The sequence below is a fragment of the Parabacteroides sp. ASF519 genome (genome assembly GCF_000364265.2).
Taxonomy (GTDB): domain Bacteria; phylum Bacteroidota; class Bacteroidia; order Bacteroidales; family Tannerellaceae; genus Parabacteroides; species Parabacteroides goldsteinii.
In genome coordinates, this window is the sequence record NZ_AQFV02000006.1 from 4901924 (window position 1) to 4959594 (window position 57671).

The 57671-nt window shown below is 43.2% G+C and carries 45 protein-coding genes and 1 pseudogene (2 of these 46 running past the window's edge); 25 read left to right on the top strand and 21 right to left on the bottom strand.

Features of this window, described 5'->3' with window-relative positions:
- The 6 genes from C825_RS19680 to C825_RS19705 form a co-directional block, all read left to right on the top strand.
- A protein-coding gene (locus C825_RS19680; RefSeq protein WP_010799844.1) for a site-specific integrase crosses the window boundary here: on the top strand, positions 1 to 708 show its 3' portion. Its footprint begins 546 nt before the window's first position; only the last 708 of its 1254 coding nucleotides appear in the window; the start codon falls outside the window, past its left edge; the stop codon is at positions 706 to 708.
- A gap of 584 nt (positions 709 to 1292) precedes the next feature.
- Positions 1293 to 1853 (top strand): DUF3575 domain-containing protein, encoded by a 561-nt coding sequence (locus tag C825_RS19685; RefSeq protein ID WP_289303613.1) that lies wholly within the window; start codon positions 1293 to 1295, stop codon positions 1851 to 1853.
- A gap of 12 nt (positions 1854 to 1865) precedes the next feature.
- Entirely contained in the window at positions 1866 to 3488 is a 1623-nt protein-coding gene (locus C825_RS19690) for a DUF3868 domain-containing protein (RefSeq protein WP_044214535.1), read from the top strand.
- 2 nt (positions 3489 to 3490) lie between these two features.
- On the top strand, positions 3491 to 4423 hold the full coding sequence (locus tag C825_RS19695) for a FimB/Mfa2 family fimbrial subunit (protein ID WP_010799848.1): 933 nt from the start codon (positions 3491 to 3493) through the stop codon (positions 4421 to 4423).
- A gap of 34 nt (positions 4424 to 4457) precedes the next feature.
- Positions 4458 to 7904, top strand: a complete 3447-nt coding sequence (locus C825_RS19700; RefSeq protein ID WP_010799849.1) for a hypothetical protein — start codon at positions 4458 to 4460, stop codon at positions 7902 to 7904.
- A 216-nt stretch (positions 7905 to 8120) separates the two neighbouring features.
- Positions 8121 to 8729, top strand: a complete 609-nt coding sequence (locus C825_RS19705; RefSeq protein ID WP_007652969.1) for a virulence RhuM family protein — start codon at positions 8121 to 8123, stop codon at positions 8727 to 8729.
- A 411-nt stretch (positions 8730 to 9140) separates the two neighbouring features.
- Here the strand turns inward: C825_RS19705 and C825_RS19710 are convergent, their stop codons facing one another.
- From C825_RS19710 to C825_RS19720, 3 genes are all read right to left on the bottom strand, one after another.
- On the bottom strand, positions 9141 to 10760 hold the full coding sequence (locus C825_RS19710) for a SusD/RagB family nutrient-binding outer membrane lipoprotein (protein WP_007652968.1): 1620 nt from the start codon (positions 10758 to 10760) through the stop codon (positions 9141 to 9143).
- A 15-nt stretch (positions 10761 to 10775) separates the two neighbouring features.
- Positions 10776 to 14162: a TonB-dependent receptor gene (locus C825_RS19715; RefSeq protein WP_010799850.1), complete on the bottom strand. Its 3387-nt coding sequence runs from the start codon at positions 14160 to 14162 to the stop codon at positions 10776 to 10778.
- Positions 14163 to 14325: 163 nt separating this feature from the next.
- Positions 14326 to 15354: a FecR family protein gene (locus C825_RS19720; protein WP_010799851.1), complete on the bottom strand. Its 1029-nt coding sequence runs from the start codon at positions 15352 to 15354 to the stop codon at positions 14326 to 14328.
- A gap of 144 nt (positions 15355 to 15498) precedes the next feature.
- Between C825_RS19720 and gpmA the strand changes: the two genes are divergently transcribed.
- From gpmA to C825_RS19755, 7 genes are all read left to right on the top strand, one after another.
- Positions 15499 to 16251, top strand: coding sequence for a 2,3-diphosphoglycerate-dependent phosphoglycerate mutase (gene gpmA / locus C825_RS19725; RefSeq protein ID WP_010799852.1), 753 nt, complete (start codon positions 15499 to 15501; stop codon positions 16249 to 16251).
- Between the two features lie 108 nt (positions 16252 to 16359).
- Positions 16360 to 16920, top strand: a complete 561-nt coding sequence (locus C825_RS19730) for an RNA polymerase sigma-70 factor (RefSeq protein WP_007652962.1) — start codon at positions 16360 to 16362, stop codon at positions 16918 to 16920.
- A 289-nt stretch (positions 16921 to 17209) separates the two neighbouring features.
- Positions 17210 to 18091, top strand: a complete 882-nt coding sequence (locus tag C825_RS19735; RefSeq protein ID WP_007652960.1) for a DUF3078 domain-containing protein — start codon at positions 17210 to 17212, stop codon at positions 18089 to 18091.
- A 108-nt stretch (positions 18092 to 18199) separates the two neighbouring features.
- Positions 18200 to 19219 carry a phenylalanine--tRNA ligase subunit alpha gene (gene pheS, locus C825_RS19740; protein WP_007652959.1) on the top strand — a complete coding sequence of 340 codons (1020 nt, stop codon included), beginning with the start codon at positions 18200 to 18202 and terminating at the stop codon, positions 19217 to 19219.
- 76 nt (positions 19220 to 19295) lie between these two features.
- Positions 19296 to 19682, top strand: a complete 387-nt coding sequence (crcB, locus tag C825_RS19745) for a fluoride efflux transporter CrcB (RefSeq protein WP_007652957.1) — start codon at positions 19296 to 19298, stop codon at positions 19680 to 19682.
- Between the two features lie 4 nt (positions 19683 to 19686).
- Positions 19687 to 20328: an endonuclease III gene (gene nth / locus C825_RS19750; RefSeq protein WP_007652955.1), complete on the top strand. Its 642-nt coding sequence runs from the start codon at positions 19687 to 19689 to the stop codon at positions 20326 to 20328.
- Between the two features lie 3 nt (positions 20329 to 20331).
- On the top strand, positions 20332 to 21231 hold the full coding sequence (locus C825_RS19755) for a hypothetical protein (RefSeq protein WP_010799853.1): 900 nt from the start codon (positions 20332 to 20334) through the stop codon (positions 21229 to 21231).
- On the opposite strand, the gene C825_RS19760 is transcribed toward C825_RS19755, so the two are convergent.
- The 3 genes from C825_RS19760 to C825_RS19770 form a co-directional block, all read right to left on the bottom strand.
- Complete coding sequence (locus C825_RS19760; protein ID WP_010799854.1) at positions 21198 to 21965, bottom strand: MBL fold metallo-hydrolase; 768 nt, start codon at positions 21963 to 21965, stop codon at positions 21198 to 21200. The two genes, C825_RS19755 and C825_RS19760, sit on opposite strands and share 34 nt — an antisense overlap.
- On the bottom strand, positions 21965 to 22978 hold the full coding sequence (murB, locus tag C825_RS19765; RefSeq protein WP_010799855.1) for a UDP-N-acetylmuramate dehydrogenase: 1014 nt from the start codon (positions 22976 to 22978) through the stop codon (positions 21965 to 21967). The genes C825_RS19760 and murB overlap by 1 nt, the downstream gene beginning before the upstream one ends.
- Positions 22979 to 23087: 109 nt before the next feature.
- Positions 23088 to 24047, bottom strand: a complete 960-nt coding sequence (locus C825_RS19770; protein WP_007652951.1) for a hypothetical protein — start codon at positions 24045 to 24047, stop codon at positions 23088 to 23090.
- A gap of 273 nt (positions 24048 to 24320) precedes the next feature.
- On the opposite strand from C825_RS19770, the gene C825_RS19775 reads away from it, so the two are divergent.
- Positions 24321 to 24611: an HU family DNA-binding protein gene (locus C825_RS19775; RefSeq protein ID WP_007652950.1), complete on the top strand. Its 291-nt coding sequence runs from the start codon at positions 24321 to 24323 to the stop codon at positions 24609 to 24611.
- 341 nt (positions 24612 to 24952) lie between these two features.
- The gene (upp, locus tag C825_RS19780) at positions 24953 to 25606 is read left to right on the top strand and encodes a uracil phosphoribosyltransferase (RefSeq protein WP_007652949.1); all 654 of its coding nucleotides are present in this window, start codon (positions 24953 to 24955) and stop codon (positions 25604 to 25606) included.
- A gap of 9 nt (positions 25607 to 25615) precedes the next feature.
- Here the strand turns inward: upp and C825_RS19785 are convergent, their stop codons facing one another.
- The 8 genes from C825_RS19785 to C825_RS19820 form a co-directional block, all read right to left on the bottom strand.
- Entirely contained in the window at positions 25616 to 27991 is a 2376-nt protein-coding gene (locus tag C825_RS19785; protein WP_010799856.1) for an ATP-binding protein, read from the bottom strand.
- 152 nt (positions 27992 to 28143) lie between these two features.
- On the bottom strand, positions 28144 to 31599 hold the full coding sequence (locus C825_RS19790) for a DUF1080 domain-containing protein (protein WP_010799857.1): 3456 nt from the start codon (positions 31597 to 31599) through the stop codon (positions 28144 to 28146).
- A gap of 59 nt (positions 31600 to 31658) precedes the next feature.
- Positions 31659 to 32915: a Gfo/Idh/MocA family oxidoreductase gene (locus tag C825_RS19795; protein WP_010799858.1), complete on the bottom strand. Its 1257-nt coding sequence runs from the start codon at positions 32913 to 32915 to the stop codon at positions 31659 to 31661.
- Between the two features lie 163 nt (positions 32916 to 33078).
- Positions 33079 to 34860 carry a RagB/SusD family nutrient uptake outer membrane protein gene (locus tag C825_RS19800; protein ID WP_010799859.1) on the bottom strand — a complete coding sequence of 594 codons (1782 nt, stop codon included), beginning with the start codon at positions 34858 to 34860 and terminating at the stop codon, positions 33079 to 33081.
- A gap of 12 nt (positions 34861 to 34872) precedes the next feature.
- Positions 34873 to 38391: a TonB-dependent receptor gene (locus C825_RS19805; protein WP_010799860.1), complete on the bottom strand. Its 3519-nt coding sequence runs from the start codon at positions 38389 to 38391 to the stop codon at positions 34873 to 34875.
- 82 nt (positions 38392 to 38473) lie between these two features.
- Positions 38474 to 38983: a FecR family protein gene (locus tag C825_RS19810; RefSeq protein WP_154278286.1), complete on the bottom strand. Its 510-nt coding sequence runs from the start codon at positions 38981 to 38983 to the stop codon at positions 38474 to 38476.
- The gene (locus C825_RS19815) at positions 38943 to 39458 is read right to left on the bottom strand and encodes a FecR domain-containing protein (RefSeq protein WP_010799861.1); all 516 of its coding nucleotides are present in this window, start codon (positions 39456 to 39458) and stop codon (positions 38943 to 38945) included. The genes C825_RS19810 and C825_RS19815 overlap by 41 nt, the downstream gene beginning before the upstream one ends.
- 71 nt (positions 39459 to 39529) lie before the next feature.
- Complete coding sequence (locus C825_RS19820; RefSeq protein WP_010799862.1) at positions 39530 to 40120, bottom strand: RNA polymerase sigma-70 factor; 591 nt, start codon at positions 40118 to 40120, stop codon at positions 39530 to 39532.
- Between the two features lie 906 nt (positions 40121 to 41026).
- Between C825_RS19820 and C825_RS19825 the strand changes: the two genes are divergently transcribed.
- The 9 genes from C825_RS19825 to kdsA all read left to right on the top strand — a co-directional run bounded on the left by C825_RS19825 (position 41027) and on the right by kdsA (position 47885).
- Positions 41027 to 42262, top strand: coding sequence for an ATP-binding protein (locus C825_RS19825; protein ID WP_010799863.1), 1236 nt, complete (start codon positions 41027 to 41029; stop codon positions 42260 to 42262).
- A 91-nt stretch (positions 42263 to 42353) separates the two neighbouring features.
- A complete protein-coding gene (locus C825_RS19830; RefSeq protein ID WP_052334409.1) occupies positions 42354 to 42755 on the top strand; it encodes a hypothetical protein in 402 nt (133 codons plus the stop codon).
- 95 nt (positions 42756 to 42850) lie between these two features.
- Complete coding sequence (prmA, locus tag C825_RS19835; protein WP_010799865.1) at positions 42851 to 43702, top strand: 50S ribosomal protein L11 methyltransferase; 852 nt, start codon at positions 42851 to 42853, stop codon at positions 43700 to 43702.
- A gap of 88 nt (positions 43703 to 43790) precedes the next feature.
- Positions 43791 to 44012: a YtxH domain-containing protein gene (locus tag C825_RS19840; protein ID WP_007652933.1), complete on the top strand. Its 222-nt coding sequence runs from the start codon at positions 43791 to 43793 to the stop codon at positions 44010 to 44012.
- Between the two features lie 6 nt (positions 44013 to 44018).
- A complete protein-coding gene (locus tag C825_RS19845; RefSeq protein ID WP_007652931.1) occupies positions 44019 to 44426 on the top strand; it encodes a phage holin family protein in 408 nt (135 codons plus the stop codon).
- A complete protein-coding gene (locus tag C825_RS19850) occupies positions 44374 to 44754 on the top strand; it encodes a hypothetical protein (protein WP_228100148.1) in 381 nt (126 codons plus the stop codon). Before C825_RS19845 ends, C825_RS19850 begins: the two co-directional genes overlap by 53 nt.
- Positions 44755 to 44992: 238 nt before the next feature.
- On the top strand, positions 44993 to 45994 hold the full coding sequence (gene gap / locus C825_RS19855; protein ID WP_007652928.1) for a type I glyceraldehyde-3-phosphate dehydrogenase: 1002 nt from the start codon (positions 44993 to 44995) through the stop codon (positions 45992 to 45994).
- Between the two features lie 155 nt (positions 45995 to 46149).
- Positions 46150 to 47076 carry a tRNA (adenosine(37)-N6)-dimethylallyltransferase MiaA gene (gene miaA / locus C825_RS19860; protein ID WP_010799866.1) on the top strand — a complete coding sequence of 309 codons (927 nt, stop codon included), beginning with the start codon at positions 46150 to 46152 and terminating at the stop codon, positions 47074 to 47076.
- A 5-nt stretch (positions 47077 to 47081) separates the two neighbouring features.
- Positions 47082 to 47885: a 3-deoxy-8-phosphooctulonate synthase gene (gene kdsA / locus C825_RS19865; RefSeq protein WP_007652920.1), complete on the top strand. Its 804-nt coding sequence runs from the start codon at positions 47082 to 47084 to the stop codon at positions 47883 to 47885.
- 80 nt (positions 47886 to 47965) lie between these two features.
- Here the strand turns inward: kdsA and C825_RS19870 are convergent, their stop codons facing one another.
- Positions 47966 to 48604, bottom strand: coding sequence for a Crp/Fnr family transcriptional regulator (locus C825_RS19870; protein ID WP_154278289.1), 639 nt, complete (start codon positions 48602 to 48604; stop codon positions 47966 to 47968).
- A gap of 240 nt (positions 48605 to 48844) precedes the next feature.
- On the opposite strand from C825_RS19870, the gene C825_RS19875 reads away from it, so the two are divergent.
- Positions 48845 to 51007, top strand: coding sequence for a DUF5686 family protein (locus C825_RS19875; protein ID WP_493351720.1), 2163 nt, complete (start codon positions 48845 to 48847; stop codon positions 51005 to 51007).
- On the opposite strand, the gene C825_RS19880 is transcribed toward C825_RS19875, so the two are convergent.
- From C825_RS19880 to C825_RS19905, 6 genes and pseudogenes are all read right to left on the bottom strand, one after another.
- Positions 51004 to 51855, bottom strand: coding sequence for an N-acetylmuramoyl-L-alanine amidase-like domain-containing protein (locus C825_RS19880; protein WP_010799867.1), 852 nt, complete (start codon positions 51853 to 51855; stop codon positions 51004 to 51006). The two genes, C825_RS19875 and C825_RS19880, sit on opposite strands and share 4 nt — an antisense overlap.
- A 61-nt stretch (positions 51856 to 51916) precedes the next feature.
- Positions 51917 to 53944 (bottom strand): excinuclease ABC subunit UvrB, encoded by a 2028-nt coding sequence (uvrB, locus tag C825_RS19885; RefSeq protein ID WP_007652915.1) that lies wholly within the window; start codon positions 53942 to 53944, stop codon positions 51917 to 51919.
- Positions 53944 to 54149 (bottom strand): annotated as a pseudogene (locus C825_RS19890) (PspC domain-containing protein). The gene uvrB and the pseudogene C825_RS19890 overlap by 1 nt, the downstream one beginning before the upstream one ends.
- Before the next feature lie 61 nt (positions 54150 to 54210).
- Positions 54211 to 56868, bottom strand: coding sequence for a DUF5916 domain-containing protein (locus C825_RS19895; protein ID WP_010799868.1), 2658 nt, complete (start codon positions 56866 to 56868; stop codon positions 54211 to 54213).
- 8 nt (positions 56869 to 56876) lie between these two features.
- Positions 56877 to 57614, bottom strand: coding sequence for a copper homeostasis protein CutC (locus C825_RS19900; protein ID WP_010799869.1), 738 nt, complete (start codon positions 57612 to 57614; stop codon positions 56877 to 56879).
- Between the two features lie 19 nt (positions 57615 to 57633).
- A protein-coding gene (locus C825_RS19905; protein WP_010799870.1) for an RNA/DNA-binding domain-containing protein crosses the window boundary here: on the bottom strand, positions 57634 to 57671 show its final stretch. The gene runs 1435 nt beyond the window's last position; the window shows 38 of its 1473 coding nt (coding positions 1436-1473); the start codon falls outside the window, past its right edge; the stop codon is at positions 57634 to 57636.

The window sequence follows — 57671 nt, forward strand, 5'->3', positions numbered from 1 at the left end:
CCCAATACGGTTTCTTTTTACATGCGCAACCTGAAAGCGCTCTGGAACCGTGCCGTTAATGACGGAATTATCGAAGCACGTCCCTCACCATTCAGGCATATTAATACCGGTATAGGGAAAAGCACCAAAAGAGCAGTAGACAAGAATGTAATACTCAGCATAGAAAAGCTGGACAGCAAAAAACTATCTGAAAAGGTAATCCTTGCCCGTCTCTACTTTCTTTTTTGCTACTACGCACAAGGTATGGCATTTATCGACCTGGCACACCTGACCGACAAAAATATTCAAGGCGACTACCTGATCTATACACGACATAAAACAGGGGAAAAAATACGTATCAAACTACTGCCTGTCATGAAAAAGATCATCCGGTATGTCCGGCAGAACAAAGAAGGACTTTTATTTCCCATATTATCCGGACCAGATGCTTCATACAGAGAATACGAAAAGAAACTTCGTCTTTACAATGGTGAACTGAAAAAACTGGGGTTACTGGTCAATGCACATCTTTCTTCATATGTTGCACGTCATTCATGGGCTACACATGTAAAAAATCTGGGAGTTCCCGACAATCTCATTTCAGAAGGGATGGGACATACCTCAGTAAAAACGACACATATTTATATCGACTTTACCAAATGTAACATGCTTGATCTGATCAATAAGAAATTGATTACGGGAAAAAGCAGAAAAATCAAGGGTATCTGAAAATAATTCTATAACGGGAAATCTGTCTCTTGGTAAGAGACGGGAAGACACTTTTATTAATTATTAAAACGATACAAAAGTAGTAACATTTTCTAACACAACAAATCTTTTATGATGTTTTTTGACGTAAAAAGCTTATAGTATTCAACGAATATAAGAATACTATTACACATATTTTAAGAAATTGCCAAAGAATACAAATCTTTCGACTTAGTTGTTTTTACTTTTTTTTCTGGTTGCACAAAGAGCATTAATCTACTTATTATCAACACCTTGATTCGTGTTTTAGCAATGTTTAGCTCTTTTTCAAAGCCTCATTTTTCCACACCGGACTCCTGCAATCCATCATTTTCATTGTATCTATCACATTCAAATCCAACAAAATAGAAAACAGTAAAAGAGATTTATCGAACATCAATTTTACCCTGTACGAATACACTATAACCTTTCAAATGTTTTACAACTTGTTTTGCTGGTTTTATGAAATCAAACTCAAATCTCTGTTTTTTGAGTCAAATCATACTTTCTTCCCGTCTCTTACCAAGAGACAGAACCGGAAAATACGATATTGTAATATAGGGTATATGCGAAGAAAATTCCACTTCCTATTGTTTTTGCTCATTGGTTTACCAGTTTTTGTTGCCGGACAACAGACTGCATTAAAAACCAATGCTTTCTTTTGGGCAACAACAACTCCCAATATCGGAGTTGAAGTGGGTATTTCCCACAACATAACCATTGAATTATGGGGAGCATACAACGCTTGGAAATATCCGGATGACATGAAGCTGAATTTATACCTTTTGCAGCCGGAAGCCCGTTATTGGTTCTGCCGTAAATTCGAAGGACACTTCATCGGCATGCATGGTCATTACGGTCATTTCAATATCGGGCAGATCCCCTTCATCTCAGGGCTAAAAGAATATACATTACGTGGCGATCTCTATGGAGGAGGCGTAAGCTATGGCTATCACTGGGCATTCGGCGAACGCTGGGGGATTGAAGCAATGATCGGGGCAGGTTATGCTTACATGAAATATGACAAACTGCGCTGTGCCGAATACGGCGAACGCGAAGGCAGTTACACCCGCACCTACTTTGGTCCCACCCGCATCGGTATTTCATTCATCTATTTCTTACGTTAATATTTCCGGCTTATGAGACGACAGATATATACATTAATATTAATACTGGGTGTTATGCTTTTATTTCCCCTGTCTGGAACCGCGGCAACAAAAGGTATCCGTATCGTGCCGCGCTCCGCCTGGGTGAAAAACGACAGCCTGCATCTTTCTATCCTAATGGACCTGGAAGATGTACAGGTGAATACGTATACAGCCGTTACTTTTACACCGGTATTAAAAAACAAACAAAGTACGCTTGAACTTCCGGCCGTCATACTGACAGGCGGAAGCCGCCACCGGTTCGACAGACGCGAACAGGCCTTGCAGACAAACAAAAGCCGACAGGCCGTTCCTTTCCTGACAATCATTGAAAACCGGCATACTGCCGGTAGTAAAAAAGTAGATTATCTGGTCACGGTTCCCTATGCTGCCTGGATGCAACAGTCGTCTTTATTATTACGTCAGGATTTAAAAGATTGCTGCGATACACAAACATTAGGCATCGACACACTAAGATACCGGTTGCCTTTCGCATCGGCGCTTCACACAGAAACAGCCACCGTCACAAAGGAGCAGAATGAAAATAAAGCAATAACGAAACGCGTACTTCCCCATACAGTCCGTCCTGCAAAAACCGATAATCACGCTACGGCCGTTCTTCCCGCTCCTCAACATATTGAAAAAATAGTATGGAGCAATTCCGATCTCGACCTCTACATTCCGATGGTTTCTTTCCTCACTCCCGATCTCACAGGGTCTGACAAGCACCATACGGAAAGTGCCATACTCTATATCGACTACCCACTGGGAAAAGACGAGATATATCCGGACTACAAAGACAACAGGAAAGAAATCGATAAAATAGACCGTATCCTCTCGCCGCTTTCCAACAATCGCTTCTCCACTTTCGAGCGGATACAGGTACGGGGCTACTCCTCGCCCGACGGTCCTTATGGGGAAAACGAACGTCTGGCACAGGCACGCTCACGGTTGTTTGCCGGCTATATCCGCGACGCTTACGACCTGCCGCGCCACCGCATTGAAGTATCGTCGGTAGCCGAAGACTGGGAAGGTCTGAAAGAGCTGTTGCAGCAGACCCAACCGCCCTATGCCGATGCGGTACTCCGCATCATCAGGAAATACGGCATCTTCAACGGTCGCGAAAAACAACTGATGGACCTGCAGGGAGGAATGCCTTACAAAGATATGCTGCGCCGTTTCTTCCCGAAACTGCGCCGTATCGAAGTTGTGGTAGAATACAATATTAATGAGATAGACCACCAGGATGCCTCCGAACTGATCTATACCCATCCCGACCTGTTGAGCCTGGAAGAGATGTACGAAACGGCACGCTACTACCGTCCCGGCACCGACCAGTACCGCGAGGTTTACGAGATAGCCGCCTTCCATTTCCCTGACGATGTAACGGCCAATGTCAACGCCGCCTCTGCCGTGATGCTGACAGGCGACCTGATCTCGGCCTGGAATTACCTGCGAAAAGTGGAAGCCGATCCCCGTGCCTGGAACAATATGGGCGTGCTCACCCTGATGGAAGGTAATCCCGAAGGTGCAGCCCTTTGGTTCCGCAAAGCGGTAGGCATAGAACCGCGGAAAGCAAGAAGAAATTTACAAATCGCGGAGGGAATGTATAAATGAGCATGCAACGGTTCATACATATTATCCGGGGATTACTGTCGATTGTACTGACAGCCTGTTCGTTTGGCGACGAGCCTGCCATCTGCCCGTACAACACGCGCCTCGAATACTGGTATGCCGGAAGCGGTACACAAAATATGCTGCCTACCTATGTAGACAACCTCCGCCAATACCTGTTCGATGCCGACGGGCAGCTGCTCTCCGAAATCACCCTCAGGGGCGACAGCATAAGCGGATGGCAGGGAGAACTGAAAGACGGCACCTATACCTTCGTCCTTTGGGGAAATCTGGGAGGAACAAACGAACAAATCATAACGACAAAAAGCAATATGAATATAAACGAAATGACACTAAGCGCCGAGCAGCAAGGTATCCCGCCGGGTTACCGCGGCAACACCGACCGGCTTTACTACGGCACCGCAACCGTCGAAGTAAAGAACGGAGCCGCCCAACGCCGGCGGATATACCTGTCGCACGCCCATGCCGCCATGACCGTTACTGTCCGCTGGATGACCGACGAACCGGCAGACGGTATTTTCCGGATGCGGCTGAAAGGTATTCCGGCCCTCTACAGCTTCAACGGCAGCGAAGCAAATCCCGTACCCTCGGGCGACGGCACTTATTCCTTACCTTATATAGGCAACAAGATCGCCTATCATGAAACCCGTGCCGCCATGAACTACGAGGGAGAAGTGATCGGCGAATTCGTCACCTTCCGCTACACCTCCTCCACCCATCAGTTATGGAGCCTCTGGCGCGACGGAGAGCAGATTGTCAAGGATATCGACCTGAACCTGTTTTTCAACAAACTGCCTATGGATATGGATACAAACATGGAACAGGAGTTCGATCTGCTGGTCACGGTGTATGAGAATAAGATCGTTGTAACACAGGCCACGGCATCCGACTGGGATGAAGGGGGAGCGATTGGATAATTGAAAGTTACCGTAATATTAAAAATATAGTGAAATGAAAAAGATTAATTACATGATGTTATCCTGTTTGTTCGTACTGCTGGGGAGCTGTACGGAAGAGGTACAACAAAAAGGCGAACAACCTGCACCGGAGGGCGGAAGCGATGCCATTACACGGCAGGAAGTGACGCTCAGTTTAAAAAACAAACTGGTACTCGACCGGGAGAAAACCAAAGGAGAAACAATCGCTACCGCCGAAGAGAATGCCATCTCGGCCCTCGATGTATATGTGTTCGCTTCCGAAACGGAAAACGGCGATTACTCTTTCATGGAACGGTTCGCCTACCGCAACACTCCAGACGCTGTCCTACCTGCCGGAGCTTCGGAATTACAACTGACGCCGACCGATGCCGACGCCAAAGAAACAACCGGCCTACTGAAAGTGAAGAAAGGACTGTTCGTCAAACTATATTGCATTGCCAACAACACGACACTGGTCGACCCTGCACACGAAGGCCAGCCGGTAGACGATGCGGCATTCGTCCCGCTCGAACTCTCTACTACCGACGATAATAAAACAACAGTAAAGACGCCCGGTGTTCCGCTGGAAACAACCTTCGCCACCTGGCATACACATCTGCTGACAAGCACGGTTCAGGCCGATACGCTGGCTACCCCCCTGGCCATGACAGGCGCACTCATAACTCCGCTCGACCTGACCGATTTCGGCAGCGCGGCACGCGTTCAGGCTGGAATACGCCTCACACGACTCGTCGCACGCTATGATATTATCAATGAAGCGGGAACTTCCCGCTTCATCATCGAGACAGTCTCGATGGGCAACGCACGACGCGGCTCGGACTTATTCCCTATACGACCTTACGGCGATATGCCAGAAGCGAAACCAGACGAACTCATTACAACTCCAGAGCGACGATTCTACGGAGAAAATGCTAACAAGGGGATACAGGCAGGAGCCTTCTACTCCTATCCTTCACCACTTAAAGACAAAGGTTTCTTAATTCTGAAAGGTATGTATAAGATCAACGAATCAGAAAGCAAAGAGGTGTCCTACCGGATTCCTTTCACACAGCAAGCAGCGGACGGCAACCAGACTTTCCTCGAGATTGCCAACAACCACCGCTACACCATCGCCATCACGGCGGCAGACAAATACCACCTCGACTGTACACTCTACGTGGCAGACTGGACGGACGACGGTAGCATCGACGATTTCAAACCCGATCAGGATTCGGGAGAAATCGACGTGACAATTCCCGCCGAATTCACGGACGACACTAAATACGACCCCGACACGCGCTCGGTCAGCATGTCGCTTAAGCCCAAAAGCCAGTTCACCGTGACTACTACCGCCACGGCTAATCTCACCGTTTATAAAAAATATGTAGGCGGAATTGACGCACAGCAATACGACTGGCTGGAAATATCAGAACCAGCCGTTTCCACTAAAGCGGCTTCCATGAATTATAATTATACCTTCTCACTTAAAGAAAATTATACCCTGGGACGTTACCCACGTGCCGTATTACGTTTCACCAACACCATGAACGGCTCGGAAACTACCTTCTTCGTAGAAGCTGTTTCTGTACCACAGGCTGACGTAACACCGCAGGTAGGCGATAACAACCCTAACTCTTTCGATGCTGAAAACAAGCTAGTAAACCTCTACCGCATTACCGGCAGTAATGCACATGTGCGTATTACCTGCCCGGACGGGTCAGAGGTGGAAAGTAAACCCGACTGGCTCGATGTCGCCGTCTACAAACAAAGCGGAGCGGAAACTACCTATTCCTTTACACTCAACGACCGCGATGTTTCCGGCGTTACTGACGATAAAGGCACTGTCGTTTTCTACAATAAAAAAGCGAACGATCTAAAAACGGATATTGTCGTACAACTGCTCGATGCCACTCTCAAACCGGACTTCACCTATCCGAGTCTGAATGATGGAAAAAACAGTTACGAAGCACCTGCAGGCGACACGCCGGGAAACATCAATATGCAGATTTCGGACAATAACGAATTCTCTATCGGGTGTAAATCCATGCTGGGCATCGAGATCGGCTTGGACTTCGACGGAGGTTCCGAATGGCTAAAAGTAAAAGGCGCTCCCGTCACAAAAGCTCTCAATGAAAATACCCAGTTGACCTTCTCGTTAGACAATGCAAAGCTGAGAGGAGCGAAAAAGGCGACCGTCACACTCAAAAACAAGATTGGCGGCGAAAACACCGTCTTCACCGTATCACCGATATTCCCTGTCCCCACCGTCACTTTTGTCAGCGGAAGCAACTCGCCCACCCAAAACACGATGACGGGCACTGACATCAAATTGTATCAGGTGAAAGGATCGCAAGTTAGTATCAAAGCAAATGCACTGGGTGGTACCTGCGTCAAAAATATCGAAGGCGACATTACCGTTGAGGCGGCCGACGATTATGCTGTAGAAAAGACCTATGTGGTCACCTGGAAGAGCGGTAACTCTGCCACTTTCCAGATTGCTAACAAATCGGACGAGACAAAGGCTACTACTACGTATACGGTAAATGCACCGGCTACGACAATTGAGGCATCAAACCTCTATGTAAAAGCGGCTAACTCTGGAAATACAAACATATCCGTCACTTCTCCTGAAGGAGTTAAGGCAACTGTATTGAATTGGAACAAAGGCGATCAATGGTTTGACATCTCAACAGACCAAACTACTGGAAGCGGTGCTAAAAATATTGTAATCACCCAACGCAATAATATAAACGCGATAATGAAATCTGTTACCATCCGACTGACCAATAAAATAGCAGGAGGAGCATCTAAAGATATTACAGTGACTCCGAATGGATTTGTAGCGCCTACATTATCAGAAAGTTCCAAGACATTCGATAATTTTAGTAAATCGTACTCGACGACTACAACATTTACTGTCTCCTCACCCGGAGGTTCTAATTACGTCAAGATGACAAATGAAAGTGTGGCATCAATTTCAAAAAGTAACAACAAGTATACCATTACATTAAAGGATAAAGGTAGTACAGTTATTACCATCGCCAATGCATCCAGTACAGATCTAACGTCTACTTATACATTAACAGTAAAAGCATCAAAGAACTACAATGGAAAAACTGCATATATATATGGCAATTATCTGATTGCTCCTGAAGATGCAGCAAGTAGTATAGCCCTAAAAGATGTCGATAAAACAATCTGTTCCAAACAGACTGGTGCAACTTGGCGCATTCCGACATCGAGCGAGTGGAGAACAATATTGGGAACCAGCGGAACAAATGCATTACCATCATCATCTGCTCTATGGCAAGATTGGTATAATAAGAATCTGTTTGTATTGACCCTGGGAGCATATGCTTCTATGACCAGTTATTTCAGTTCTGATTCTGAAACGATGAGATTTTTTTCAGGAGGTGCGAATGTAGCTACTGAAAATAATCAGAATGCAATTGGACACGTTCGTTGTATCACTGATAAATAGAAAACAAATAACAAAAACGGCAAGCAGGCTCCGCCTGAGCGATCTTTGACATGATGGGATTGATAGGAAAAAGATAAATCTGTTTCTAATCAAGTGTTGTAAAAACAATGAGACTAAACTGATTCTATTTTGAAAATATTTTAATCAACTTGTATTCTATATCAATTGAAAACAATACCTTTGCCTACATAATTCAACAATCAAAACATATTAATTATGAAAGACAAAGGAGAAATTATTGTTTATCAATCTGAAAACACCTTACAATTAGAGGTTAGAATGGAAGATGAAACCGTTTGGCTGACCCAGGCACAAATGATAGAATTATTTCAAAGAGATCAATCAGTTATAGCCAGACACATCGGAAACATTTTCAAAGAAAAAGAGTTGGATGAAAAAAGCAATATGCATTTTTTGCATATTGCAAATTCAGATAAACCGGTGAAGGTCTATAGCCTCGACGTTATTATCTCTGTTGGCTATCGAGTAAAGTCACAAAGAGGTACTCAATTCAGGATATGGGCGAACAAAGTACTTAAAGAATATATGTTTAAAGGATATGTTATTAATCAACGCATAAACAAAATAGAAGTGACTATTTACACAAACCAGATACCGAAACAGTTATCGTTGGATTTGCAGCGTCACAACGCTCAATATGATCCAATCGACATCCAATTGTTTAGACAGTCGCACGACCGTTTCCTGATCATAGATGAAAAAGAACTTTACCATATCGGTACTTCCTTGAAAGATTTAGGAAAGAAATGGTTCGCTTTCTCTAAAATACAATTAGATATAAAAGAATTACTAAATCATTTATAAAACAGAAACTCCCTTCTTATTTCTTTTCCCTGTCAATCGCATCTGTAACCTAACGACAGATGCACCAATCGTTACGCAGCCCCCAGCAAGGGGTTGCGCAGCTTTTTGTGTGCGTTTGTGTAAACAGCCACCCCGGGACAGTTTCCCGGACAGGTTCCGCCCGAGGGCGACATCTGGTTCCGCTTCGTGGGCGGAGGTGGCTACTGAACAATTATTAGGTAAAACCTATTGTTTTCGTTTAGATAAAGATTTATCCATAATAACATGTGCTTTTACAAAAGGCCTCTACGAAATACGTGTAGAGGCTGAAAGTAATAAAGAATTAGCATTAAAAAAACGGAAGCCGCTCATACCACGACTTCCGTTTCCATCATCTTATACTCTTACCTTAATCTAATAACTGTATATCATCTAAAAGTTTCTTCCGGTATCCCACCATAGACGGGTCCCACAATTGTCGGCGCCACCCAATGCCTTTGTCAAAGCAGCATACTGCTCGGGATTGGCTGTTTGGATGCCGACAAAGAAGTTTAGTCTGCGCGGTCCCAGATTTGTATCGATTGTTCCCTGGCTGTCGTTCACCAAAACCGGGAACAGCTTAGGATAACCAGTGCGCCTTTGTTCGGCCCAAGCCTCACAGCCTTCGGGATAGCAGGCAATCCATTTCTGGGTAATAATCTTTTCAAGTTTTTCTTCGTTTGAAGCAGCGTTGTCCCATGCAGGAGTTACCTGGCTCATAGCTTCTACATTGAAAGCAGCATTGAAAGCATCCTGATAGCCTTTCGGCGTTTTCGTACTTTCCAGATATACGGCAACATCTTTAGCTCCCCACTGTGCAAAAGAGGCTTTAACGCCGTTTTCATAACAAGAACCCGGATTTTCGGAAGACCAACCTCTCAAAGCGGCCTCTGCACGCAGAAACCATACCTCGGCTGCTGTCATCAAGATAGCATTAGACGTCTGTGAAATAGTACTTTTCGAATGCTTGCTGTAATTTTTATGGTTGAACCCTGTTCCCTGGCGGATTCCTTTATAAGTTCCCTTCACCGGAACAATTTCAGTGCCTTCGCCACCAGCCGCTCTATCAAAATACTTCGGCAAACGGGGGTCATCATAACCACCCAAATAAGATTCCATGTTCGCATTCAGAAATACTTCACCCCAGCCTTTATTGATTTCACCAAACGGGTTATTATAACCGGTTCCGTCGGTAGAAACAGCTACGATATCGTTATCTTCTTCCAACAAACCTCCTGCATCCGTCAAAGCTTTCTTGGCTTCTGAGGCTGCCAGTACGGGGTCGGCCATGGCAATACGGATAGCGAGACGGAGGCGCAACGAATTAGCAAACCGTATCCATTCGGCATACGTACGTTTGCCCTGCGGCATCAGGATATCAAATTTGGCAAAGTTTTCCACATCCGGATTTGCTTCCATATAGGCACGTATCAAGCCGATTCCGGCATCCAAGTCTTCAAAGAATGCCTTATAAGCCTCAGCCTGTGTATCCGGCATGGAACCAGTCTTCGAACCAAACTGTGTATAGACGATAGGACCATACAAATCAGATACACGGTGCATCAGTTCAACCTTCAATATCTGGGTAATACCATAGAAAGAAGGATAATCTTTCTCCGTCAGATCTTCGGATTTCTGAATCTCCGTCATGATATATCCGTAGGTGTTTTCCCAAAACGAACCGTTCCATCCGTCCTGCATATTATAGGTTGTGTTCCCACGCCCTTCATTAAACGGATTGAAGTCGTGCACATAACCGGAAAACATATCAGCACCCAGGTTCTGCATTACCTGGAACGGCCAGTTCTTACCACCACCCCAGTCGTAATTAAAATAAATACCCTGCTGAACTACTCCCAGAGGAATACCGTATTTATTGAACTCCTGCTCTTTCGATTTATCCGGGAAACCGGCCTGGTTCGTATTATAAGATTCAAAATCATCCGTACAAGCTGAAAAACCGATCAATCCGCCCAGAAAAATTGCGGCTATATATTTATAATTCTTTTTCATAATATACTGTCTTTATTAGAATGTAAATTTAACATTGAAACCTAAGCTTCTGGTAGTCGGCATACCGAATACATCGATACCCTGGTTGTCGTTGCCCGTTGAAAGGACTGCATCCGGATCGAAAGGAGCCGATTTGTGGAAGAAGAATAAGTTACGACCGACAAATGACAACTGTACATCCTGGAAAACCTTCGTTTTCTCCAGCAATCTCTTCGGGAATGTATAGCCTAAAGATAGTTCACGCAGGCGGATATTGGTTGCACTATACATATAATATTCGGTACATCCGTTACGACCGCTGACAGCCGTATAGAATTTATCCGGTTTCACTTGCGTACCTTCCAGGTCTACAAATCCGGCATTACGTGCTGCAGCTGATTCGACGCTCACACCCTTCTGGTCCATATCGGCCTGTGTCTGCGACAAAACATCGCCACCAAAGCGGCCATCGATCAGGAAGTAAAGGCTAAATCCTTTATAAGTCAAGGTATTTCCCCAGCCCAACATAAAATCAGGATTGCTATTACCTACTTTGACCGTATTACCCGAACCGACTACGTTAGGAACCAAATCACCATCCTCATCCTTCGAGAAAACAATTTGGCCTGTCGCTTCGTCGCGTTCGAACGCCTTGCCATAAATATCACCCAGTGCACCACCTTCTACAAGACGCATGGAGTAAGAGGAAGAGAAACCTTCGTCGCCATAGACAAATGTCTTCAGGTCAGGATGAAGTTCGATCACTTTGTTCTTATTCGTTGAGAAGTTGAATGAAGTCTTCCAACGGAAATCTTCTGTCATTACCGGTGTGATACCCAAGCTGATTTCAACACCCTGATTCTGGATGTTACCGGCATTCACATAGTAATATTTATAAGCTGCACCAGCAGAAGAAGGCAAAGTAAACAACTGGTTCTTCGTGTTTGTCTTATAGTAAGTGAAATCGAAGTCCAAACGGTAATCGAAGAATTTCCATTCCGTACCTACTTCCCATGAAGTACTCATTTCAGGTTTCAGTTCATCGAACGGAGCTTTTGAATTCGTCTGGATAGCTCCGCCAGCCACGATCAGGTCGTTGCTTCCGGCAACCGGATTACTGATGAAAAGAGGCAGGTCATTACCTACTTTACTCCATGAACCTCTTACCTTACCGAAGTTGATCCATTCCGGCATCGTCAGCGAGTTATTGATGATCCATGACAAGCCAACCGACGGATAGAAGAAACTGCTGTGTTTTGTATAAGCCAGCGTCGACGACCAGTCGTTACGGGCGGTCAGGTCCAGATATAAACTTTCTTTCCATCCCAGCTGGGCGGTTGCAAAGACAGACTGCATCACACGTTTCTGATCAATCTGCTGGTCGATATAAGAAGCCGTAGACATGATGATGTTAGCTACCGAGAACTGGTTCGGATAATACAGGGAAGCAGTCTTTGAATCCAGCCTCAGGGAGTTGACTGTCGTACTATTAATACTACCACCGATAGCGCCTGTCAAAGCAAAGTCGTCCCATTTCTTATTAAACATAGCCATAAAGTCTCCATAATACAACGTTTCCGTATGATTCAGGTCTATATAACGGCCGTTCGATCCGGCAATAGCCGGTGCAGTCGATGCATACATTTTCTGGTTATATGTATCGTGTGTATAATCGACTGTTCCACGAGCTTGCAGGCTCAACCAATCTGTAATCTTCAGGCTGGCCGTCAAAGAAGTGATGGCACGGGTACGTTTGTCGTTACTTTTAATACGGTTAGTGATCCAATACGGATTCTGTTCCATATCACGTTCGGCATCTGTATACCAGTTTTGTTCCATCAAATTGCGGGTGTCGTTGAAAGTTTCAAAGTTCGTGCGATACTCACCGATATTCTCGCCACGCGGGAAACGGTAAAGACCTACCAACGGGTTCATGTAATAACCACCGGAGGCCGGACGGTTCTTGATACTCTGCGACAGTAAATTCACGTTCGCATCCAGTTTCAGGTAATCATCAAAGAAACTGGTGGTTTCGCGGAAATTCAGGTTATGCTTCTGCATCTTATTATGCTCCACGATACCTTTTGCGGTTGTGTTGGCATATGAGAAATAAGTCTGCATCTTTTCGTTACCGGTCGTAAGAGACAGGGAGTTGATAGCGGTCACTCCATTCTGGAAGAAGTCACCGACATTATCATAAGGGGTCAGACTCCCCTTCGGTCCCCAACTGGTCTTCGTTTCCTTATCCATTCCGTATTCATTCTGAAATTCCGGTAAACTCATGGCATGATCGACCGTCAGGTTGGAAGAGAAAGTGATCTTCTGCACGCCAGCTTTCCCTTTCTTCGTTGTGATCAGGATAACACCGTTGGCTGCTTGCGAACCGTAAAGAGCGGCAGCGGAAGCACCTTTCAGGATACTCATGCTTTCGATATCGTCCGGGTTGAGGTTGGAAATACCATCGCCACCATCACGGTTACCGGCATCTGCCGTACCACCGATTGCGCTGACAGCCTGTTCGTTACTGCTATTCAACATCGGTACACCATCGATTACATATAAAGGTTGGTTGTTTCCGCTTACCGAACGGTTACCACGAATAGATACTTTGGCTGAACCACCCAATCCGGAAGAACTTTTGTTGATCTGAACCCCTGCTGTCTTACCAGCCAGAGCGTTAATCATATTCGGGTCTTTCGCACGTGTCAGCTCATCGCCACCCACCTGCTGGGTCGAATAAGTAAGGGAGGCTTCTTTCTTTTTGATACCCAAAGCCGTGACTACCACTTCTTCGATATTCTGGGTATCTTCTGCCAATTGTACATTCAGAGAAGACTGGCCGGCATATTTAACTTCCTGCGGGTTATATCCGATATAAGATATAACGATAACGGAATTTTGAGGAACGGTCAATGTAAATTTACCATCGATATCGGTAATCGTACCGTTGGTTGTACCTTTTTGCAACACGTTGGCACCGATGATCGGTTCGCCCGTTTTATCAGTAACAACACCTGTTACCGTCTTTCCGGCCTGTTGCATGATCGCTTCCTTTTTATTAAGGATAATTTTTGTGTTTACTACCGTATAAGCGATATCGGAATCACCGAACAGTTTGTTTAGCACATCGAAAATGTTCTTTTCGTCTACTTTTACAGATACTTTACGGCTGGTGTTTACAATGTTGGCATCATAGATAAACGAGAAGTCCGTTTCATTTTCAACGGCTTCGAGCACACTGGCGATCGTACTGTTCGACATATCCAGCGAAAGCGTAGCATTTTGTGCATACGTATTACCCGCTACTGCGATACCAAGACTAAGGAAAAAGAATACAACGCTCAATCTCATAACTAATGGTATTTTTCGGAAGAGAGAATAACTTTTCTTACCGATAATTTCTAAGGTTACAATTTTATTCATAATTTTGTGATGCTTATTATTTAATATAAAGTTAACTATAGCTGCGTCAACAGCTTGGACTTTTACATGCGGGAAGATGCGTCAACATCTTTCTGCATGTTTTTTTGGACTCTTTTTTACTTCCACATAGGCATTCTGATTTAAAAAGGTTCTACACTATTATTTATTCTTTCGATATTTCTATAACAGACATTTCCAAACGATTATCATTCGTTATGACCGGCTTATCGATCTTAAACTTGATATCCGAGGCGAGCTTGATATATTCCATGACCTGCGGCAATTGCTCATTTTTAAACCTTGCGGTAATGATGGCATTCAGCACGTCCCGGTCTTTCACGTTAAACTGTACATTATAATGGCGTCGCAACGTCTTCAGGACCTGCCCCATCGGAGTATTCTTGAAAATGATCTCACCATTACGCCAGGCTACCTTATTATCTGCGTTGACCGAAGTGATAGATAATTTTCCACCTACCCTCGTAAAATCCGCTTTCTCGTCGGGTTTCAGAATCTGATGAACGATTTTACCTCCTGCCTGTGCTATATTCAATTTCACAGAGCCTTCCACCAAAGTTGTGGAAACAACATCGTCATCATTATAGGCAGATACATCGAAACGCGTTCCGAGCACTTCCACAGAATAGACCGGATCGACTTTCACGATAAAAGGCTTTTCCGGATTCTTCGTCACTTCAAAATAACCTTGCCCGGTCAATTCAACCAGCCGGAACTCAGGCCAGAAATTTTCAGGATACTTCAAAGAACTTCCGGCATTCAACCAAACTTTCGATCCGTCAGGCAATTCGAAAGTCGAAACCACTCCGGGATTGGTGCGCACTTCTACCATGCGCACCTTCTCTTTACCCGTCTGCATAAAGAAATAGGCAGATAAAACTAATACCGGAATGAACAGTATCGCTGCAACTCTTTGCATAAACTGTAGGGAGCGGCGGAAACTAACCTTTTTATTTTGTTTACGTACTCTCGATTTGAAACGGACCAAAGCCATTTCGGGATCGACCGATTCCATTACCCGCAAACGGTCAGTCACCTGCAAGGTGAAATAGACCTGTTCCAGTAGTTTCTCGTTCTCGGTCGACTTGGTAACCCAGTCGTCAACCTGGGTACGTTCCTCGTCAGTCAATGTTCCGTCGAGATATTTTATCAGTATGTTTTCGTCTACTATCATCTTTTTTCCTGTTTCTATAATTAATACAATTCAGAAAAAAGATATACTAAACGAAAATGTGATTTTTTTAGAAAAAGTTCAATATCTTTTCCTGCTTCTCGATTGTTATCTAATAAACAGATAGTTATAATAAATAAAAAGCATATGAAAAAGATTGTTTTACTTCGCCACGGAGAAAGCGCATGGAACAAAGAAAACCGGTTTACGGGTTGGACGGATGTTGATCTGACAGAAAAAGGGATTGAAGAAGCATATAAAGCAGGTGAATTACTAAGAAAAGAAGGATATGTGTTTGATAAAGCATACACCTCCTACCTGAAACGTGCCGTCAAAACATTAAATTGCGTACTCGACCGCATGGACCAGGATTGGATTCCGGTAGAGAAAAGCTGGCGTTTGAATGAAAAACATTACGGAGCCTTACAAGGTCTCAACAAAAGCGAGACAGCCGAAAAATATGGTGATGAACAGGTCCTGATCTGGCGCAGAAGTTACGATGTGGCTCCGCATGCATTGAAAGAGGACGATCCGCGTAACCCCCGATTCGAAATACGTTATAAAGATGTACCCGATGCCGAATTGCCACGTACGGAATCACTGAAAGATACTGTCGAACGCATCCTCCCTTATTGGAAAGACGTCATTTTTCCTTCGCTCGAAACTGCCGACCAGATTTTAGTGACAGCCCACGGCAACAGCCTGAGAGGTATTATTAAATATGTACGTAACATACCGGATGAAGAGATCGTACACCTGAATCTTCCGACAGCCGTCCCTTACGTACTCGAATTCGATGACGACCTGAATCTTGTAAAAGATTATTTCCTGGGGGATCCGGAAGAGATCAAAAAACTGATGGAAGCAGTTGCCAACCAGGGGAAAAAAACAAAGAAATAATTATTTATCATAGCTGACGCCCGGAAATATTTCACAAAAACCCGGGCGTTAATTGTTAATTCTTAAAATATTTGTTTAAGTTTGCACTATATCAAAACATTCATATCAGTGATAACAAGCAATGAAGAGACCTTAAATAGACTTAAAGCCGGTGACGAGAGTGTATTCGATGCGGTCTACAAACAATATTATAAAGGGTTATGCGCCTTCGCCTCCCAATATGTAGCCGAGACGGAAACGGAAGAAATCGTACAGGAAGTGATGATGTGGCTTTGGGAAAACCGCGCGATGCTGGTTCCTCAAATGTCCCTCAAATCATTGCTGTTTACTATTGTCAAAAATAAATGCCTGAATAATATAACCCACAATCAAATCAAACAACGGGTACACGAAAAGTTGTATGCCAAATTTGAAAATCAATTCGAAGATCCGGATTTTTACATAGAAGGAGAATTGATCGCCTTGGCAACCAAGGCGATCAGGGAGCTCCCTGAAGAATACCGGAAAGCATTCGAAATGAATCGTTTCGGACATCTAACCTACAACGAAATAGCCGAGCGTACCGGTGTATCACCCAAAACCATCGCTTACCGCATATCACAGTCTTTGAAAATACTACGCACGGAACTGAAAGAATACATGCCGCTTTTTCTAGCTCTCTTACATTGACAACATAGCAATATCGACATTTTGTCCACAAAGCTATCATTTACATTTTAACGCAAATAGCTTCTCATTTTAAACAAAACGATACGTTAAAAAATATTACCCGCTGGGGTATTTTATTTTACCCGGTATATTAATCCGATTTACCCGGTTGGGTAGTGTCATTTTGATAATCGGAAAAACGGAGAATATGACAGGACAATCTTAATCCATCCTTAAACAAAAATAAATGAATCATGTTTAAATAATAAAGTGGCCTCTTTATAAAAAACAACTTAAAATATAACAGTATATGAAACGTACATTTTTAATGATAGCATTTGCCGCACTGGCAACTATCGCATATAGTCAAACCGACGATAAAGGTTACGAAGAAGGAAAATATGTATTGAAAGGCGTATCAGGCCTCAACTTGTCGCAAACAGCGATGACCAACTGGTCAGCCGGAGGTGAAAACTCAGTAGCCGGAAATGCCTACCTGAACGGTTCGCTGACACACAAAAACGGAAACTGGCTCTGGGTGACTAACCTGGTTCTCGATTACGGACTGACAAAAACCAAGTCGCAGGGGATGCGCAAGAGCACCGACAAGATCGGACTTTCCACCCAGCTGGGCTATTCAACGAACAATGTCTGGTTCTATACACTGATGGGCGACCTGAACACACAGTTTGCCAAAGGATACAATTATCCGGACAAGGAACATTATATCTCCAACTTTTTCGCGCCGGCCTATTCCAACGTCTCGCTGGGTATGGAATACCGCCCGAAAAGCAATTATTCGATCTACCTCTCTCCCGTTTCAGCAAAAATGACTTTTGTTGAGGACGATTACCTGTCCGATCTGGGCGCATTCGGTGTCGATCCCGGTGACCGTTTCAAGATCGAATGTGGCGCTTACCTCAAAGCCCGTGCAGAAATGCCGGTGATGGAGAACGTAAGCCTGATCACTACAGCCGATTTTTTCACTCCGTATAGTAATCAGTTCGGAAACATCGATGTCAACTGGGACATGCTCATTAGTATGAAGATCAACAAATTCCTGTCGGCTACGCTCAACACGACACTGAAATACGACAACGACGTGAAAACCTTCGATGACAACGGTACGAAACATGGGGCAAAAGTACAGTTCAAAGAGATACTCGGCGTAGGTCTTGCCTATAATTTTTAGGAATAGAAAGGAGACTGCCTGTGTTTTTAAGAAAAAACCTTCCGCAATCGGTTGCAGTATCCAAAAGAAAGGAGTAAATTTGCACGTCGAAAACAAATATGATTAGAAATGATCGATAAAATTAAAGCTCTGCTTCAGGAAGTAGAGAATATGAAGGCTGCAAATGCCGAAGAGCTGGAAGCTTTACGCATCAAATACCTCAGCAAGAAAGGAGAAATTTCTGCGCTGATGAATGATTTCCGCAACGTTGCGGCTGACCAGAAGCGTGAAGTGGGTAAATTCCTCAACGAGCTGAAAGAAGCTACTCAAAATAAAATCAATGAACTGAAAGAAGGTTTCGACAATGTACAGACCGGAAACGATGACATCGACCTGACGCGTACATCTTATCCTATCGAACTCGGCACACGCCACCCGCTTTCAATCGTTAAAAAGGAAATCTGCGACATCTTCGGACGTCTGGGATTCAGCATTGCTGAAGGTCCTGAAATCGAAGACGACTGGCATGTTTTCTCTTCTTTGAATTTTGCTGAAGACCATCCTGCACGTGATATGCAGGATACGTTCTTCATACAACATAATCCGGATGTGTTATTGCGAACACATACATCATCGGTACAGACTCGTGTGATGGAGACTCAGGAACCTCCTATCCGCATCATCTGCCCCGGACGTGTATATCGTAATGAAGCTATTTCTTATCGCGCACACTGTTTCTTCCACCAGGTAGAAGCCCTGTATGTTGACAAGAATGTCTCATTCGCCGACTTGAAACAGGCATTGCTTTTCTTTGCAAAAGAAATGTTCGGTCCGGAAACGAAAATACGTTTACGCCCCTCCTACTTCCCGTTCACAGAGCCATCTGCTGAGATGGATATTTCCTGTAACCTGTGTGGCGGTAAAGGATGTGCATTCTGTAAACATACCGGTTGGGTAGAAATACTCGGTTGCGGTATGGTAGACCCGAATGTACTCGAAAATTGCGGTATCGACAGCAAAGTTTATACCGGATATGCACTGGGAATGGGTATCGAACGTATTACAAACCTGAAATACCAAGTTAAAGACCTACGAATGTTCTCAGAAAACGATGTTCGTTTCCTGAAACAATTCGAATCAGCCAATTAAATTGAAAACCTAAATCATTTACCATCTTCCCCGGGCCTTTAACCAGCCCGGGGGAAACACACAAGGAGGATGAAATATGATAAAGGTTTTAATTTTAATTACAGGAGGAGCAATCGGATCGGCACTGCGTTATGGAGTTTCCATGTGGGTGCAGCGTTCGTTGCAGTATTCCTTTCCCTTTGGGATACTATCCGTTAATATAATCGGCTCTTTTCTGATCGGCTTCTGCTGGAGTCTTGCCGAAAATTACAACTTCTCAGCCAACACAAGGGCATTTCTTTTCACCGGTCTGTTTGGCGGATTTACAACTTTTTCTTCGTTTGCACTGGATACTATGTCACTGATAAAAATCGGTGATTATAAATTAGCTCTCTTAAACATACTGGCTAGTAACGTTTTAGGACTTATTGCCGTTTTCCTGGGTTTGTTACTCGGAAAAAATGTATTATCTTTAATGAAATAACAGGATGAAAAAAGAGGAACGATATAAAGGTGTATTAGACTGGTTCGAAGCAAACGTACCGGTTGCAGAAACGGAACTTCATTACGACGATCCGTACCAACTGCTTATTGCCGTGATTCTATCAGCTCAGTGCACCGACAAACGAGTGAATATGATTACGCCGGCTTTGTTTAGGGATTTCCCGACAGCAGAAGTGCTGGCAGCTTCCACACCGGAGGTCGTATTTGAATATATCCGTAGTGTCTCCTACCCGAACAATAAATCGAAGCATCTGGTCGGGATGGCCAAAATGCTGATGGCTGATTTCGGCGGCGTAGTCCCTTCGGACATAGACGAGTTGCAAAAGCTGCCCGGCGTAGGACGCAAGACAGCCAATGTGATCGCCTCTGTCGTCTACAACAAACCTGCAATGGCCGTAGACACCCACGTATTCCGTGTCGCCAACCGCATCGGATTGACAAACAACAGCAAAACACCGCTCGAAACAGAAAAAGAACTAGTGAAAAACATCCCGGAGAAACAGATACCTATCGCTCACCACTGGCTGATCCTGCACGGACGATACGTCTGCGTAGCCAGAAAGCCCAAATGTGAGGAATGCGGACTCAAGCCTTGGTGCAAATATTTCCTGAAGGCAAAAATTTAGAGAATGAGAATTTACAGGCGGGAAATAGTGATTATCATCTTAACTGCTCTCGCTACGCTGTCGGCAGTCTACTACTTTTTCGGTGACATGAAAGAGAGTAAAGAACTGGTGCAAACAGATTTATATACCCTGACTGCACCGGAACCGGAAGCGATACTTGCCGTAAACCGTCCTTCCGTTTTTGCCCGGATAATACTAACCAAGGAACCTGTTTACCAGGCATTCGCCTCTAAAATCCCTGAAATATATCTTACTATCATCCGAAAGAATCCGGAAATTGCCTCATTACATCTCTCATTCCATCCGCAAGGTATTGTAATGTATGCAAAAGCGGATAAAAGCATGTCCCGACATATAGAAGAAAATGTTTTAAAAACAGCTTTCAAATCATTCGCTCCTCAACAGCAAACCAAAGGAGGCATCACTTTTACCTATTGCCCGGATGCCGGAAACCGCTTTTTCGGCTACTACCAACATAATGGCGTATGGGTCGCCAGTTACAGCAGGAAATTGCTGGAGGAAGTAGCGGCCATACAAAGAAAGCAGAAAAACAACCAGCCGAAGGAACAAATGTTACTCCGTAAAACACTCGACAGCAATGCTCCGCTTAACCTGATGATACAATCGAAACTGTTAGACTTATATGTGAAAGCGAACGATTCTACCCTATGGAGAATCAGCGACAGATGGCTGGGAGCCGACCTTTTTGAAAGCGAAGGGAATATTTGTTACTTTAGCAGTCTGCCGTATCATGAACCAGCCGACACACTTTTCAAAACGATTGGCGATACACTGTCGGTCAGATTAGAACAACATTTCCCGCAACTTCATATTTCCAGCCAGATTTATGAAGAAAACGGGAAAGTATATTATACCGGTTGCAGTTTGGGAATTTCCAATTGATCATATGCCAGATGAACATGCGGAGGCAACTCTTTTTCTACCTGGCTTTGCAAGCCGATCCGATGGCTCATATGAATCAGATAGGATTCTTTGGGACGGATGCGTCCGATCTGTTCTAATGCTTCTCCCACACTTTCATGCGTCGGATGCTCTTCCCAGCGCAAAGCAGTAATAATCAAAACATCCAATCCTTCCAGTTTGGCATATTCTTCTTCCGGAAGAGATTTCAGGTCGGTCAGGTAGGCCATATTCCCTATCCGGAACCCCAGGATAGGCAGTCTTCCGTGCATTACCCGGATAGGAATTATCTCTATCCCGGCAGCCATAAAAGGTTCTGTCGTCACACGGTGGATTTTTAGATTGGGAACACCCGGATATCTATTTTCGCGGAAAACATACGGGATACGCGTCTCTATGGCTTCAGCCACATTTTCTTCAGTATATATATGTATGTCTCCTTCCCGTCCGAACGGACGCAGGTCATCCAATCCTCCGACATGGTCATAATGTTCGTGTGAGATCAGGACGGCGTCCAGGTGGTATGTTTTACTTTGTATCATTTGCCAGCGGAAATCCGGTCCACAGTCCAGCAAGATACGCTTCCCCTCTGTTTCTACTAATACTGATGTACGCAGGCGCCAGTCGCGGGGATCTTTGCTTGTACAAACTTCACACTGACAGCCTATTTCGGGAACCCCGGTTGAAGTTCCCGTTCCCAGAAATGTAATTTTCATTATCCTACATATTTAACCTCAGGCATTATCTCGATGCCAAAACGATCTTTTACGGCAGTACGGATACTTTCCGCCACCAGAGCAATCTCGTGTCCCCGGGCTTCTCCCAGGTTGACCAGGACCAGTGCCTGTTTTTCATATACGCCGACCGGACCATGCGATTTACCTTTAAAGCCACATTGTTCGATCAACCAGCCGGCAGGAACTTTCACTTTCCCCTCACCAGCCGGATAAGAAGGCATACCGGAATATTGCTCCTTCAGTTTCTCAAACTGTGCAACAGGAATAACCGGATTCATAAAGAAACTGCCGGCATTCCCCAGCTTGTCCGGATCGGGCAGCTTCTCCTGACGGATCGCGATCACGGCCCGGCGGATTGCTTCCAATGTTACTTCCGGACATTTAGCCAGCTCTTCCTTCAGGTTTCCATAGTTGATGGAAAAGGATGGGCGTTTATCCAACCGTATTATTATATATGTAACAATGTGCGGGTCGTTATGTTCGTTTTTGAAATAACTGCTGCGATAGGCATACTGGCATTCTTCGTTCGTAAATATCCGCTTTTCAAAAGTCAACTGGTTGTATGTTTCCACACTTTCTATCACATCTTTTATCTCCGCCCCGTAGGCTCCGATGTTCTGGATAGCGGCAGCGCCAGCTTCACCCGGGATCAGGGAAAGATTTTCTATTCCTCCCCACCCGTTGGCAACGGCATGCGCAACAACATCGTCCCACCTTTCGGCGGCACCGACACGCAGCCAAATATGTTCGTCGGTTTCCTTCTCCACACGGATACCTTTGATGGCCGAGTGCAGGATGATACCGTTGAAGTCATTTATAAACAGCAGATTGCTTCCGCTGCCGATATGCAGCGACAAACACTCCTGAAAATACTCGTCCCGTAGAACCCGTCCTAATTCTTCTTCATTCGTATATTCCATGAACCACCGCGTCTTAACCGGCAGGTGAAATGTATTATGCTTCTCCAGGGAGTAATTCTCTTCTATCCTCATAATATCTGTTTATTTATTGCGGGACAAAAGTAGTAATAATGTGCTAATATGCCAATGTGCCAACATGCCAATTGAGAAATATCTTTATAATTGGCACATTGGCATATTATTATAAGGTATCTACGATTTCACGCTGTTTCGTGAAAAAGATCATCCGCTGTATCTCTCCGCTCTGCGAGATTAAAGTAGAATAGCGTTTCAACGACTGGATCCATTCTTTCTGGGCACGGCAGATTTCCGGATGTTGCGAATCCATATAGTTGATAGCATAAAGACGGAACATGCACAACTGGAAGCTCCCTTTTTCCAGGAATGTATATGTAGCCTCAAAATTGATATTGGAAAGATACAAATAAACTTTGTTACCGTTCGGATATTCCCCCCGGGCAGCAATCTGTTCCATTTCATCCAATAAACGATTCAGTTCCTGTTTCATCACTTCGATATCATCATCGCTCAGCATGTTCAGCCCTGCAAAATACTTGATCTCCCTAACCAACGACTGGAAAATATTATTATCAAGAATCGTATAGGTAGACGGAACCTGGCGGCACTCCTGCATCAGTTTACGCTGGGACTCCAGTATTTTCTCCGTCACAACGATATCCGACATACTTGCAGTGATCTTCATCCCGTTATTCTGATGCATCCACCGGCAAAGACGGAATTTGGTCAGACGCTCATACGGAGAATAAAATGTAAACGGAACGATATTACAAGCGGCACTGAGTACCGATTTGGGATCTTCCTTGGCAAATGTAAATAATTTATGATAACGTTTGAGTATATCATGGTAACTTTCCATCTGACTCATATTATTAGAGACATTCAGATTAAAAACGGCTCCTTCCGCCCGGTTGGTTCCAACGATCTGGTCCAGGGAAATCCCCAGACTCTGAGACAATAATGATACTTCATAAAATGTAAACGGAACCTCCCCACGCAATCGGCGATAAACGGCTTCCTTACCTATAGATATAATATCCATAATATAGTTAGCCAAATTTGTCTCCTCCGGGAGATGTTCCCTCATGGCTTTTATCAGCCCGTTATTCAATGCATCTTTCATAATTATTAGTGTGTTATTTACTATTTCTACTCATATATTCTTCTCACAATACAATAAAAATAAAGTGTGGTCAAATAGCATTAACGCCTTTCTTCGTTTCGATTATCGCAAACCAATGTGAATTAACGTTTTTTGTTTCTAAAATCGTAACAAAAGGCTACAGCTATTGTTTAATAAGAAATGCAAGCAAATTTTGTTGTCTGAAAAAAGACACCATATAAAAAAATCAATGCTTACATTTGCAATGTATATAATCATTAAAAAGAAACACTCATGAACAAAGCAGAACTTATCGAAGCCTTAGCAGATAAGGCAGGGTTACAAAAGCAAAAAGCAAAAAAAGTATTAGATGCTTACATCGAGATTGTAACCGAAAAAATGTCGCAAAAAGAGGAAATTACTCTTATCGGTTTTGGTACTTTAATACCTAGACCGCAAACTAGTCGCCTGGCTCGTAATCCTAAAACGGGTACTCCGGTACAGATTCCAGCTAGAACAACGGTAAAGTTCAAACCCGGTAAATTCTTGCTGGAGGCTATGAACGGCACTGGCGAAAAAAAATAATATGATTTATTTCTTTAACTTCCTTCTTGCTTCGGCAGGAAGGAAGTTTTTTACACCTCCTTTTTCTGTTTACTTTATCATATCTGCAAAAATACATACAGAAATCCACTAAAAAGGGGTGTTTTTAATGAATATCGAAACCGTAAGGTTCTAATTAAACAACCGCAAGCATGTCCCCAATTCAATTATCGCAATTTTAGAATCCGAACAGCACCTCTTGTTTCGGAATGTGAAACTTTTGCCCTATACCTGGAATTTTACAGAGAAACATTTGTATGATGCTCTAATTATATCTAATTTCGACACCGGAAATTTTAGTCTGCATATACAATATAATACACATGAAAATAGTTAATCTCGGAGAGTCAAACTCCATACTGAACAGGTTCGTATCCGAACTTAGAGATGTAAATATCCAGAAGGACAGCCTTCGTTTTCGTAGAAACATTGAACGCATCGGCGAAATCATGGCTTATGAAATCAGCAAAGATTTTGCCTACAGCCAAAAAGATATTCAAACCCCTTTAGGAGTCGCACCGATGAATACACCCGACGACCGGATAGTAATCAGTACGATATTACGTGCAGGACTTCCTTATCACCAGGGATTTTTAAGCTATCTCGATTATGCCGAAAATGCCTTTGTCTCTGCCTATCGCAAATATAAAGACCGTCTGAACTTTGACATTCACATCGAATATATCGCATCCCCGAGACTGACAGAGAAAACATTGATCATCACCGACCCGATGCTAGCCACCGGAAGTTCCATGGAACTGGCCTATGAAGCATTGTTGACCAAAGGACATCCTTCGCATATCCATGTGGCCTCCATCATCGCCAGCAAACAGGCAATAGAATATCTGCAAAGAAAAATGCCGGATGACAAAACAACGATTTGGATCGCCGCACTGGATGACGAACTGGACGATCATTCCTACATCATCCCCGGCCTGGGAGATGCCGGAGATCTTGCTTACGGAGAAAAAGAATAAAAGAATATTTTATCGGGGTAAGGAGAACCAAAAGCAGGAACCTTTTCCGGGCTCAGAACTTACTCCGATTTTTCCTTTCTGCTGTTCGACAATACTTTTGCAGATAGAAAGTCCCAACCCTGTACCTTGCTTAAAGTCATTTCCCTTATAAAAGCGGTCGAAGACATGAGCCTGCACTTCTTCACTCATCCCCTCTCCCGTATCCGTCACCGTAAAGACAACTTCATCAGGCTTTATTTCATAACCCAACATGATAGAACCTTTATCCGTGTGCTTGATCGCATTGTTTATGAAGTTGGAAAACAACTGGTTCAGGCGCACAGGATCGAAATCAAAAGTACAAGGCGACAAATCCGGCTGACTGCCAAGCACAACCCCCTCATGAAGTTTGATACTCAGCGACTTAACCAGATCATCCAAAAATTCTTTGAGCTCAATACGACTCGGTTTGAACTCAATTGTATTCGCTTCTATCTTAGCCAGATCCAGCACATCAGAGATCAACTGCAACAAAAGTTCATTATTCTTCTGAATAATCTCTACAAACTGCGACTGTTCCTCTTTATCATCCGTATCGACCAGTAAAGTAGAAAAGCCGACAATCGCATTCAGCGGAGTTCGGATCTCATGGCTCATATTTGCCAGGAAAGCAGACTTCAAGCGATCCAGTTCTTCTGCCTTTTCACGCTGTTGTTCAGTTTCTTTCAATTCCGTGATATCGTAATTCACACAGATCATTTCCAGTTTATCCGGATCATTCGACTGAGGGTTACGCATCACATTTACGCGTATCCACTTCCAACCGGAATCCGTCTTGATACGCAATTCCTTGCGGATACTGGTTGCCTCCCCTCTCTTAACCCGGTCAAAGAAGTCCATCATCACTTTACGGTCTTCCGGATGCACGGCGCTATATACACCAATAATCTGCTCCAACGGCGTGCCATCTTGTTCCCCCAGATTTTGATACCACTGGCTGATGGCATATCCTTCACGTGTCAGCAAATCGAATTTGGCATATCCTACTTTCGCATAATGACTAACCAGGGTGAAGAAATATTCAAACTCCTCAATACGGTTATAAGCGACCATCTTATCCGTATTATCCAGATTAATGAATAGGTAATTGATCAGTTCACCTTTACTGTCATAAAGCATACTAACCTTAGTTATCAAGTCTATAACTCCGTTTTTCTTCGTCGGATAATACCCATTGGATATAATATCGCTAAAAGAATAAGTCAGGCGGAAAGAGACAGGTTTCCTCTTTCTCATCTTTTCCAGTACATCAGGGGGAATCTGAGGATTATCAAAGATGTTAACACCTAGGGCCTCTTTTTTCGAACCGAGTCCAAAAATATCTACATCCTTATTATTCATATCGACAAGATATCCGTCCTTATCATACAACTCTATGCCGACCGGTATATTCGTATAAATATTACGCAACAACTTTCCACTATGGTCGAGCGCTTCGTTGATTCTCGCCATTTTTGTAATAATACTGATAATATTGGCGATGGACGAAAGCCATTGATAGTCTTCCAGCGTCCATATGCGATATTTATCTACAATATCGATCCCGATATATCCCAAAGCTTTTTTCTTTATGATCAAAGGAATCAGAACAAACGAAAGCACTCCTCTCTTCTGCAAATACATTTTTTCAGATTCCGCATCTTCCGGCAACTCGTTCAGATTGTTTATCATCACCGGATAAAGATTCCGTATTTTCCGTGTCGACCAAACCAGCGTGGAGACCGGTATATTCTGCAATGAGGAACGGACAGCGGCAACACCTTTGCTGCAAACTTCATACGTACAACTAAGCGTCTGCTTGTCATCACTGTATTCCATGATACAGGCACGCCCCTTTGTATCGATCGAAAAGAGAATTTCAGTCAGCACCAACTGGATAGATTCAACCAAATCGTTTGTCTGGATAAAAGAATGTAAGGCACGCGAAATACTCCCCAAATGCCTTAACAAACCATCTACCTGGCTGCCTTCCGTTGCCGGTTTATTCGTTTCTTCCTCGCTATATGGCACCAACTGAAGAATGCCTAACACATAAACACGTCCGGAAGGTTCGATCTCCCGCTTGCAAATTTTAGAACGAACAAACTTAAAGCCATAACAAGTCTTGATCGGAAATATCTGTTCGTAAATACCGACCTCCCTGAAATAAGCAAATTCATTGGCAATCCGGGCTCTATAATCTTCACGTATCAACTGGAGGAAATCTCTGGTCGGAATAATTTTATCTTTCAGTTCCAACAAACTGACCAGATAATCCGAACATATATAGACTCTCTTATCAAAGTCAATTTCCCACCAACCGACTTGCGCCGTGTCCAGCAATAATTTATATTGAGCTGTATCCATTTTTTTAATACTAGTAAGCAACAAAATTCGTTATAATAAATCAGACCAGCAAATTTTATTTCTGTTTATATTCAACGGTTTTCAAAGATTCACACAAAAAAGCGGAGACCAGTAAAAACCAATCCCCGCTTCCTTTCAGACTATATAGTCTGTTATTTCAATTCTTTTATACGGATATTACGGAATTTCACAGGAGAACCATGTCCCAGGAACCCGATATGTCCTTTCTTATTGAACAAGCCCGGATGTTCCTTACCGTCAGGAGTACCGTTCTTTACAGCGTCGCGAATGTTACCTTCCAATATCACTACACCATTAACTGTCACCTTGATATTATCTCCGTTTGCAACAATCTCTTCCTCATTCCATTCACCGACAGGCTTAAACGCTTTGTGGTGATCGGCATTCGTCGGGATGATGCCATAAACAGAACCATGATGCTGATATTTGGTAATATTCTTATAGATCGGATGTTCACAATCCAGAATCTGGATTTCCATACCTACATAAGCGGCATCACCTTCCATCGGAGTACGGATACCGACTCCGTTATTGGCTCCCGGTGTCAGCTGGAACTCGAAACGATAAATAAAGTTCCCGAATTCGTCCTTTGTATACAGGTTCCCACCATAGCTCTTGCTCGGTATCATGGAAATACAACCGTCTTCCATCGTATAATCTACCGTGTTACCAGTCCACTGATGCATATTTGTTCCGTCAAACAATAGTTTGAAACCTTCTTTCTGTTCTTCGGCAGATAATTTGTAAGGTTCTTTACGTTCCAGTTCCTTTACATATATATTACGGTAGTAAACCTTGCTGCCATGAGCCTGCAATTCGATCTGTTCAACCGGGAAGATCGGCTGCTTGCGATCCCAATAGTTTTCAAGGATCACATCATCCACCACCTTCTCTCCGTTCAGAATAACTGTTACGCGGTCACCAACCATCTTGATATAGAAGCTGTTCCATTCGCCCAGCTTGTTATCAGCCACTTTAGACGGCTTGCTTTCATTTACCGAGTTATTATACAGACCACCTGAACCTACCTGGGCACCCACATTCACACGTGAAGTATCCCAGATCTGCACCTGAGGCGTTCCGCGCAAATAGATACCGGCATCGGCTTCAGGACCTGCGGGATCAAGCATCCAGTCTACGTACATTTCAAAATCACCATATTGTTTATCCGTACACAGGTTATCACCTTTACCGTTGAAGACAAGCATACCATCATTCACACTCCAGCCGCTACGCATAATCTCGTCAGCCTTTTCCTGAGCTTTCTCCAGCTGGGCCGGTTTCATTTTCGCACGGGCAATCGGGTTCTGTACCAATCCTTTCCAGCCCGACAAATCTTTGCCGTTAAAGATAGAAATGAAACCTTCTCCCTGCGGCATTTCAGCCAGATGCTTCTTGATAGCTTCCTTCTGATAACCGGCATCCGGATTGTCGAGTACCTGCATTACCTTGTTCAACAATTCACGTACATTGGCTCCATAATATTCCTTATTACCCAAAGCTATATTCATAACAGCATTGGCGGCAGCCTGCTGAACAGGTTTCTGATTCAGGAATTCGCCGGCATAGAGCATACCCAGGAAGGTGCCTGTCCGTTCAACCTGTTTCAGAATTATATTTTTCTGTTCATCTGTCTTTGCCACTTCCATCGCTTTACGCAAACTCAGCAGACGATTCTCACCTGTAAATGCAGGATTTGAAACCAGCTTAACGTATGCTTTCAATGCACGATCCAAATAAGCAGAAGAAGAAGCATCTTTACAGATAGCATACAATTCGTCGGCAGCCTCAATACCTTTCCAGTTCAACAACGCTTCGAAAGCAGCATCGCGAGCAGCGCCCGATCCCTTATGGAAACCGTCTACGATAGTAGCCAATGCATCTTTCTCACCGGTTGTCGCCAGAACGATATAATACAAATATTTCTTGCTCTCGCCAGCCTGAAGCATACGGCGGGTGATCGTTTCTTTTTGTTTCGCAGGAGACATGGAAGAAATAGCAGAGATAACAGCCTGTTGGATCGGAGCAACGGCCGATGCATCCGCTGTTTCCAGCATACCGCACAAATTAACCAGATCGCCTTCCGACACAACATCTTTCAACGCTGTATAAGCAGCTTTTTTCACTTCCGGTGAACCGGACTTGATCAGTTCGAGCACTGTAGTCAGGTTAGCAGTCGCTTTACGCATCGCCAACAACTCAGCACCGGCAATCTTACCGGCATCCGTAGCAGACGGAATGGCACGGGCAACAGCCTGGTCGATATCACCATTGAATGCAGCCAAGGCATCCTGTCCCAGCAAGATTACATCTTTATTGTCGCTGGTCAGCAGTTCAGCAAGCACAGGTATCACCTGCTTGTCACCGATCTTCACCAATGTCCATACGGTTGCCTGTTTTACGTCGAAGTTGCTGTCTTTCAACTGAGCCAGCAGCACCTGCATGGCAGTCAGGTCAAAACGGAGTTCCAAACTCTTGATCACATCATGTTTTGACGGGCATTTGGCTTCACGGCCGATCCAGTTGATAATATCGACTTTCACTTCCGGTTTTGCCTTCTGCATTGCTTTCATGACTTCGATATAAACTTCCTTATTGGCAAAGTCGGAAGCAAAGTTCAATGCAGCATTCCGATATTCCTTATTGCCATCCTTCAAAGCGGAAAGCAGCAATTTGGTACTGTTTTCTTTCTTCAGTGACAGAAGGATTTGCAAAGCAGCATCACGGGTCTGCGTCTGATTAGCCTTGGTAGCTTTCTTCAGCAGGTCGTTGGCCGCTTTTTCCACTTCTTTCACATCGCCCTGTGCGGCAACACGTTTCAATAAAGCGATATAGGCTTCGTTCGCATTCGTTTTGGTCATTGTGTAACCCGATGCGGCGGCAGCTTCAGCCATATCTTTGATGGAAGCCTTGCTTCCCACACGGCTTAATGAGTGCAGGACAGCCTTTTGCATACTTTCATCGCCCGAACCCAGCAGCGCCTTCAGCAATTCTTCCGAATCAGCCACCTGCGCTTCGCCGATTGCTACGATGATATCTTTTTGTGTCTTCGGAGTACCCATACGGCGCATCAGACCAGCCTTCAACGCTTTGCCGGCATTTTCAGAACCGATAGCAGCCAGTGCACGTGAAGCCGGGCCACTCAGACTTTCATCACCCAGGTAAGCCGACAACGCATCGATACATTCATCCTGTCCCAATATCTGTAACTGGCGGATGATAAACGCTTTCGTTTCGCGTTCAGTCACCAGGTCAAGCGCTTTCAGATAAGCGTTAGCCGTAGCCAAACGGGCGCTTTCTTCCCCTTTCGCCATCACATAATGGGTCAGGCCGCTCAACGCGTAATCCACTTGTGCATTGCTTCCCTTTCCGGGAGCATTTATCATGTTGACCAACATCAGTACCCCTTCTTCGCCGGTACCTTTCAGGTCATTGATCATTTTATTGTATTCAGCCTGTTTCTCAGCAGGCATCTGTGCCAATACGTCAGCCGCAATTGTTTTAGCTGTACGGTTCGCCGGAGATTGGGCCATCAGTACGCTGCCGAATAATAGCAAGCTGGCAATCGATATATATGCTTTTCTCATTGTCTATAATTTTATAATTCTCCCCTAATTTTCAATTCTCAATTTTCAATTATTAATTATCAAATGTTCCAGGGTGAACGCATCGGCTGATCCAGCAGACGGTTAGCGGCCTCGTCATTGATAAATTCCAGTTTCACAGGATCGAACTCTAATGTACGATTCAGACGAAGTGCCGTAGCACCCATATTCACGATCGTAGCCGAGCGGAAGCCATTCCGTTCATTCAGGGCAAAAGGCTGGCGTGTTTTCACACATTCGATAAAGTCTGTCACCTGAGGTTCAGGTTCCGGATAATCGGCCAGTTTCTTTTCCCAATCAGGGATATCACATACAAAATTCTTATAGACATTACCGTTCGGACCAGAGATATACGGAGTATTAGGATCTCCGAAGTCGCCACCCCAAAGGACGATCTGGCAACCGTCATCATAGGTATAGGTAATAGAGCGCCATGTTCCTACGGCATCCGGATGCTGTTGCGGAGCATCCACTTCCACTTTCACAGGGCTTGTATTGTCTTTTCCGAGGAAATACTGTACCGGGTCGATATAATGCTGTCCCATATCTCCCAATCCGCCGCCGTCATAATCCCAGTATCCGCGGAAAGTACCGTGAACACGGTGTGCATTATAAGGTTTATAAGGAGCCGGACCTAACCACATGTCATAATCCAGTTCGGAAGGAACTGTTTGCGGTTCGAGATATTCTTTACCTACCCAGTAGAACTTCCAGTCGAAACCGGTATGTTTACTGATCGTCACCTTCAACGGCCAGCCGAGCATACCGCTCTGAACCAGTTTTTTCAACGGTTTAACGGGAGTACCCAATCCATAGAAAGGGTCAGCAAAACGGAACCAGGTATTCAGACGGAACATACGTCCGTTCTGTTTCACCGCTTCCATCACCCGTTTACCTTCACCGATCGTACGTGTCATCGGCTTTTCACACCAGATATCTTTTCCCGCCTTGGCAGCCTCTACCGACATGATTCCATGCCAATGAGGAGGTGTAGCGATGTGTACGATATCTACGTTCGGGTCCAGAATCAAATCGCGAAAGTCATGATAAGCGGCAATTTTTTCCTTTACCAATTGTTTTCCTAATTCAAGATGTTTCTTGTCAACATCACAAACGGCCACCAGGCGCGTTCCGGCATAGTTCACGTGACCGCGTCCCATCCCGCCTGTACCGATAATACCTTTAGTCAACTGATCGCTTGGAGCGATAAAGCCTTTCCCAAGCACGTGGCGCGGCACAATCGTAAAGGCCGCAATTCCTCCAAGGGTTTTAAGGAAGTCCCTTCTGTTTGTTCTCATAGTACAAATTAATATAATATTGATTAGCAATTTTATTGATTTTTTCCGCTTAAAAAAGACGTTAGAAAGATTAATTGCCTCCTAACGTCTCACAAAGATATTATTTATCCCATAATTTTCGCAAATATTTACGAGTTTTTATGACATAATCGTTCAAGACTGTTCATTCCATAGTCGGGTTGAACTTTCCTCCCCAATTGTTATTTTGTTCGAGATTAGGATTTTCCAATATTTTACTTTCCTGGATCGGGAAAAAATAATACGATTCCTGAATCAAAAATTTATTCTCGGCTATGGCACTGATCGGCACCATTCTAAGAATATATTTAAAATTATCGGGAGTCAACGAATATGTCTTGGCTTTCCGGGTAGCTTCGGCAATATCCATTTCTGAACCGTCTTCATTGATAGCAATGGCCTCGACTCCATATTTTTGCAGTCCGTTTAACTGCATCATATTACGGGTTCTACGAAGATCCATAAAACGATGCCCTTCAAAACATAATTCTACATTGCGTTCATCAAGAATAGCCTGCCGGATCTCTTCACGATTAGCAACTTTCAATCCATACAACCCATTTTCGCCGGCTTCGATACCTGCACGTTTACGAATTTGCTTCAGCATATCTACAGCCACATCCTGATGGTCCGTTTCATTGGCCACCTCCGCATAGATAAACATGACTTCAGCCAATCTCATAAACGGATAATCATGATCATACGTAGATACCAAATCCTGACTCAAAGACAAATCAGATCCTTTACGCACATACATGCCGCTAATAGCATCATTCTGTGTAGCAGTGCTGCCCACATTGGGATTGATTCCATATGAATCTTCTCTGACAGCTATACCGACCGAAGTATATTGGCGATATCCTGAAGCCGTTCCCGACACCGGATATAAATCCGCATTATACAGGATACAATCCTCAAATCGGGGATCCCGATTTTGCCAGAATTTCTGTAAAAAGTCAGATTCAGCACCTGCATAATATTTACCGGCCGGATCATCAAACCGCTTTCCATCCAACATCGGAAACGCTTTTACCATATCCCAGGTCGGAGTATTACCGGCATTACTACGACTCAAAGAAGAGGGACGAATCGTGTTTTCCCAATTGGCCGTTTTATCCGGATTACTATAGATAATAGGAAAAACGACCTCGGAGTTGCCGTCCACCAACCAGTTATCTGCATAATTCGCAGTCAGTTTAATCCCCTGAGCTATACAGAAATCGTATGCCTCCTTCGCCGCCGTATAAGCTTCGTTCCAATATTTATTATCATACATATTACTTGGGTTAAACTGCGGAGAAGCCTTATAGAGCAACATCTTTGCCTTATAAGCCTTAGCAAAACACTGGTCTATACGCCCATAATCGTTACCGGTTGCTTTGGCCGGAAGCAACGCAATAGCATCATCCAGGTCCTTAATTATTAAATCAAAACACTCTGCCGTGGAAGTACGAGTCACATACAAATCATCTTCATCCTTATCCTGGGCTTTTGTAATATACGGCATACCTCCATGATAAACAACCATTTCACCATACTGATATGCTCTCATAAACAACATTTGTCCCGTCAGGCTATTCTTAACAGATTCGGTACATCCTCCCTCTGCCAGATACTCAAGTCCTAAATTTATATTACGGATATTGGTATAATTCCATCGTTTATAACCACTACCCGACGTTGTAATAGTACTCAACATAAACGGAATACCCGTTTGCTGCTCAGCTGTATTATCCGCACTTGTAGACCAACCGCTAAAGATATCGCCATAGAGATCAGTCACATAAGCAGTTGCTAAGTTGTCATCATTCCAAACCAGGTCTGCATCATAGTTCCACAAGTTCGAGATATCCAAACTATTGCATCCATTGACCAGCAATATAGTTGCCAAACCAATCGATAATTGTTTTATTTTATTCAGTTTCATATTTTTTTAATTTTAGAATGAGAAGTTAAGTCCGAATGTAAATGATCTCATCAAAGGGAATGAATCATAGTATTTCTGTTCAGGGTCCATGAACTCATTCATCGCCGAGATAGAAAATAAGTTAGTTGCATTCATAAATACCTGGGCACGAGTCAATCCTAATGGACGAAGAACAGCCATAGGCAAATCATATCCTACATTCAGGTTTTTTAAACGAACATAGGCTCCATTCCGCATCCAGAAATCAGTATTACCATAACCTGATTCATACTGGTTCTTACCGATTACACGGGGATAAATACCATCAGGATTCTCCGGACTCCAGCATTTATCACTTGTCCAGATAGGATAATACGGACGAGTGTTACCACCATACTGCGGTATGCCCTGGGTTGCCTCACATCCGACCAACCGGTCATAGTTGCCAACACCCTGAAAATGCATATCAATAGTAATACCCTTCCAACTGAAGCTACCACCGAAACCATAGTTAATACGGGGAGTCCCGTTTGTGGACAACAAGTTATACGCGTCATTTCCATCAATCTTTCCGTCCGGCCCCGGAGCATAACCATCACCACGGGTATCCTGGAACAAAAGACCGCCAAGATACGGATCGCGTCCATACTGCTTGAATCCTTTGGCAATCAATTCATCTACTTCCGCCTGATCGGTCAACAAATGATCGACTTTCAACCCCGTGATACGCCCGGCCGACATTCCGACCAAAGACAAATCTTTCAGGTTACCAGTCATATAAATCACCGATTCATCCAATACGTCCCAACGATCTTTCGAGTAACCGATATTCATATAAAGAGAATAATTTATTCCATGTTTAGCCTTATCTCTCCAACCCAGCGTCACTTCACCACCTCTCCATGAACGTTCAGCATAATTTTCAGGAGCCAACGATGCCCCATAAGTACTTGGCAAAGTAGATGTTCTTGAACCTAAAATATCGGTTTCCTTTCTGTAGAACCCATCAACTGTTCCACTCAATCGATTATTCAAAAAGGTAAAATCCAAACCACCATTGATAGTCGATGAAGTAGCCCAGGTCAAATTATAAGTCGGCATACTGCCTGTCTGTATACCGTTTGCCAATCCGTTTCCAAACATATAACTGCTACCGGAAGTATATCTTTCTATATACTGGAAATATCCAATCGACGCATTCGATGTATTCAAATCGTTACCGGTTGTACCATAAGAAGCACGTATTTTTAAGTCGTCAAGCCAATTAGAAGCGCTCTCCATAAAGGCTTCTTTACTGATACGCCATCCAAGTGAGGCCGAGGGGAAAAAGCCCCATCTGCTTTCTTTAGGAAACTTATTATTTCCATCATAACGGAATGAGAACTCTGCTATATACTTGGAATCATAATTATATGTAGCACGTCCGATCCACGACAAATGCGAACCTAAGTTCTCCGATTCATTTACTGAAACCGTCCGTCTTTCCGGATCGGTTGAAAACACGAACCATTGGTCATAAGCCGTCAGCGGATCATTCGCTGTTGCATAGATGGCTTCACCCTGACTTTGAGCCTGCTCAAAAGTGATCATTCCGCCTACTTCATGCTTACCGAACTTATTTTTATAATTCACCGTCCAGTCAAACTGTTCATTCCAGAATTGGCGGGAACCATAAGTCAGATTCTCATAATTGGAACCAAACGTGAAGATATTATATTTATTCAAATCCAGCGGTCCCGGAACAAAACGGTTATTAGGATCAGCCGATTGAAAATTGTAGGCCTTCTGATGAGTAAGATATTTCTTGCGGGCATAGTCATTGATTATGTAATTTCCGGTTACTTTGGTTGATAATCCGGGTAAAAGCTTGCTCAAATCGATGTTTAATGATAAAATACCATTTACATTACGTCTGCGGGTTTTGATATAACGATCACCCAATATCACATCTGCGACATTCCAACCTTTAAAATTACTGACATCCGGATAAATAGGATAATCAGTCTTTTCGTTTGCCGGAGTACCATCCAGATACGCATAAGACGGAACCGTCCTCAAACAATTAAACGTAGTTCTGTAAAAGTCGAATATATCCTCACTGTCATCACCACTACCAGACCAATTAAAGCGTCTGTCATCTTTCTGATAACCGGAAACATTCGCATTCAAGGATATATATTTACTCAGATTCACTGTCAGATTGGATCGAAATGAATATTTATTATTTTCCAGATTCTTATAAGATCCTTCTTCCCTGATAAAACTACCTAAAACATAGTATTTGACTTTTTCCGTACCACCTGTCGCACTAATAGAATGCTTTGTATTCCATGGATTTTGCCAGATCAGATCATTCACATTATAATCATGTGTCTTGGCATACTCCATCTCTTCATCGTTGTTAGGCCGGGCAAGTCCGTTAGCCTCAGCCACTAAATTTTGATACACCAACTCTTTGTAAGCGCTCATATCATCCGTGAACAGCTTGCGGGTAGGTCTGTTGAACGTATATGATCCCTGATATTCAAATTTAGGTTTCCCCATGCTATCCGCGCCCGACTTAGTCGTTACCAGGACAACGCCATTACCGGCTTTAGAACCATAAACAGAAGCTGTCGCAGCGTCCTTCAAGAAGCTCAACTGATCGATTTCGTTCGATTCAAGCGCATCGAATGCCGCCTTGTCCCGAATGATTCCATCGATAACAAATAACGGGTCACCGAATCCGCCACGCATACGGATTTCCGAACTTGCTCCCATGAAACCGGAACTACCGACAATTGTCAATCCCGGTGCACGCCCCGCCAAAGTATTAGATAAGTTGGTAGTCGAAATGCTAGATAACTCCTCTGTTTTTACATTTGTAATAGCACCGGTCATATTTATCTTTTTCTCTACACCATATCCGATAACGATTACCTCATCCAGTTTTTGGGTATCTTCATGCAATGTAATCTGATAAGAACTCTTACCATCCTCCACCTGTACTTTCCGTTCCAAATAACCGATATAAGAAACAAGCAAAGTCGCCCCGGCCGGAATCTCGCTCAAGATGAATTTACCTTCGGCATCCGTCACCGTTCCGACTCCTTTGTTTCCTTCAAGAGTAATGTTTGCACCGATAACCGGTGTCCCTTCCTCATCGACAATAACACCTGATATCTTCTTTTTATTCTGCTGAATTTCATTTACGATCAGCTGTTCTACTGTCCGAACATTCTTCTTTACATTATTATCTTTTAAAAACACACGGTTATTTACGATCTTATAAGAAATACCGGTATTCTTAAAAACCTCTTTGAGCACTTTTTCGATGTGTTCATTTTTAAAATTAACAAATACGTTGGAGATTTTCTTATTCAACAAGGCTTCGTCATAAGAAAATTCATATCCGGTTTGTTCACTGATACTCTGTATAACTGCACCGACCGTTGTGCTATTCAACGTCAGTTCCAGATTCACATACAAAGAATGCGCATCGCTTATCGCCATGGCGGGCGATGCAGAAGTCAAAAACATTGCTAATGTAGCAATAGAAACTTTTTTAATCATACATGTGATTTAATAATGTTAGTACTATTTTTTAGTTACATTTCTGTGTGTGTCAGTTTTTTCAATCATTTTCTCATAGGCATTACTTTTTAAATTGTTCGTATATGAAAACTTCGTTTTCTTCTATCTTATAATGTATTGGAGCCAGGTATTCCAATAATTTCAGGATATCAACCAACTCTTCATCATCATTAATCACACACCGGAATTTACGTTGTGCAAGAGCTGAAGACTCGATATTTATGTTTACATTAAATTTTACGGATAGTTTATTGACTATTTCACGCAGGGTCGCGTTTTCAAAGACAAACTGTCTCAGTCGCCAGGCTGTCAGAATATTCACATCGACAGTTTCTGTAGTATATTCATTCTTGTTTTGGTTATAAGTTACTTTTTCTCCGGGGGATACATCCAGCAGTTTATTACGGTTCGCATCCAGCAATTCTATTTCTCCGCTGACTAAAACAGCCTCTACTCTTTTATTTTCTACATCGGTCTTTACATCAAAAGAAGTACCTTTTACCTGGATATTCACATATCCGGTAAAGACATTAAATAGAGAAAATTGTTTCTGCTTTCTTTGAGACTTCAAAGAAAGCTTCTCCTTGCAAGGAGACCTGACGATTCTCGTCAGAGAAAGATTCCGGGTATTTCAATGTCGATCCACCCTTCAACCAAACGGACGTTCCGTCAGCAAGCACGACCTTTTTCACGTCTTGCCCGGGTTTGACCACAATACTTATATATTTTTCAGGCTTTAAATATTCATAGCCCCCATAAAAACAGGAAAACAATATCAAAAAGACGGCAGCATACTGCAACACGTTACGCATTAACTTAAAACGGTTGGAACGATTGATCTTCACATTCAGTTTTTCCAAAGCCTTTTCAATATGGTCCGAACTTTTATAATACATCATATTATAGGAAACACGAAGACGCACCACTTCAGATAATATCTTTTTATTATCCTGTGACAAGTTACTCCACTCCTCCATCTTCTGCATTTCATCGGAAGAGATATTTCCTGCCAGGTATTTTGCCAAAAGTCCGTAATCAAATTCCATTTTTCATCTTTTATACAAGCTAAACGTATGAGAGGTAAAAACTACGAAGCAATCATTCATTTTTTTTAATTTCACTGACGAAAAAAATAAAGAAGAGATAATATGTAGAAATCATTTTTAGATAAATGTGCCCTAAGATACTTAATCGCCAGGTAAATATGACTCTCTACCGTGCGCTGTGGGATTTGGAGACGCTCGGATACTTCCTTTGCCTTTAAGCCTTCAATATAAGTAAGAATAAATACCTCACGCCGCTGGGTTGGCAATTTTTCCAGTAAATTATGTAGTTGCTCGTAAAAATCTTTTGAATAAATTTCTTCCAGGACAGACGCATCTGAACGTAATAAGGCATTATACTCTTCCAGATATGCGCCCTCCATATGAAGATTATACTTGTCGGCTGACTGTGTTTTTCTATAATAATCAATACAGCGGGTATAAGCCGCCTGAAACAGATAAGAATGAAACCCTTCTCCGGCGTATAGCTTTTTTCGATTTTCCCAAACATGCAAGAAAACATCCTGAACGACATCTTCCGCCACTTCCTGTTCCACCATAGCTGCGACATACGCCATAACACGGGGATAGTAATGACGAAACAAGCTGTTGAAAGCCTCACGGTTCCCTTCTCTTAACTGACTTAATAAAGAAACATCAAACATAAATATATTCAATTTATAAAGAAAGCTCTAAGTTTGCAGTAGCGTGAAGCATACTGGATAATATATAACACTTCTACGTTTTTAGTACGCCTGACAAAGGTAATATCAAAATAAATAAAAATAAAGGTTGCATAAAAAATATTCAGAATCTGTTTTGAATTTATTGTCAGATTTCATTGTTGAAAGATTTGGACTATCAAAACGTGTATTTCATGCAACTCTTCTTTAACTCACATCTCTCCAAAATATCAATTTGATCTATTAAGTCACAATAATCTATCACAAAGTTTATCATATAGCCATTTTAGTATCTGATGTATTTGACAGATTGATTGAATCAGAAAAAGAATAATTACAATATTTAACACATTTACCATTAATATCAATTCCAAGATCTCGTTTTAAATAAATTTGAACTTCGTTTAAAACGAAATTATTTTCCTTTTAAACAAAATAGAGGTTCGTTTAAAAGGAATTTTTTGTTAATTGTAGTTGAATTTAGCCGTTTTTGGATGGTTTTATCACTTGAAATACATGTTTTTTAGCAGAATTATTTTCTGGAAGAGATAAAAACACACATACAATTCAAACAACACATTTACATGTATACAACTTTATTCACTCACTTTATCTATTTTATATCGATAAAACAAAGCAAAAAGGCACACCAAAATCATAAAAATCAAAATAAAGACACTTTCAATCCTCTTTAGAATCGAATAAAAAACAATATACCCAAGCCCCGACACATACAACCTGCTGACAACAGAGGTAAAATGACATTTTGATAAACAGAGTCAAGGATGACGGTAAAGACAATTGAATCCGGATATAAAGGATATTATACAAAAGATCATTTAACCTATTAAGAAAAGACGTATATTTGTCATAACAAAGAAAGATGATATGGAAAGAATTTCAGTTACTGATTTTGGGCCTATTCAACATGCGGAGATAGAGATAAAACCGTTCTGCATTTTGATTGGGCATACTTCAAGTGGGAAAAGCACGGTGGCGAAGCTGCTGGATTTATTTAATAGTCAGGAATTTTATTTCATTGAGCCGAAAGACAATCTCGTTCCTTTTATTTCTTTGCTGAAAAAATACGATATCGACTTTGATTTTAAAGAGCATACATGTATTGTGTATAAAAAAGGTGAATATACATGGACTATATCAAAAAAAGGGATAGAAACGGATTATCCTTTTACAGATATTGCCAATGAATGGTATCATGGGAATGTCCTATTTACAAAAAGCCATAGACCTTTTAGAGCACGAATAATCAAACTGCTGAATCTCTTAAATGAGGATATCCGTTTACCGGAGTTGCAGAATTTTGAACATATCGAACAATTTCCTGATGAAAAAATACGGGATAATCAATACATTCAATTCTATTCCCGATTAATGCATACTTATGTTTATAACGAAATCCCATCTGTTTATATTCCTGCAGAACGAATATTAATGTCAGTTCTTTCCAAAGCAATATTCAGTTTTTATGAAAAGGGAATAAATATCCCGGATTGCTTAAAAATATTTGCAAATAAGTATAGCTTGGCTAAAGACAATCAGGAACAGTACAAAATAAATTTTCTTAATTTGGAAGTGCATTTTGATAGTACTACCAATGATAAAATCAGACTGGAAAATGGAGAAGAGATTGAATTAACCCAGGCATCGAGCGGTTTGCAATCAATTATCCCATTATTGTCTGTTTTTGATCTTGGTTTAGATACAGATACCTGCACTATCATCGAAGAACCCGAACTCAATCTGTACACCCAGGTACAGAAGGACCTGACAGAATATCTTGTCAAACGAACAAAAGAGATGAAGGCGAAGTTATTCATTACCACCCATAGTCCTTATATATTAAGTACTGTCCAAAATCTTTTGCAAGCCGGCAACGTTGCCGCAGAAAGTCCGGAAAAAGCAGAACAGGTTGCTAAACTCGTCAGTCCTGATAAATGGATCGATTACAAGGACCTGACTTGTCAGTTCTTTTCCAGCAACGGTACAAGCTACAATATTCTGGATGATGAATACCACACAATAGGTATTAATCAGATGGATGATGTTTCTGCCGAATTATCCGAAATTTACGATTCGCTTTTAGATATAAAATACAATGAGTAGCTGTAAATGTTTTAACCAAGAAGTAACTGGAAGAAGTTTAATAGAACGCCTCCCGGCAAGTACATGCCAATGCACATCAAAAGCACGTTTGATGGTTGAAGAGAATGGGCGCAAGTTTGTTTTGATTGTTTCAGACTGGAAGAATGTCGAAAAGATTAAAGTCGATGGTGCCCTTATCTGCAATCAGGAAAAAGAGAAATGCGATTATTTTTTCTTTTATTATCCTTCGGGAAAAACGAAAAATGATCGTCATGCTTATTTTGTGGAGCTGAAAGGTAAGAATATCGGTAAGGCGATGAGCCAGATCATTTCAACGATTCAATGCTTTATGCAAGAAGGGTTGCTCAAGAATATTTCTTTGCAAAAGGCGTTTATTGTCAGTTCGCGTTTTCCTCAAAAAGACCGGACAACCGAAAAATTGCAGGAAGATTTAAGAAAGAAATATAAATGTCCGCTTGTCATTAAGAACAATATGGTAGAATATCGACCATAACGACCTGTCTATGCATACCTACTTTCTTATCCTGATTATATTTTCTTAAATATATTCGATACCTTTGTCCCCAAACGAATAAAAAAGCAAAGAATATGAATTATTACGAACTGAAATTCACCTATGAATCGCCTATCGAGGCAACAATCATCAGTGATGTACTGGCGTCCGAACTGGGCGAAATCGGTTTCGAGAGTTTTACCGAAGACGAAGACGGCTTGCTGGCCTATGTATCCGACCAATTATATAATGTAAAAGCATTACAGGATAAACTGAATGAATTTCCGCTGGAAAACGTAACCATCCGATACACCGAACAACTGGTGGAAAGCAAGGACTGGAACGAAGAATGGGAAAAAAACTATTTCAAGCCCATCCGTATCGGTAACGACTGCATCATCCGCGCTTCTTTCCACGAACCGGAACCGGGTTATACATATAATATTATAATAGACCCGAAAATGGCTTTCGGTACAGGCAATCACGAAACGACTTACCTGATGATCAGCGAAATGCTGAAACTCGACCTGGAAGGCAAAGACCTGCTGGATATGGGATGCGGAACAGCCGTACTGGCCATCCTGGCAAAAATGAAACACGCCAATAAAGTAGTCGGAATCGACATCGACGAATGGGCTTACAACAACGCGCTGGAAAATACCCGGTTGAACCATACGGAAGATATACAGATTGCCTTGGGCGGTGCCGAACAAATCCCCGCATTCGGTACATTCGATATTGTATTCGCCAATATCAACCGCAACATCCTGCTGAACGATATTAACCGGTATGTCGGCTGTATGAAACCGGGAGCTACCCTTTTCATGAGCGGATTCTACACTGAAGACATTTCCGCCATCCAGGCAGAGTGCGAACGCAACGGATTGAAATTCATTTCCCACGCAGAAAAAAACAATTGGGTTGCTGTTGAGACACAGAAGCCATAACTTTATTTAACAGTAAAAGTTAACACAGAAGTAAACTATCATTCGAATAAAAGCGTTATTTTAGTAAACACATTTAAATATAAGAGTTATGAAAAATGTAGATTCTAAATTATTGCTAGGTTTGGTAGTTGGAGCAGCAGTTGGTGCAGCAGTCGGATATCTGGCAGCTACCGATAAGAGAGAACAGTTACTGGAAGAATTGAACGGTGTAGTTGGAAAAGTAAAAGAAGGCTTTAATTCCGCTCTCGCCAAGTACAAAGAAGGTAAAACTGAAGTTGTAAAAGCTACCGAAGAAATCGTAGCTGAATAATTATTTATGGAAAAAGATTCAGGAAAAATCTTTCGTGAGCTGAAAGATGATGTTTCAACTTACGTAGAATTAAAGCTTGAACTTTTAAAGTTAAGCACATACGAAAGAAGCGGCCAACTGATCGCAACTCTTTCGTATGGCTTAATTTTACTCTTTCTCGCTTTTTTGGCTATACTGTTCATATTTTTGGCCCTAGGACTCTTTCTAGGAGATGCCTTCAATTCGATGGGAGCCGGCTTTGCTGTAGTGGCAGGGTTATATTTTCTTCTCATTGGGCTCGTAGTTTTAAACAAAAATACAATCTGCCGGATGATCATAAACATTGTACTGGCAGCATTAAACGATAACGATGATAATGACGATGCAACAGATCAACAACAATCCGCAAACTCCGCTGGAGAAACTGATTTCTGACAAAAGACGCATCAAGCGCCAATGTATTATTCAGAAACAAAAGCTAAATGATGATTTTTCATATATACAAGAACATGCAGGGAGCTTGTTGCTCTCTGGTGTAACATCTTTATTATTTCCCAATTCCAAATCTGAAAAAAAAGAATCTATCCCCACTGTTTCTACCAGCGAAACGCCATTATCGTCTATTGGAATTTCCGACTATCTACACATCGCTCAGGGCATTTTCCCATTGGTATGGGATGTTGCACGTCCTTTGCTGTTTACTTGGGGAATACGAAAGGCTCAGAGCTGGTTTACAGGCTTGTTGTTCAAGAAAAAGAAATAGCCGTGAACAATTAATTTATGTTAGAGGACATATTTTTCTCTCCATAATAAATGTAAAATAGAAAAAACATGACTACATTTGCAGTCGTTAAAAACAAGGATAAATAATGAAACATAGTATTTTTCTTTTGATCGCATTCACAGGAATGTTTCTAATGTTGGCTTCATGCGCAACTCCTTGTGGCTGTTAAATGGATTTTATGTAATATTTTTAATAAACCCATAAAAGTTTTATTACAATGATTAAAGTAGGTATTAACGGTTTCGGCCGTATCGGACGTATGGTGTTCCGCGCTGCAGTTAAAAACTTCGGCAATGATATTCAGATTGTAGGTATCAACGACTTGTTGGATGCTGATTACTTGGCATACATGCTGAAATATGACTCAGTACACGGTCGTTTCGATGGTACAGTTGCTGTAGAAGGTAACAACCTGGTTGTAAACGGTAACAAAATCCGTTTGACTGCAGAAATGGATCCTGCTAACCTGAAATGGGACGAAGTTGGTGCTGAAGTTGTAGTTGAATCTACAGGTTTCTTCCTGACAGACGAAACTGCTCGCAAACATATCCAGGCTGGTGCTAAGAAAGTTATCATGTCTGCTCCTTCTAAGGACGCTACTCCTATGTTCGTTTATGGTGTTAACCACACAACTTACGCAGGACAGGACATCATCTCTAACGCTTCTTGTACTACTAACTGCTTGGCTCCTATCGCTAAAGTATTGAACGACAAGTTCGGTATCGTTAAAGGTTTGATGACTACAGTTCACGCTGCTACTGCAACTCAGAAAACAGTAGACGGTCCTTCTAAGAAAGACTGGAGAGGTGGCCGTGGTATCCTTGAAAATATCATCCCTTCTTCTACAGGTGCTGCTAAGGCTGTAGGTAAAGTTCTGCCGGTATTGAACGGTAAACTGACTGGTATGGCTTTCCGCGTTCCGACTTCTGACGTTTCTGTTGTTGACCTGACAGTAGTTCTGGAAAAGGCTGCTACAATGGACGACATCAAAGCTGCTATGAAAGAAGCTTCTGAAGGCGAATTGAAAGGTGTACTGGGTTACACAGAAGATGCAGTTGTTTCAACTGACTTCCGTGGTTGCTCTAACACTTCTATCTTCGACGCTAAAGCTGGCATCTCTTTGGATGACAACTTCGCTAAGATCGTTTCTTGGTATGACAACGAATGGGGTTATTCAAACAAAGTTTGTGAAATGGCTCGCGTTATCGCTGGTAAGTAATCAAATACAAATCAGTATATGGAAGCCGTCCTCCGCAAAGGGGACGGCTTTTTTTTATTATCTTTGCACTAATGCGAAGACAGGCTGCATCTCGGCATAAAAAATGAACGAGTTCATTTTATTCTGCACTCAGTTTGCACTATCTTTGCTCCATAATGAGAACATATCAACTTATAACGATACTAGGCCCGACCGCTTCCGGCAAAACGCCTTTTGCCGCAGCGCTGGCCGACCGGCTGGATACGGAGATCATCAGTGCCGATTCACGCCAGATTTACCGTGGCATGGATATCGGTACCGGGAAAGACCTGGCCGATTATACAGTAAACGGTAAAGCAATCCCCTATCATCTGATCAATATCTGCGATCCGGGATATAAATATAATGTATTCGAATATCAGCACGACTTCTTCCGTGCTTACCAGGCCGTACAGGAAAAAGGCAAGCTCCCTATCCTTTGCGGTGGAACCGGCATGTATATCGAAGCGGTATTGAAAGGATACAAGCTGTTGGATGTTCCCCAAAATCCGGAGTTAAGGGAATCTTTGCAAGGCAAGTCGCTGGAAGAACTGGAAAAAATACTGGCCGGTTACAAAGTATTGCATAACAAGACAGACGTAGATTCCGCACAAAGGGCAATACGAGCCATCGAGATTGAAGAATATTATAAAACCGAGGCCCCCGATGCAAACGAATATGATCCGATCAACAGCCTGATCATTGGCATAAACATCGATCGGGAACTAAGGCGCGAAAAAATATCCAGACGTCTGCGTGCCCGTCTGGAGGAAGGCATGGTAGACGAGGTAAAAGGCATCATTGCCTCCGGCGTCAAACCGGAAGACCTCATTTATTACGGATTGGAGTATAAATATCTCACACTATACATCATTGGTGAACTTTCTTACGAAGAAATGGTTTCCCAATTAGAGATAGCCATCCACCAGTTTGCCAAACGTCAGATGACCTGGTTCCGCGGAATGGAACGCCGGGGTTGCACGATCCATTGGATAGATGCCACGTTACCGACAGAGGAAAAGATCAGGCAAACATTGGAGTTGTTGGAACAAAACAATATATAACAATTATGATAACAGTTAACGATTTTAAGAATAAAGATAATTTCTTCCTGATGGCGGGTCCTTGTGTGATCGAAGGGGAAGACATGGCGCTACGTATCGCCGAAAAGGTTATCGGCATCACCGAGAAGCTGAATATTCCATATATCTTCAAAGGCTCATACCGCAAGGCAAACCGCTCCCGTCTCGATTCATTTACCGGGATCGGCGATGAGAAAGCCTTAAAGATTTTACGCAAAGTAAGCGAAACATTCAACGTCCCGACCGTTACGGATATACACGAAACCCATGAAGCCGCCATGGCTGCCGAATATGTAGATGTCCTGCAAATCCCGGCTTTCCTTTGCCGTCAAACGGACCTGCTTGTCGCCGCCGCACAAACCGGAAAGATCGTCAACATCAAGAAAGGACAGTTCCTTTCTCCCGGAGCCATGCAATTCGCCGTACAAAAGGTTGCCGATGCAGGGAATGACAACGTCATGATCACCGAGCGGGGAACTACATTCGGTTATACAGACCTGGTTGTCGATTACCGGGGCATCCCGCAAATGCAGGATTTCGGCTATCCGGTCATCATGGATGTAACCCACTCATTACAACAGCCCAACCAGACATCCGGCGTAACAGGCGGTCTGCCGGCATTGATAGAAACAATAGCCAAAGCCGCTATTGCCGTCGGCACCGACGGTCTCTTCATCGAAACCCATCCGGAACCTTCCAAAGCGAAATCCGACGGAGCCAATATGCTACAATTAGATTTGCTCGAAGGCTTACTGACACGTTTAGTCCGCATCCGTGAAGCAATCAAATAAATGTCATGACTTTTAAAAACAAAAGAAGGGACCTTCGCAAATGAAAGTCCCTTCTTTTGTTTTCAAAAGTCATATCTTCGTTATCCCATCTTACTTATCTTTCTCAGCTTATCCTCATCTATCAACTTGATCTTTCTACCGTCGATAGCAATGATACGCTCAGTTACAAATGTCGATAAGGTACGGATAGCATTGGAAGTAGTCATATTCGACAAGTTTGCCAAATCTTCACGAGACAGGTAAATACTCAATGTAGCCCCGTCTTCTTCCAGACCGTAACTATCTTTCAGGAATAATAAAGATTCCGCCAGACGACCCCGGATATGTTTCTGGGTAAGATTAACGGTACGTTCATCCGCCACTCCCAAATCAAACGATAACTGACGAATAAAAAACATTGCCAGATTTGGATTACCCATCAGCAAGTCCGTCACTATTGTCATCGGTATCAAACAAACAACAGATGCTTCAAACGCCGAGGCATTTGTCAGGTAATTTTCCTGAGCGAAATTAGCACGGTAACCAAAATACTGCACGGGTTTGATCATGCGGATGATTTGGCTGCGACCGCCGACACCTTCCTTAAAAATCTTTACCTTACCTCTCAGCAAACACATCATGTCCCTTGGTTCGTCGCCCTCGCAATAGATCAACTCGTTACGTTTGAAATGCTGGATCGTCGAATTATTACGGAGAACTTCCCGCTCTTTGTCGGTCAGTACTCTCCATACTTCTGCTAAACTGGCCGATAGATCGACCTCTTCTTTTTGTTGCTTAACCACGACTGTTTTATAACATACTTATGAAGCACAAATGTACAACTTTTCTTTTGAAATAATAAAATGTTTAATACGATAAATTGTATTTATAATTACATTTTACTTTCTTTTACTACTAATTTGAATTTTATTCGTTACGTTTGTAGCAAAAGGGGTGATATTTTGTTGAAAAGGTACGTTTTGATATTTGCTCTGATTTTATTGACTATAAATGCTGCCGCCAAACAGGAAAGCACTTATAGAAGTAAAGTGTTGCCTGATTTAAAAGAAAAAACAGAATCGTCCGTAAAGGCCGATTCCATTATGAAAGAGGTAATTAAAAACGCCGAAAAATACCAGCATGTCCTTTCAAAGTACGAAGCGGAAATATATATAAAAGGGCGTACGGAAATACTGAAACAGAACTTTCTGATACGTTTCGCACATCATCTCTTCCCGGTCGACAGGAAAAACAAGGACATGATCTTCGAAATGGTAAGTGAGTCGAAATTCAATGCTCCCAACAATTTCCTGCACAACTTCCAGGCCGTAAACGGAAATAGTATCCCCAACAACAAGAAACAGCAGGAAGCATTGAGTTTTCTGAACCTCAATGTCTATTCTTCTACCATATATAATGAAGGTATCATCACTCCTATGACCAACCAGGCTTCCAAATTCTATACATTCGACCTGGAAAGTGTCAGTGACACCAGCGGGCTCAGGATCTATAAGATACGGTTCATGCCCAAATTATGGAGCCAGAAGCTAATCTGCGGCGACCTGTATATCCGCGACCAATCCTGGATCATCGACAAGATAGATGTGAACGGACGTTTCGATTTTGCCGAATTCAACCTGATCATGACTTTCGGACGCGATTACCGCCGCTTTATCCTTCCGGATAAAGCCAGCCTGTATCTGCGCTACCATGTCCTGGGAAATGCCATTGCCACCAGCTACCATTCTTCTTTCAAATACAAAGCGGTGGAATGGGTGGAAGAAGATAACGAAACGCAAAGAAAAAGATCACTGGACCTGACCGGATATTATAAATTATCCTCAGATACGGTTCCCATCATTTCAGACACGACATTCTGGAACAAAAAACGCGATATTCCTTTGACAAAGGAAGAAGAGAAGTTATATCATGTCGCCAACAATACGAATGAACAGAAAATAGATTCTGCGAATATCACCAAATACCTGAAACTGACAGAAAAGTTCACGAATACCATCAGCATGGACTACAAAACAACCCGCCTCAAATATTCGGGAATATTCAACCCGTTCCAACTGGGATATTCAGGGCATAACGGAATAACGTACAGGCAACGTCTGCGCATCAGCAAAACTTTCGACAAAGACCGCCAGCTCCGTTTCCGTCCGGACGTCGGTTTTGTATTTAAGCGGAAAGAAATCTTTTTCACCGTGTCCGGAGACTGGGAATATCTGCCGGAGAAAAAAGGCATATTGAGCCTCTCGATCGGTAATGGTAACCAGAGTTATTCTTCAGCCATTATGAAAGAGATAAACGAGCAGTTGAAAGACTCTACATTTAATTTCGATGACCTAAATCTGGAATATTTCAAACACTACTATGCTGAAATACGCAACAACATCGAACTGTTCAACGGATTCCAACTATGGACCGGCGTTTCCTACCACCGCCGGATACCGGTAAAAAAGAAAAGTGATATTTCAAACCCCGGAGAAGGGATAGAAGAAATCATCAATGATAACTATCATGACTTTACTCCCGTCGTCGGCTTTTCCTATACGCCACGCCAGTATTACTGGATGGACGGATATCGCAAAGAATATCTGTATTCCTACTATCCGACCATTTCAGTCGAATTTGCCCGTGCAATCCCCGGAGTAGGTAAAAGTTCCGGTGATTACGGACGAATCGAAGCGGATATTCACCAAAGCATTGCACTCGGTTTGTCCAGAAAACTCAATTATCACATCAGCGGAGGCATTTACCTGAATCCCAAATCTATTTACTTTGCCGATTTCCGTTATTTCTCACGCCGCCAGTTCCCTGAATCGTGGGGAGATGAATTCGGAGGAGTATTCAACCAGCTAAGGAGTTTCTGGTTCAATGCATCCGACAAATATGTGCAAGGACATATTATGTACGAAAGTCCCTTCATCCTGTCACAACTTTTCAAGAAGAAAACATCTAAGTACATTCTGTCTGAACGCTTTTATTTCAGTCAACTGTGGACACCCGTTTTGCCGAGTTACACAGAGGTAGGATATGGTTTCGGTAACCATATTTTCAACGTTGCTGCCTTTGCCGGATTCGATAGATGGAAATACCAGAATATCGGCCTCAAGTTTGCCTTCGAACTATTTTAATAGGACATTTGTGGGCGAACGATCATTATACCGCTGTTACGCTTGATACTTTCCACATATTCCTGTAAAGGAGCTTCGTTGACTATCACTTTCTTTTGCGTAGTAGAGGCATGGATAAAGGTCAGTTTATCCCCTACCCGGCAAACGACACCGACATGAGATATATCCAGACCTTTGATTGTTGTGACAAAACAAACGATATCTCCGTCTTTTATGCCTGTTGCGTTCCGGTTTATCTCGGTTTCCGGTATATAATAATAAGGACGAGCGTTGATCTCTTTCTCTTTCGCGGCAATCCGGGCTGTCAATTCCGGATTTTCTTTCAATGGCTTATAACTATCGGGATGCGTCGACATAAAAGAGACATTCACCGGCAAGGAGACGCCTCCGGCCACTGAAGTAACATCCTCCACTATTCCTTTGCGCTGGTTCTCGAAAATCCAGTCGGTGGTATAATGCAAGCGATCGGTATAGTCATGAATCTCTCCATTCCGGTAACGAAGTGCCTGTAAATTCTTACAAAAGGTTTCAAACGAAGGGTTCTCACTTTGGATTGTCCGTGTCAGGACAACTACATTCTCCACCAATGTCATGCAATCCATCTCACGCAGGTTGACAACCAACCTTTCCGGCTCCATCTCTAATGTTGCAGCCACATAAGGAGTGCCTAAAAAGAAACGCGCCGTTTTAACCATCAATTCACCGGTGGGCAAAGATTTATTTGCTTTCATCTCTGAAACATACCGGTCAAAGACAACCCGGTCAGCCTCTGTATAAGAAACCTTATCCGCCGCTTGCCCACAGAAACAAATTAAACAGGCTAAGAATGTCAAGAAAATCGTTTTCATAAATTCAATATTTATCAGATTTGAATATTACTTTTCTCTTGATAGAAAAGTAACCAAAAGATCAAGGTTGCACTTTCGTTTTCAACAATTCCTCCAACTTAATCAACTCGTCCCTGAACTGAGCGGCCTCAATAAAGTCTAACTTCTTGGCAGCTTCCGTCATTTGCTTTTTGGTACGTTCGATTGCTTTTTCCAGCTGCGGACGAGTCATATACTTAACAACAGGATCGGCAACCAGACTTGGTTCCGGTTCGACATAAGCATACGGTTCGGCTGTAGCCGGCTGTTTCTCACCCAGAAGAGAGACGCTGGTCTTGACAACCTGCCGGGGAGTAATGCCATGCTTTTCGTTATAGGCAAGCTGCTTTTCTCTGCGACGGGTCGTTTCGTCCATTGTCAGTTGCATACTGGCGGTTATCTTATCTGCATAAAAAATAACCTTTCCATTTACATTACGGGCAGCACGTCCGGCAGTCTGCGTCAGGGAACGGTGAGAACGAAGGAAGCCTTCTTTGTCTGCATCCAGAATAGCCACCAGAGAGACTTCCGGTAAATCCAGTCCCTCACGAAGCAAGTTTACCCCAATCAGCACATCAAACAAACCTTTCCGCAAATCATCCATAATCTGGATACGTTCCAGAGTATCCACATCACTATGGATATAATTACAACGTATTCCCATCCGGGTCAGATAAGCGGTCAACTCTTCCGCCATACGTTTAGTCAGCGTCGTGACCAGGACACGTTCATCTTTAGCCGAACGCTGCGTTATCTCTTCCATCAGGTCATCGATCTGATTCAATGTCGGACGAACCTCGATAACCGGATCGAGCAATCCGGTCGGACGAATCACCTGGTCGACAACAATCCCCTCGCTCTTCTCCAGTTCGTAATCGGCCGGAGTCGCACTGACATAAATAGCTAACGGGGTCATCGATTCAAATTCATCAAACATTAGCGGACGGTTATCCATCGCCGCCGGCAGACGGAAACCATATTCTACCAGGTTCTTTTTACGGGAATAATCTCCCCCGTACATGGCCCGTATCTGTGGGATCGTGACATGGCTTTCATCGACTACCAACATAAAATCTTTCGGGAAATAATCGAGCAGGCAGTAAGGACGTTCACCGGCCATCCGGCCGTCAAAATAACGGGAATAGTTTTCTATACCCGAGCAATGTCCCAACTCGCGAATCATCTCCAGGTCGAAGGTTACACGTTCATACAAACGCTTCGCCTCATAATGCTTGCCAATCTCTTTCAGGAAATTCACCTGTGTACCGAGATCTACATCGATCTGCCCGATAGCCATATTTATACGTTCCTGGGTGGTGACAAATAAATTGGTCGGATAAATATTCAGTTCATCCTGCTCGTCAATCTCCTGTCCGGTCTTCGGGTCGAAGGAAGACAGACGGTCTATTTCATCGCCCCAAAACTCGATACGGTAAGCCACTCCGTCAAACGATTCGATTGCCGGAAATATATCGACCGTATCTCCGTTTACCCGGAAACATCCACTGTTAAACTCTAACTTATTGTTTACATATAAAGCATCGACAAAGCGGCGTAACAACTTGTCGCGGTCAATCTGCATTCCTTTTTCCAGATGGGTCACCTTTTCGGCAAATGCCGTCGGATCGGCCATACCATACAGGCAGGATACGGAAGAAACAACAATCACATCCCTTCTGCCCGACAACAAAGAAGCTGTCGTACGAAGACGGAGTTTATCTATCTCTTCATTAATCTGCAAATCCTTCTCGATATAGGTATCCGTAGTAGGCAGATAAGCCTCCGGCTGATAATAATCGTAATAGGAAACGAAATATTCTACGGCATTATTCGGAAAAAAGGCTTTGAACTCGCTATACAACTGCGCTGCCAGCGTTTTATTATGACTTAATATTAAAGTAGGACGTTGTACCTCCTTAATCACATTGGCAATAGTAAACGTCTTTCCCGAACCTGTTACTCCAAGGAGCGTCTGGAAAGGCACACCACTCTGAATGCCCTCCGAAAGAGCCGCTATTGCTTCCGGCTGATCTCCCGTCGGGCTGAATGGTGATGATAACTCAAAATTCATTATTCGTATAGTCCTTTTTTAGGTATAACTATCCAGAGTATCAAATAAGCTATAACCCGGAAAACACAGTAAATATACTCAACAGTATATAGCCGACACGTACCAGCGTCGGGTCCCAACCAAAGTAATCTGCAATACCGCCGCATACTCCGGCAATCATTCCATTATTCGAACGATAAAGTCTTCTTGGTGCTTCTTCTTCCATGATGTCTTATTTTTTGTTTCGTAAAGATAGTATATATATCTATATGGCAGAAGTAATCCGGTTACAAATTGAACCAGTAATTCATCTTCAGCATAAAAGTATTCGTTGCCGGAAGGCCGAACATACGGTCCAGGTTATTCCCCCAGCCTGTCACCCGGTGGTTGTCCTGGTTGGACATGCGATGCTCCCAGACAAAATAGATCGTAGAACCCGGCAAATATTCCCAACGGGCCACCAGGTTGGAACGGAACTCATTAAAACTAAAGTCCGGATTCCTGAAAGATACTTCTCGTCCCCCACTTTTTAGATGATAGCTTCCGTCCGAATAACCGATTTCATCTCCGGAAAAGAGATGGAAACGTTTGTCATACGTACGGGATTCCGTATCCGCTGCCTCTTTAAAATCAGAGAACTTCGCAGTCGAGGTAAACGGGGAACCATAGAACTGTATGGAGATATCCGGAGTGAGATTGACCTGCAAACGCATTGTCAGGCCATACGTTTTCTGGTCCATGTGCCCCATCAGATAGATAAGTGAAGGGTCTGTCCGGGCGGGAGATGCCGATGCCGTTAATGTTCCGACATACTGCATATTGTCCGTATTCCAGGCATAATCCACCTGCCCCGACAAATACACATGGTTTCCTAAACGGAAAGTCAGGCTGGGTGACAACGTATTAAAACGGTTATACCCGTCCAGATTATGATTTCCTTCATATTTCAACATGAACATCATCCGCTTTGCCTTATCCGTATTCACTTTAACCGAAGTCTGGAAATAAGGATTCAACCGCATATCCCAGCCTCCGCGAAGCAAACGGCTATCCAACCGGTTCCAGACGAAAGTTTCCTTCATATCCATTTCATAACGGCTCATTGTCATACTCTGCCAGCGAAGGGCGACATCGTTGCTGAAAGGAGTTCCCCCATAATTCCACTGGTTTTTCTGGGTAAACGTAAAGGCATTATAACGGAATAACTTCCAGATATCCGTTTGGCGGTACACCACTTCCGTTTCATTCGTCCGATTATCCGCTTCTTTCATATACCCCATGTCATTCAAGTCGAAACCGGGAGACGACCAGCTAAAGGTTTCTGAGAAAGCCCACTTGGCATTTCCCTTCCGTCCGACTTTCACATAACCGCCGGTTCCGTTCAGAGAACGGCGGTCAGGGTCCACTCCCAGATAACCGGATGCCGATGCACGCTGATAATAATGAACCGGACTGGTTTGCCGGACAGCTATCGCCTCTTTGCTTCCGTTCAGGGAACTGAACATTCCCTTTACATCTATATAATAAAGACGGTTCTTGAAATACTGGGTAAAATCTATTCCTGCCGTAAAAGCGTTACGAACCATAAAGTCTTCCAGATAAGGCTGGTCCAGTGCCCGGTTGACGGATGTGACCATTCCTCCAAGCAGGCTATTTCCTTTCCAGTTTTTCTGTACGCGGGCTACTGTATAATTTGTCAGCGGCTCCACGACTTCAACATCTTCAACCCCGTTACGGGTCACGTTGGCGGAAGAACGGGCCGTTACGCTCTGCACCACGCCTACTGTCACTCCGCGTCTGTTCGTCCCGGTCAGCTTCAGGGCACCGATGATAGGAACATTGTCTTTGCTGTCTGCAAAACTGTTGATATTGTCGATTCCCTGTGGAGTATATGAGGGAGCGGCACCGATACGACGGGTATAAAACATCATGTCACTGCCATTGGCAAAATCAAGGATATGTTTTCCCTCCAGGAAGAAAGGACGTTTCTCGTCATAAAATGTTTCGTAAGCCGTCAGGTTCATCACCGAAGGGTCCAGTTCCACTTGGCCGTAGTCCGGATTGACCGTCAGGTCCAGCGTAAAATCCGAAAGGGCGAACTTCGCATCCAGGCCGACATTGCCACCCCAGCTATGTCCTTTCTGATAAGGGCTTCCGGCAACCTTCGGTTCATTCCGGTATTTTCCCATCACATACGGAAGAAATTCAATGCCACGAGGTTTCGGCAAATCGTCCATCCCGTGCATCTCTCCGAAAGAAAAGACATGTCCGTTATTCTTCAGAGGAATCATGCTCCAGTTCTGAACCTCATTATTCTGACGTCTGATACGGCGGACATGAAGTCCCCAGATGCCATCATCGGAATGCTGGTTATATCGTAATTGGCTGAACGGAATACGCAATTCCGCCGTCCAACTGGAATCAGCCATGTCAATATGAGTCTTTCCTTCCCATACGGCATTCCAGCTTAAATTGACATTCAGCTTATCGGTCACGACCAGGTCAGTCTTGTTTCCCCCCAGATTGATATTAAACTCCGGAGCGGCCCGGTAATCATGATACGTATCAAAGGCAACACTGATAAGGTCGCCCATGCTGTTATCGTCGCGGTTGCCGATAAAGCGGTTCATCTTTTCCGGATGGCTTTCCTTACAATAGACACCGACATAGATATACTTATTGTCATAGAATAGTTTCACACGGGTAGGCGCATCCGGCATTTGCCGTTCATAAGGAATAATCTGAACAAAACGGTCGGACCACTCGCCCTGCTTCGTCCAGAATTCTTCATCCAGGCGCCCATCCATAACCGGCTTCGCCCCTGTCACTTTCGTTATATTATAAACACGTTTGTATGCCGCTTCAAAAGGGACAATAGAATCTTGTTGCGCCTTACCCAGGGCACAAGACAACAACAAGGCAACAAAGGACAATCGGTATTTCATCTCATCAGTTACAAATAAGCAGCCACTTTATTCCGGTCGGTTTCTACCGTTTCAAACTCCGAAGAGACAATACTGCTTCCCATCGGCACATTTTCATTCCGGTACTCCATTTTACTGTAAACGATGCTACGGGCGGAAGTATGAAACTCCTTCGCTCCTGTTTCCGCTTCGAGTTTCGCGATATTGTTTTCACGGACACCGCATCCCGGCATGATAATGATGCGTCCGTCAGCACGCCTCACCAATTCGGCAATCAGAGGAATACCTTTAACGGCATCCGATTGCTGGCCGGAAGTCAGGATACGGTCGCATCCGAGTTCAATCAGTTGTTCCAGTGCCGCAAACGGGTCACGGCAGACATCAAATGCCCGGTGGCAGGTTACCGACAACGGTTTGGCAGCCTCCATCAGTCTGCGCATCAACGGAACATCTATATCTCCCTCTTTAGTGAGGCATCCGAAAACGACGCCGTGTACTTTCAGTTGTTTACATAATTCAATATCCAGCAGCATAGCATCTATCTCCGCCGGAGTATACAGAAAATCGCCGCCACGCGGACGGATAATGACATTTATATCAATGGTAGAAGTCAATGCCTGCGCTGTTTTAATCTCACCATAACTGGGAGTCGTTCCCCCTTCAGGGATACCGGCACAAAGTTCCACACGTTTGGCCCCTCCGGTTTCGGCCTCTACACAACTTTGTGCCGAGTTGGCACATATCTCGATTATACGGGTTGGTTTCATATCTATTTCTCTATGTTTGTTATTTTACTAATAATTTACCTTTCTCTGTAAGCCGAT

Bases quoted from the DNA above. Each gene is read 5' to 3' on its own strand.
- C825_RS19685 (WP_289303613.1), top strand. From the start codon at position 1,293: ATGCGAAGAAAATTCCACTTCCTATTGTTTTTGCTCATTGGTTTACCA.
- C825_RS19690 (WP_044214535.1), top strand. From the start codon at position 1,866: ATGAGACGACAGATATATACATTAATATTAATACTGGGTGTTATGCTT.
- C825_RS19695 (WP_010799848.1), top strand. From the start codon at position 3,491: ATGCAACGGTTCATACATATTATCCGGGGATTACTGTCGATTGTACTG.
- C825_RS19700 (WP_010799849.1), top strand. From the start codon at position 4,458: ATGAAAAAGATTAATTACATGATGTTATCCTGTTTGTTCGTACTGCTG.
- C825_RS19705 (WP_007652969.1), top strand. From the start codon at position 8,121: ATGAAAGACAAAGGAGAAATTATTGTTTATCAATCTGAAAACACCTTA.
- C825_RS19710 (WP_007652968.1), bottom strand. From the start codon at position 10,760: ATGAAAAAGAATTATAAATATATAGCCGCAATTTTTCTGGGCGGATTG.
- C825_RS19715 (WP_010799850.1), bottom strand. From the start codon at position 14,162: ATGAATAAAATTGTAACCTTAGAAATTATCGGTAAGAAAAGTTATTCT.
- C825_RS19720 (WP_010799851.1), bottom strand. From the start codon at position 15,354: ATGATAGTAGACGAAAACATACTGATAAAATATCTCGACGGAACATTG.
- gpmA (WP_010799852.1), top strand. From the start codon at position 15,499: ATGAAAAAGATTGTTTTACTTCGCCACGGAGAAAGCGCATGGAACAAA.
- C825_RS19735 (WP_007652960.1), top strand. From the start codon at position 17,210: ATGAAACGTACATTTTTAATGATAGCATTTGCCGCACTGGCAACTATC.
- pheS (WP_007652959.1), top strand. From the start codon at position 18,200: ATGATCGATAAAATTAAAGCTCTGCTTCAGGAAGTAGAGAATATGAAG.
- crcB (WP_007652957.1), top strand. From the start codon at position 19,296: ATGATAAAGGTTTTAATTTTAATTACAGGAGGAGCAATCGGATCGGCA.
- nth (WP_007652955.1), top strand. From the start codon at position 19,687: ATGAAAAAAGAGGAACGATATAAAGGTGTATTAGACTGGTTCGAAGCA.
- C825_RS19755 (WP_010799853.1), top strand. From the start codon at position 20,332: ATGAGAATTTACAGGCGGGAAATAGTGATTATCATCTTAACTGCTCTC.
- C825_RS19760 (WP_010799854.1), bottom strand. From the start codon at position 21,965: ATGAAAATTACATTTCTGGGAACGGGAACTTCAACCGGGGTTCCCGAA.
- murB (WP_010799855.1), bottom strand. From the start codon at position 22,978: ATGAGGATAGAAGAGAATTACTCCCTGGAGAAGCATAATACATTTCAC.
- C825_RS19770 (WP_007652951.1), bottom strand. From the start codon at position 24,047: ATGAAAGATGCATTGAATAACGGGCTGATAAAAGCCATGAGGGAACAT.
- C825_RS19775 (WP_007652950.1), top strand. From the start codon at position 24,321: ATGAACAAAGCAGAACTTATCGAAGCCTTAGCAGATAAGGCAGGGTTA.
- upp (WP_007652949.1), top strand. From the start codon at position 24,953: ATGAAAATAGTTAATCTCGGAGAGTCAAACTCCATACTGAACAGGTTC.
- C825_RS19785 (WP_010799856.1), bottom strand. From the start codon at position 27,991: ATGGATACAGCTCAATATAAATTATTGCTGGACACGGCGCAAGTCGGT.
- C825_RS19790 (WP_010799857.1), bottom strand. From the start codon at position 31,599: ATGAGAAAAGCATATATATCGATTGCCAGCTTGCTATTATTCGGCAGC.
- C825_RS19795 (WP_010799858.1), bottom strand. From the start codon at position 32,915: ATGAGAACAAACAGAAGGGACTTCCTTAAAACCCTTGGAGGAATTGCG.
- C825_RS19800 (WP_010799859.1), bottom strand. From the start codon at position 34,860: ATGAAACTGAATAAAATAAAACAATTATCGATTGGTTTGGCAACTATA.
- C825_RS19805 (WP_010799860.1), bottom strand. From the start codon at position 38,391: ATGATTAAAAAAGTTTCTATTGCTACATTAGCAATGTTTTTGACTTCT.
- C825_RS19815 (WP_010799861.1), bottom strand. From the start codon at position 39,458: ATGGAATTTGATTACGGACTTTTGGCAAAATACCTGGCAGGAAATATC.
- C825_RS19820 (WP_010799862.1), bottom strand. From the start codon at position 40,120: ATGTTTGATGTTTCTTTATTAAGTCAGTTAAGAGAAGGGAACCGTGAG.
- C825_RS19825 (WP_010799863.1), top strand. From the start codon at position 41,027: ATGGAAAGAATTTCAGTTACTGATTTTGGGCCTATTCAACATGCGGAG.
- C825_RS19830 (WP_052334409.1), top strand. From the start codon at position 42,354: ATGGTTGAAGAGAATGGGCGCAAGTTTGTTTTGATTGTTTCAGACTGG.
- prmA (WP_010799865.1), top strand. From the start codon at position 42,851: ATGAATTATTACGAACTGAAATTCACCTATGAATCGCCTATCGAGGCA.
- C825_RS19840 (WP_007652933.1), top strand. From the start codon at position 43,791: ATGAAAAATGTAGATTCTAAATTATTGCTAGGTTTGGTAGTTGGAGCA.
- C825_RS19845 (WP_007652931.1), top strand. From the start codon at position 44,019: ATGGAAAAAGATTCAGGAAAAATCTTTCGTGAGCTGAAAGATGATGTT.
- C825_RS19850 (WP_228100148.1), top strand. From the start codon at position 44,374: ATGCAACAGATCAACAACAATCCGCAAACTCCGCTGGAGAAACTGATT.
- gap (WP_007652928.1), top strand. From the start codon at position 44,993: ATGATTAAAGTAGGTATTAACGGTTTCGGCCGTATCGGACGTATGGTG.
- miaA (WP_010799866.1), top strand. From the start codon at position 46,150: ATGAGAACATATCAACTTATAACGATACTAGGCCCGACCGCTTCCGGC.
- kdsA (WP_007652920.1), top strand. From the start codon at position 47,082: ATGATAACAGTTAACGATTTTAAGAATAAAGATAATTTCTTCCTGATG.
- C825_RS19880 (WP_010799867.1), bottom strand. From the start codon at position 51,855: ATGAAAACGATTTTCTTGACATTCTTAGCCTGTTTAATTTGTTTCTGT.
- uvrB (WP_007652915.1), bottom strand. From the start codon at position 53,944: ATGAATTTTGAGTTATCATCACCATTCAGCCCGACGGGAGATCAGCCG.
- C825_RS19895 (WP_010799868.1), bottom strand. From the start codon at position 56,868: ATGAAATACCGATTGTCCTTTGTTGCCTTGTTGTTGTCTTGTGCCCTG.
- C825_RS19900 (WP_010799869.1), bottom strand. From the start codon at position 57,614: ATGAAACCAACCCGTATAATCGAGATATGTGCCAACTCGGCACAAAGT.